Consider the following 56,471-nt stretch of genomic DNA (forward strand, 5'->3'; position numbering starts at 1 on the left):
CGTGAACACAGATGCGGATAACCAGTACTCCGCGGCGGACATTCCCAAGCTAGTTGCTCCCATTTTGCAAGGCCGGGCGGAGATGGTAATCGGTGAGCGTGACATCGCCGGGATCGAGCATTTCTCCTTTTTGAAAAAGTGCCTGCAAAAGCTCGGAAGCTCGGTGGTCCGTTCGCTGAGCCATACGGACGTGGGCGACGCTCCGAGTGGATTTCGAGCGATCTCGCGCAGCGCGGCTTCGCGCCTGAACGTGTTTAGCGAATACACGTACACGCTGGAGACGATTATCCAGGCGGGACAGAATGGAATCTCGATCGTTTCGGTTCCGATCCGCATCAACGGGAAAACGCGGCCCTCGCGTTTGGTAAAGAGCATCCCTTCGTACGTGAAGCGGTCGGTGCTGACGATGTTTCGCATTTTCCTGATCTACCGTCCGATGCGGGTCTTTTTGCTGATGGCTTCGATCTGCGGATTCTTCGGCCTGCTGCTCGGCTTGCGGTTTCTCTTTTTCTTCCTGACCGGTGACGGAGCTGGGCATGTGCAGTCCCTGATTTTGACGGCGTTATTGCTGGGAAGCTCACTTGGCTTTTTCGTCTTGGCCCTGCTGGCGGACCTGATCGCGGTGAACCGGCGACTGTTAGAAAAGACAAATTGGCGGCTTGGGCAGATCGAGGAGCGTTTGGCGCAGTTTGAGTCGAACCATATCGGAGCGGATCGTTCCTAACGATGGCGGCGGTCGAGGAGTCGAGCGCGGGAGGCAATTGGAAGGGCGCGGCCTTGCGGGCGGTGGGCGTGGCGTTGACCTTGCTGGCCTGTTTCTTCGTTTGGAAGGCGGTGCGTGGGCAAGCGGATGAGGTGCTGCCGTATTTGAGTTCTCGGGAATTTTTGGTGGCGGGGATTTCCTGCTCTTTGCTTTGGGTGTTGTTAAACGCGGTTTTGGGGTTGCTGTGGCGGGAGCTGCTGGGTCTGACCGGGTCGGAGGTTGGTAGGTTGGACTCGGTGCGGATTTCGCTGCTGACGCAAGTGGCGAAGTATTTGCCCGGAAACGTTTTCCATTTCGCAGGGCGTATTGTCTTGGCTGGTTCGTTGGGCATTTCAAAAAAACGGGCGGGTGTGGCGACGCTGCTGGAAGCGGTATTCCTGGTGGGCGTGGCCTCTCTGATTTCGCTGCGATTAATCGCGACGCTCCCCTACGGACCTTGGGTGATGGGCGCGGGTTTGGTATTGTTCCTCGTAGCGGTCAGCTTCGCAAAAAAGAAACTAGAGCGACTTTGGCGAGAGGTGAAACTGGAACGGAGTGGCTTGGTACGGATCCTGGCCTTGGCGGTGGTCTTTTCGCTCCTGGTTTTCGTGATTCAGGCAACGATGTTTTTCTGGATCGAATCTACCTTGTTCGGCGGTTTGGATCTGTCTCCGTGGCAGCGTCTCGAGTTGGTTTCGGCATCGTGGGGAGCGGGCTTTTTGGTGGTCGGCTCGCCCGGCGGGCTGGGTGTGCGGGAGTACGTTTTTTCGTATTTTGCGGACAGCGGCGAGGTGGGGCCGCGTCTGGTAGCAATTGCGGCGATCACTCGTTTGTGCTCGATTGCAGGCGATCTCTTGAGCTTGCTGCTGGGGGTGATTTTAAGGAAGCGTCAGAAATAGAAAAATGGATAACCACGAGCGGCAGCTAGAAGACGGTATCTTCATCGGAAACCAGGTGGACAAAGGGAACCTCAAGAATCCGATTAGTCGGGCCTTGGTGAATGGCTTCGACAAGCGGCTGTTCGAGGGACTGACGCGGCTCGCTCCGAGGTCGATCCACGAAGTCGGTTGCGGCGAGGCGCGTCTGACGCGGGCGATGCAGGAGACCTTTCAGGTGCCAGTGCACGGGAGCGATTTTTCGGCGGCAGTGATCGATGGGAACGCGCAATGGGCGAAAGACGCACTGAGCTTCGAGCAGCTCAGTATTTACGATTTGGATGCGCAGCGGCACGGTCGGGATGTGGTCGTTTGCTGCGAGGTCTTGGAACATCTGGAGGCACCGGAGCGTGGCTTAGCCAAGCTGCGAGAGCTGGGAGCGAGAGCTTATTTGCTGTCGGTGCCTAGGGAGCCCATCTGGCGGGCGTTGAACATGGCACGCGGCCAGTACTGGGGAGACTGGGGCAATACGCCGGGGCATTTGAACCATTGGAGTCCGAGCGCTTTCGCCCGATTTCTGGAAGGAGGCGGCTTCGAAGTGGACGCTTGGTACAACCCCTTCCCGTGGATCATGGTGTCGGCTCGAATTCGAGAGTAAGCTTGGGCAGAAAGCTTGCGAGCGAGCTTGTAATGGATTGAGTTGGGTCCGATGCAGGAATCATCTAACTCAGATTCGTCTATCGATCCCAAGCAACTGATCAAGGAGCTATCGATCGAGGAGTTTAACCGCTTCTCGGATGAATACTACAAGCGCTTGCCCCTGCCAGAGTATCAGATGGGAAAGCCGTTTTCCATGGTTTCGGAAACAGCGGAGCACTTGAGGCTACTTGGGTATTTGTTCCAAATTTTGAATATGAAGCCCGGTTTGCGGACCTTGGACTTTGGGGCGGGAACGGGCTGGCTTTCCAAGATGATTTGGCAGATGGGATGTCCAGTGGTGTCTTTGGACGTGTCGCAGGAAGCGTTGGATCTGGGCAAGCGCTTGTTTGAGGAGTTTTCTGTGGTCTATGATCCAAAGGTTGGATACGAATTTCTGTTGTTTGACGGGCATCGCATAGATCTTCCGGATGAGTCAGTAGACAGGATCGTCTGCTATGATGTTTTTCACCATGTACCAAATCAGGAAACGGTGATGCGTGAGTTTTATCGGATATTGGCACCGGGAGGCATCATTGGATTTAACGAGCCTTTGGGGGAGCATTCGACTTCGGTCGAGTCGCAGTACGAAATGAGGACTTACAAGGTTTTAGAGAATGATCTGAAGATAGAGGAAATTGCAGCCTTGGCGGGATCGGTAGGGTTTGGAGAACCGAAGTTCAAAACGTTCAGCCTCTCTGATCTCGAATTGAGCTTGGAGGAACGTCGGGCGGTATGTGACGGCGAGGACTTTTCGAGTCGCATCTTGGATCACATTCGGGATTCGATGCGCACCAGCGGCGTTTTTTGCTTCAGCAAAGGGGAGGCGGTTGCAGATAGCCGTTCAGCTGAGGGGTTGGCCCATGTTATCCAAATCCAGTCGGAGCCTCTCCGGTTTCAGGCAAATACGCAGGCTTTTGTGGAAGTGAAGGTTACGAATACCGGGACGAGCAAGTGGCTGAGGGGAAGTCCGGCGGAAATTGGAACTGTTAACGTTGGTACTCAACTTTTTGATACGGAGAAAAAGATTCTGGCTGTGGACCTGACGCGGGGAGGTCTGCCAAGAGAGGTTCTTCCGGGTGAGAGTGTGACCGTGCAAGTCCCGTTGGTGGTGATGGAACCTGGACGGTACAAGATTGGCTTCGATCTCGTGTCGGAGCTTGTAACTTGGTTTCACATCCTAGGCTCAGAGATGGTTTACTTGGATGTAGACGTCTACGTTTGAGCCGGTGGTCTAGGATATCTGTCGATCTGTGGGGCAGGGACTGCTAGAAGCGGCTAGATTTGTCGCCAAGAGGCCGATCGCGCTAGTGGTAGCAAAGGTCGAGAAACGAGAGTCAAAGTAACTGGTGATTGAATCGAGCAAATCGGTCGCTTGGGACGCGTAGGTGAGTACGTTCAAACTGGGATAGTCGTCGAAGAACAGGTAATAGATCGCCATGGTCGCATAAAAGCTAGCGATCGCTAGGAACGCGAGATTTCCAGTGATCAGCTTAGCCCACGGCCTGCTCATAAGAGTAATGGGGGCCATTGCGAGCGCAGCGATGGATATGGAAAGCAAGAAAGGAGCTAGTTCTGTGGGGCCTACGGGCACGATGTGACCCCAGATAAATTCGTTGGCGACAACGTAAGCCAGGAGAACCCAATAGAGTGCTCGTTGAGTCGACAATATTTTGTGTCCGAGGCAAATTGAGACGTAGACGAGGGCAAAGAGCAGAGTGTCTAGAGTTGGAAATTCTGCCAGCACCAAGAGGCTGATAGCAGAGGCAAGGACGTAGAGCCATTTCCCTCGTATGACCGTCCGCGCGAAGTAGAAAGGTAGTGATGCTATCAATACAGCGATCGCGTTTACTAGAAGGTAGAGCCCTGCGGATACGGAGTAGGACGTTTTGAATTGGTCGTTCGCTTGCGGGTACCACTGGACCCCGTCCCAAACAAAACCGAGACGTCTTTGGACTTCACCGACTCGATCCAAACGGTAGGAGATGAGTGAAACGTGCCAGTCTTTTCCTTTAGTATCAGATTTAATTTCGTATCGTCTATTGTTATCCAATCCACCGTCTTCGACGTATTTCACTTGTGCAGTCGCTCGGTGCTTGAAGGGGCCTGTTACCTTTTTTTCGCTCCTGAATAGGTGGAGCGAGTAGCTGGTTTTCTTCTCTGGTATAAGGGTCGGGAAATAGGACAGGATTGGAGTTAAAATTTCGCTTCTCTCGAGACCGCTGACAAAGAAGGAGGGTAGTTCCATATTCGGGTACTTCATGTCGGCCCAGTACTCTCCTTCTCTCACGTAGTTAAAACGAATGTAGAACTCCTTGTGTTTGTTAGGGACGTTTAGGGTGCCCAGTTGATAGCTGTAGTCGAATGCCGCGGTGTGACCTTGTTCTTTGGGCAGGAGTTCGGTCCTTTCGCCATCTAGGAAGACCATGTCGCCATTTTTAGAATACACTTGAAAGGCAAGCCTGACCTCGTCGTCCAGTTTTTGACGTGTATGGTATTGGCCTTTGAAGCGAAGATTTTCGATGTCAGTATTGACGAAGATTTCTCCCTCGATGGATATAAGAACGCTTTGGTAGGACAGCTCAGCAGAGTAGTTCTCAATGTCGGAGGAACTGAGGCGAGCTTCGCTGGTATGCTCCGGTGCGGGAGGGCGGTGAGCATGCACTTGACTAGCTAGTCCAGCTGAAAGTAGCATGAGGGCAGCGATTAATATTGGAGTGATTTTTCTCACTTTGTTGGCTGCATTCGCTCTGGGTGGAGAATCGCCATTTTTGTGAATAGCGAAGTATCGAAAGGTGTTTGCTCCTGTTTTACCTCTCCTGCGTCGATCGAGAGCAAGCGGTTTTTGTGCTCGAGAACGGGACGTATGGAGTGAAGGGCGTTGCCAGTGAACGAGCTCGGGATGAGAAGGCCCAATTCTTGAAGTGCAATTACCGGAAGATCTTGAAGGCTTGCTAGTTTCTCGACGGTTTTGGGGGGCTCGTTGAGCCCGTAGATGAGCAAAGGCACTTTGTCTTTTACGACCTGTTTGAAGTCGGGCTTTGTGCGTTCGGCAATTTGCCTGCGAATGGCGCTGTCATGGTCCCCGTAGATGGCTACAATGGAGTTTTCCAGTATTCCCTGTTCATCCAATTTCTCGAAAAAGGACTGGATCGAAGAGTCCATATAGCGAAGCGAAGCGATGTGATCGAGAACGATGTCACCTGGCTTTTTTCCGTTTCGCTTGGCGACATGCCTATAAGGGTGGTGATTCGTGAGTAGAATTATGTGGGCGAACGTCGGCAAATCGGATGCCACAATTTTCTCTGCAGCTTGATTCAAGATAGATTCGTCAGAAATGCCCCAGCCTATGATTTCGTCATCGATAAGGTCGGGACGAAAGAAACTGTCTTGGAATCCAAGTTGTGAATGTGCGGCCGCCCTGTTCCAGAATGATCCCTTGTATCCGTGGATAGAGAATGTGTAGTAGCCGGCGTCGTTGAACACGCGTGGCAGGCTGGGGACTTTCGACAAATCGAAGTTCTGAAACGCAGGTTGTCCGTAGATCGATGGGAGCGAAGTGAGAGTCAGTAGTTCTCCGTCGGTGGTTCGGCCAGATGATGTGTTATCGATGGTGTGGGGGAAGTAGGTAGACTCTTTCCGAAGCACGTAAAGGAATGGCATGAGGGGCATCCCCTCTAGGGTGGATTCGATGCTGAGCCCGTCCACGGATTCCATCTGAATGTAAACGAGGTGCTTTGCTTGCCCCGAGGTCGAGGGTGCTTGGCTCCCTCGGTTTGCTTCATGGACCTGCTCCATATATTCGCGAAAACTCTTCGTGTCACGAGTGGAGAGCGTGAATTCCTCTATGGTGCGTTTCGCAAATTCTGTCAGCTCGTTTGTCAAGTAGCCGACGAAACCGAGCTCCTTCACTATATGGCGACTGAGGTAACGCATATTGACGAGTCGCCACTCTACAGTCGTCGTACAGATTATGACGATGAGGCAGGCACAGACAAAAAGCCAGAGATGGAATAGGTTGAGTCTTCTGCGTTTGGCTTTGTCTTTTCTAAAGTAGGAGAGCACTCAGGATTTGAGGGTTGTTGCCGCTTCGATAGGTATCGAATCAATGGAGATGAGGACGGGGTCCTTGCATCCTCCAATTGAGCGCGGGGGACTCAAGCTCAATTGGCGATCGCTTCTCCTCCTTTTGCCTCTAAGGAGAGCAATCGAAACTCGATGGCTTGGCTTGCTTTAAATCCACTCGTCTGAAGCTCAAGGGTAACTCGGCCTTTCTGAAGCTCGATTTCGCCGAGGTCGAGGGTGGCGAAATCTTTCACATAGGATTCGCCCGCTATGGAGCGGTCGACGCGGTCGTGCTCCATGCCATATGCAGGGGGTGTGTGGGCTTTTTGAATACGAGTGAAAATTTTGTTTTTGCCCGCTGTGAGAATGATCTCGGTACCGATGGAAGATTCGGGAGCGGTGTAAAGTATGATGGCTTTGTAGGTGCCTGTTTGGCCGACGTGGGCGTCGAAGGTAATGCGGTCGGTGTCGCTTGTCCAATCGGTGAGGTAGGAACAATTGGGCCAGCGTGCGGAGCGGTTTATGTTTCCGGTCCAATCAGCGTCGCGGGCCGGAAGCTGGGTGGTAGCGAGGCCGGGATAGCCGATGGTGAGGGGGCGTGCCTCGTTTATGTTCTCAGGTATGAGCAGCGCTTCTTTCCAATTGTCCACGGCAGCTTGAAAGGCGGAAGTGAGGTCGGGTTTTTGTTGGGAAAGGTCGTGCTTTTGTTCGCGGTCGCTGGGAATGTGGAAGAGCCGTCCAGCGGAATCTAGACGGTAGTCTTGGCTACGAGCGCTGACGCGATCGTTCCAGTAAGAGTAGAGTAGACGGAGGGGCGCCTTTAAGTCGGAGTCGAAAAATACTGGGGCGAGGCTGATGCCGTCGAGGGGCTGGCGGGGTTGCCATTCGATGCCAGCAAGTTGGCCGAGCGTTGGCAGAAGGTCGATTGATCCCGTGACGGTGTTTATGGTGGTGCGGGGGGAGATTGCTTTCGGGTAGCGGATGAAGAGGGGTGAGCGAACACCGCCTTCGTCGGTACCTCCTTTTTTGCCCTGCATGCTGCCGTTATAGCGCCAGCCGTTGGGGCCATTGTCAGAGAAGTAGACGACGATGGTGCTTTCTTCGATATCCAGTTCGCGAATACGGTCTAGGATTCGGCCAACGTTCTCGTCGATATTCTCGACCATGGCGAGGGCCGCTCTAGTGTGCTGCAAGTCCTCCTCTTCCGGATCGGTCGCGAGGGAAGAGATCTTTTTGTGTTTGAAGCGAGCCCAGTCGTCTTCGGTGGTTTGCATGGGGGAATGCGGTGTAGGCAAGGCGAGGTAAGTGAAGGAAGGCCGGCCAGCTTTGTGTTGTTGCTCGATAAACTCGAGCGCTGCGGTGGCGAGGGTATCGGGCAGGTAGCCAGTACTGGTAACGAACTCGCCGTTGTGGTCGAGCAAGGCGTCGAAGTAGCTGCCCCAGTGTCCGGAGGTGAAGCCGTAGAATTCGTCAAATCCGCGGGTGTTGGGATGGTAGGGAGCTTGGGTGCCGCTGTGCCACTTGCCGAAGGCACCGGTGGCATAGCCAGCGGAGCGGAAGACTTCGGAGATGAGTTGCTCGTCGGCGTCGATGCGTTCGCCGCCGGCACCTGTGGAGTAGACGCCGCTGCGCGGGTAGTAGCGGCCCGTCAGGAATTCGGCTCGGGTGGGGGAGCAGACGGGCTGGACGTAGAAGTTGGTGAACTGGGCCCCTTCAGCGGCCAGGCGGTCGAGGGCAGGCGTATCGAGGTTTTGGTTACCATGCAACGAAAGGTCTCCCCACCCTTGGTCGTCGGCGAGGATGACGAGCACGTTGGGGGGATTTCCGCCCGAAGCGGCGGAAAGAAGGGTGAGGGTTGAGGGATGAAGGGTGAAGAGGGTTAGGAATAGGATGAGGGGGCGCATGATGCTTTGATTGGGGAGGCGGTGACGCGGGCGGGGTGGCTATGAGATTTTGCGTCGGAGGTTTGGGGTATTGGGCTGCGGGATGAGGTTTGCTATGACGGTGGGTGGGCGGTTTAGTCGAAGCGGTTTTCTTGTTTAAGCTGTTGAAAATGGATTCGGTGATGAAGCGCGATCGATTGTTTTTGGGTATCTTTGGTATTTGGTTGGTGTTGTCGATTTGTTCGATGACGGATGCTCAGTTGACCATGCCGCGGGAGGAAAGCCGAGCGGAGGAGTTGAAGCGCTACATCGAGTCGATCAACGTTCCGATCTCATTTTGGGGCCGTCTTGTCGACGAGAATGGCAAGGGGATAGCGGGTGCTGATGTGGTATTGAGGGTGCGAGGCAGCATGGTTTTGCCGGATGGCTCTGTGCAGGAGAAGGTGGAGGATCATACGGTGCAAACGGATGCGGCGGGGAGGTTTTCGTTGGTCGGTAAAACGGGGTCGATGTTGGGTTTGGAGTCGATCGAAAAGGCGGGTTACACGTTTGCTTCGCGGCAATTGAGGAATTTTAGCTACACCCGCGAAGACGTTCGTTTGTCGACTGAGTTGGAGCCGCGGGTGTTTGTGGCGATCAGGGACCTGAGGGATACGAAGCTGTTTTTTGCAAAGTATAAGGAATGGCTGCCTTGGGATGGCGAGCCAGTACGGTTGGATCTCCGGAATGGGGTGGTTTCGGATGGCGGCGATTTGTTGATCATTGCCGAGAAAGGGGCGGTCGATGAGGAGGGTTACCGCTATGATTGGACGTTTCGTTTGGATGCGCTCGGAGGTGGGGTGCGCTACGTGAAGGAAGGGGAAGTAGTGATGGTCGCTCCTGTGGAAGGCTATGCTCCGGAGTGGAAAATTGGATACGGGTATGCCGATAAGGATTACCGGGGCGGGGTGGATGGAGACTTTTTTGTGCGCAGCGAAGAAGGTTGGTATGCGAGAATAAGATTAACCGCGACTCCGGATCATGTACGGCCTAGTGCGCGGAATCTCTTCATTAGAGTGTTTATTAACGAGACGGGTGGGCGGGTGCTGCAGGACGGCTCGACCAATAGCGAGTATTAGAGGGCTTCCGTGAGTTTGGGGTGGGGTGGAAGGGTGATTGGGAAAAGGATTGGATTTGGTTGATGCGGCGTGGCGCGAGCGCCAGCCCTACTGGTAGCCGAGTTTTTGGCGGGTTTGGGCGACGCGGGGGATGTCGCGGACGCGGGCGAGGATGTCGAGGGAGGATTGGGGGATGGGGTTGGGCTGGACTTTTAGGGATTTGATTTTGTCGCCGCCGTCGTCGGAGCCCCACTTCCACTCGAAGTCTTTGGGTGGTGGGTAGGAGTCGACGCCTTCGGTTCGCTCGGAACCGAGGAAGGCGAAGATCTTTTCGGTCCATTGGATGGGATCGCGAACAAGATCCTCGTAGGGTACCCAGAAGTTCTCTGGGCCGTCGTCGGGGAAGCGAGATAGGAGACTGTCGTAGGATTTCGACCAGTAGTTAGCGAGCCAGCGGTCGATGGGGCCTTTGGGAAGGTAGGGCTCGAGCTTGCGGAATACCATTTTTCGCAAGGAGGCGACGTTTGTGTGCACGTCGCGGGTGAGGATGAGTTGGCGGGTGTTGGGTACGGCGGGAAGCTTTGGATAGCGGCTCGCGTCGTTGAACCAGGAGGGGCGCTTGAGGACGATGATGCGTTCCTCGCAGAGGGCATGGATCTTTTGCAGGGCGTCAGTGGATTGGTACTTGGTGAAGTTGACCTCGGGCAGACTGGAGATGTCGGGCGCGGCGGACATGAGTGCCTTCAGCAGGGTCGAGCCAGAGCGCATGGTGCTGAGCTCGATGGCGATGGTTCTGGTTTGGGTGCTTGGCGTTGGCTGGGTCATTGATGCGAGGCGGAAGTCTGTGTGAGTCGCTAATGGGTGATGGGGAATGCTCAGGGGTGAGCCAAGGTTTTTTGAGTGGGCGACCCTCTCGGGGTAAAAAAGCTTTCCTTGGATTGCTATGGGGATAGGGTTCGGGCTCTTTTTATCATGCCAAACTCACAGTCAGTCATTACGAACGTGTTGGCGGAGCGTTACGCTTCTCCTGCGATGAAGGCAATTTGGTCGCCCGAGGGGCGTATCCTGATCGAGCGCGATTATTGGATCGCGGTAATGAAGGGCCAACGCGAGCTGGGATTGAACATCCCGGTGAAGGCGATCAAGGCGTACGAAAAGGTGAAGCACACTATCGATCTCGCTTCGATCGACGCCAGAGAGCGGGTTTGCTTGCACGACGTGAAGGCGCGTATCGACGAGTTTTCCGCCTTGGCTGGCTATGAGACGATTCACGTCGGCATGACCAGTCGCGACTTGACGGAAAACGTGGAGCAGCTGCAGGTGCTTCGCGCTCTGGAACTGGTTCGCACTAAGGTGGTTGCGGCCCTCAATAAGATTTCCGAGCGAGCGGTCGAGTATCGCACGCTGATGATCACGGGCCGCACGCACAACGTGCCAGCTCAAGCGACGACCATGGGCAAGCGTTTGGCGATGGGAGGGCAGGAGCTCTTGATCGCTATCGACCGCTTGCACGACTTGGTGGAGCGTTATCCAGCGCGCGGCTTGAAGGGCGCTGTCGGCACCCAGCTCGACCAGCAGACGTTGTTCGAAGGCGATGCTAAGAAGGTGCTAGCCCTAGAGGAAAAGATCGTTGCCCACCTCGGCTTCAAGAAGTCGCTCAATAACGTCGGACAGGTTTATCCGCGTAGTCTAGATTTGGATACGGTTACCGCCCTCGAGCAAGTCTCCTCTGCTGCGGCCAACATGACGAACACGATTCGTTTGATGGCGGGTCAGGGATTGATGACCGAAGGTTTCCTGAAGGGGCAGGTCGGCTCCTCAGCCATGCCGCATAAAGTAAACTGCCGTAGCAGCGAGCGCGTCCATGGCTTCTGCACCTTGCTAAAGGGCTATGCCGCTATGGCGTCGGGCTTGGTGGGCGACCAATGGAACGAGGGTGACGTGTCTTGCTCCGTGGTGCGCCGCGTGATGTTGCCGGATTCTTTCTACGCGATCGATGGTTTGCTGGAAGCTTACATTACGGTTCTCGGAAACATGGGTGTTTTCGAGGAAGCGATCGCTGCTGAGAACGCGGTGCAGCTACCGTTTCTCGCGACGACTTCGATTCTCATGGAGAGCGTGAAGGCGGGAGCCGGGCGCGAAGTCGCTCACGAGGCGATCAAGGAAGCGGCGCTCGAGGCCAGCAAGTTTATCCGTCTGGGACGCGCTCAGGAGGCGGACTTGATCGGTCTGCTTGCCAAGGACGATCGTATACCGCTCGATCTCAAGGCCCTTCAGGCGATCATCGGCAACTCGAAGCGCTTTATCGGTGCGGCCCCACAGCAGGTCGACCAGTTCAAGCGTGAGGTTGCGAAGTGGGTGAAGAAGTTCCCGGAGGCAACCAAAGTAAAGCCGGGACGAATGCTTTAAGGCGAAGGCGCTCAGGCTGTTACATAAATTTTGATACAGTTAAAGGCCACCTATGAGGGTGGCCTTTTTTTTGTTTTTAAAATTGGGGCATCGCCATTTTGCGGGAAGAGAGGTGCAAGGTGAGTCTATCTCTTGACCGACGGACCGGGTGGAACCAGTCCTCTAGGTGACTTTGCGGGAAGAGAGGTTCCAGCTGTACGGAGTTGCTAGCGATGCTTATCGCACGTAGGCGTAGATTGGATACCGTCTCAATATTTCGTCATTACCTTGCTCGCTGACGAGCAGGAAGGTGTCGCGGGATTTCACGTTTGGTGTTTTCGGGGTGAGCTTTATGATGTATTCAAGACCTTCTGCTACCGTTTCGATTTCGTAGTCGAATTGACCGCCTTGATCGTCGTCTTTGCGTTTGAGTCCGGTCAGGACCATGGACGCTTCTTCGTGAAACGTGACTTCGATTTCCTGAGTGACGGCTTCCTCGCTGAGTTTCCAGAAGCGAACGCGGGGATTGAATGACACAGGTATAGGGATGTCGACCTCCAGCTTGAGCTCGTAGGTGTTTTGAGTTCCGTTGGCGTCCTCGGCGATGACTGTTATGAACTTCCGCTGTTTTCCTTGGCGGGAACCGATGGTGAAAATTGCGTTCAGCTCGCCACTTTCACCTGGCTCGTAAGTCTTTTTGGTGAGTGAGGGAACGGTGCAGCCGCAGGAAGCGCTGGATTCTACGATAGTGACGGTGGAATCGCCGACGTTCGTGAATGCGTATGTCGCCTCTACCGCTTCGTCTTCGAACCCTGTCTCGAATTGCTGGGTTTCGTTTGACCACTCGAGAGATGCGGCGAAGACGAGACTTGGGGCTGCAAGGCCTAACAGTGCGAAGCAGATGAATCGGGGGAGCAGATTGGCGAGTTTACAAGATTGAGACGTCATGTTGGATTCAATGATCGGTTTAGGCCAAAAAAGTTCAATCCTTCTTTCCGTCCACCCGAATGCCCCAGGCGGCTTTGAGGCATGTATAGTGGATGAGGCCCTTTTACTAAGAAATTGAGTTGTGTGAAAGAAGGTGGCGGTTTGTGCTGCGCGAACTATGAGCAGCTTTTCCAGACCCGATGGGCGCGAATGCGACGCCTTGCGCGAGATTTCTTTCCAAGCCGATTTTGCGGCTAACGCTACGGGATCCGTTCTCGTGAGTTTTGGTGATACCAAAGTCATTTGCGGAGCGATGTTGGAGAAGCGGGTTCCCGGCTGGATGCGTGCCCAAAATGTTTCAGGAGGTTGGCTGACTGCTGAGTACTCCATGCTTCCGTACAGCACCCTCGACCGTAAGCAGCGCGATTCGAGCCGCGGCAAGCAGGATGGTCGCGGGGTGGAAATCCAACGTCTGATCGGACGTTCGCTGCGAGCCGTGATCGACTTGCAAAAGCTTCCTGGCCACACGCTTTGGGTCGATTGCGACGTGCTGCAAGCCGATGGTGGTACCCGCACTGCTTCGATTACGGGTGCATTCTTGGCGGCTCGCTTGGCCGTACAAAAGCTCATCGACGCTGGCACACTAAAGGAGAACCCTTTCAGCGACTCGATCGCGGCGGTGAGCGTCGGGATCTATGAAGGTCAGCCGGTACTGGACCTCCCCTACATCGAGGATCGTGATGCCAGCGTAGACTTCAACGTAGTGATGACCGGCAAAGGAGAGTTTGTAGAGCTGCAGGGTACGGGCGAAGAGGCCACTTTCTCCGAAGACGAGCTCGCCAAGCTCATTGGCCTTGCCAAGAAAGGTATCAAGGAGCTGTCAGCAATGCAGGCAAGCTTCCTGACGAAACGCCTCCTAGGCGACCTCAAACTCTAGGTCTTCGCCCTGACGCTGGGTGTTCTTGGCAAGAGTGAAGCGCCACGAGCGAGTCCGCTCTCCATGAACAGGCTTAGGGCAGTAATCGAAAATCGCTAATCCTCGGCGCAATTAGCGCACTCAAATCTTTGTTTTGAGTAGTTGGGGTGTTGATTAACAAGGGAGAAGCGTTTTTGCTCTGCTCGCTATTTTCCAGCATAGGCTATGAATATTCACGAATACCAGGCGAAGAAACTTTTTGAAGAATATGGCATCCCTTGTCCAAAGGGCGCCGCGACAAGTTCGAGCGACGAGTTCGAATCTTGCATCGACACTTTGGGTGAAGGCCTAGTTGTCGTGAAATCGCAAATACACGCGGGAGGCCGCGGTAAGGGCACTTTCACCGATGGTTTCAAGGGAGGCGTCAAGCTTGCCAAGACCAAGGAGGAAGCGATCGAGTACGCGAACAAGATGCTCGGCAACACGCTGGTCACCATCCAAACGGGCGAATCAGGCCGCAAGGTTCAGACCGTCTACTTCACTGAGGGCGCAGATATCAAGAAGGAGTATTACCTCGCGATCCTGCTAGACCGCGCGACTTCCCGTCCGGTGATTGTTGCTTCGACCGAAGGTGGCATGGATATCGAGACAGTTGCCGAGGAAACGCCTGATCGCATTTTCAAGGTGTTCATCGATCCTGCGTACGGCCTCGCTGACTTCCAGCTCCGCGAGCTCGTGACCAAGCTCGGCCTGACCAAGCTCGAGTCCAAGAACGCAGCCAAGCTCATCCGTAACCTCTATACCATGTTCTGGGAAAAGGATGCGGACATGATCGAGATCAATCCGCTCATCACTACCGAGTCGGAAGAAGTGATGGCACTCGACGCGAAAGTCAGCTTCGACTCGAATGCTCTTTACCGTCACCCAGAGATTCAAGACCTGCGCGACTTGAACGAGGAGGATCCCAAGGAAATCGAAGCTTCCAAGTTCGACCTTTCATACATCGCCCTCGACGGTTCCATCGCCTGTTTGGTGAACGGAGCGGGTCTCGCGATGTCGACCATGGACATCATCCAACACTTCGGAGGCAGCCCAGCCAACTTCCTCGACGTCGGCGGAGGTGCTTCCAAGGGGCAAGTGATCGCGGCCTTCAAGATCATCCTTGGCGACCCAAACGTGAAGGGGATCTTCGTCAACATTTTCGGTGGCATCATGGATTGCGACGTGATTGCCAACGGCATCGTGGATGCTGTCAAGGAAGTCGGCCTCGAGCTTCCGCTCGTGGTTCGCCTCGAAGGAAATAACGTAGTGGCGGGCCGTAAGACGCTCGACAGTTCCGGCCTCACTATTGTGACCGGAGATAGCATGGCAGACGCCGCGCAAAAGATAGCTAACCTCGTCGCTTAACAACTGCCGACTTCAACACATTTAAAGATATGTCCATTCTCATCACACCCGAGACTAAGATCATCATCCAAGGCATCACCGGCGAGTTCGGCGCGCGCCACGCACGTCTTTCGCTCGATTACGGCACGCAGGTTGCAGGGGGAGTCACTCCCGGCAAGGGCGGCCAAACCTTCGAGCATGCCGGCAAGAGCGTGCCCATCTACAACTCAGTGAAGGACGCCGTTGAAGCGACCGGTGCAACTGTATCCGTAATCTTCGTACCGCCGCCTTTCGCGGCAGACGCCATCCTTGAGTGCGTCGACGCAGAAGTGGATTTAGCAGTTGCGATCACTGAAGGCATCCCGGTTCGCGACATGGTTCGCGTTAAGCGAGCTATGGCTGGCAGCAAGACGCGCCTCGTAGGCCCGAATTGCCCAGGCCTCGTTAGCCCTGGCGAAGGCGAAGATTCCAAGGGCGGTTGCCGTATTGGTATCGCGCCTGGCTATATTCACAAGAAGGGTCATGTAGGGGTTGTTTCGCGCTCAGGCACTTTGACTTACGAAGCCGTTTACCAGCTTACGGTAAAGGACATCGGCCAATCCACTTGCGTGGGTATCGGCGGTGACCCAGTCAACGGCACTTCTCACCTAGACGTCATCAAGCTCTTCAACGAAGACCCAGATACGCACGGCATCATCTTGATCGGTGAAATCGGCGGAAATGCAGAAGTCGAAGCGGCTCGTTGGATCAAGGAGAACTGCACGAAGCCAGTTGCCGGTTTCATCGCTGGTGCCACAGCTCCTCCTGGCCGCCGCATGGGCCATGCTGGCGCGATTGTCGGTGGGGCGGAAGATACTGCTGAAGCCAAAATCAAGGTCTTCAAGGAGTGCGGTATCGAGGTCGCGGTTACGCCATCCGACATGGCTGACGCATTGCTTCGCTCTGCCAAGGCAAAGGGAGTAACGCTTAGCTAAGGCGAGTGCTTTAGAATGTATTTTGAAAAGGACGTCTCCTTTGGGGCGTCCTTTTCTGTACGGCTCTCGCTTGCCTCAACCCAACGAGTTGACTAGGGAAGCGATACTTGTAGAGAGGTTGCTTATGCCACTGACAAAAAACGTAGTCTTCTTCGATGGGCTTTGCGGCTTTTGCAATAAGTCGGTGGACTTCTTGCTGAAGGTTGATGACCGGAAGGAGCTTCTCTTTTCACCGATCCAAGGGGAAGTGGCGAAGCAGATTTTGCCCGAAGAGCGTCGGAAAAATGTGGATACGATTACCTTTTTCGATGGGCAGGAGCTTTATTATCGTACGACGGCGTTGCTTAGGATTGCCAAGGTTCTTGGCGGAATATGGCTGGTCTTCTATCCGCTAGTGATCATTCCTGCGGATTGGCGGGATATTGCTTACGATTGGTTTGCCAAACGCCGCCACCGTTTTTTCGGCAAGCGGGAAAGCTGCCGTCTGCCCACGCCCGATGAGCGGGCCCGGTTTTTGGATTGAGGATCCGCGCGGAGGGACTATCCGGTCGTCCTGAGACCGGAGGCGATGGCGTTGATGCTTTGAAGAACGTAGCGGAGGTTTTCCTCGGATCCGGATTCGCGCCAGCTGGCGAGTAGCTCGATTTGCTGGGCGTGTAGGAGGTCTAGCCATTTGTCGCGGGCATGCAGCGTTTTGTAGAAGCGAGGGCGTCGCTTCTCGAGCGGACCGTTGAGGAGTTCGGCAAGGGCCTTACGGGTCGCAGCACGTTCGTCGTTGATGAGTTTGAGGAATCGATCGCGTATCGAGATATCAGGTACGAGGCTCGCATAGGACTCCATGACGGCTCGGTTAGCGCTTTCGACGCTGGTCTCGACATTGTAGAGCACGTAGCGGAGGAAGGGCCAGGTTTTGGCGCTTTTCTTGAGAGCTTCGAACAACTCTGGCTTTTCGCTTTTGAGCGCTGCTATCGAGCTGCCGACTCCGTACCAGCCGGGCATGTAGAAGCGGGATTGGTTCCAGCTGAAAACCCAAGGGATGGCTCGCAGGTCTTTTAGGCTGGGCTTTCCGCTTCGGCGGGATGGCCGCGAGCCGATACGGCTTTGCTCGAGCGCGTCAATAGGGGTCGCGGAGCGGTAAAAGGATAGGAAGTCCTCTTCTTGCAATAGCCCGCGGTAGGTCTTGGCACTGTATTCGGAAAGGAATGACATCGCTTCGGTGAGTTCGGGTGTCGGCGTGTTTTGGCTTTCCGCGAGTTGGGAGCCGACCGATCCGGCGACGAGAAGCTCGAGGTTGCGGGCGGCGGTGAGGAAGTTTCCGTATTTTTGGGCAATGATTTCGCCCTGCTCGGTAACGCGTGATCCTGGGGCCAGTGAGCCTGCGGGAAGTGCTTCTAGGAAACGGTGCGTTGGGCCTGCACCGCGGCTGACTGTGCCACCGCGCCCGTGGAAGAAGCGGATCTTGACCCCGTGTTTTTCGCCGAGGGTGATGAGGCGTGACTGGGCGTTGAAGAGTCCCCACTGGCTGGCGATTATGCCGGAGTCTTTGTTTGAGTCCGAGTAACCTAGCATGGCTTCTTGGACAAGTGGTTGTTTGGGGTCTGGGGTAGGCACGCCGTAGTTGGCGAAGCCTTCGTCGAGCTGGCGCTGTTGCCAAGGGAGGCTGGCTTGGGTGACGGGGTGGGCGAGGAAGGCGTCCATGATGGCCTCGGAGTTTTCGAGGTCGTCGAGTGTTTCGAAAAGGGGCGAGATGGGGATGAGGCAGATGTTGCCCTTATCCGTCATGCGTGTGAGCCCGGCTTCGCGGCAGAGTGTGTAGAGGACGAGCAGGTCGGAAAGAGAGCGGGTCATGCTGATGATGGCCTGTCCGACGCCGGCGCGGCCGTAGTCCCGAACTTGGTTGGCGACTTCTTTGAGGGCTCCGACAGCTTCGCGAACTTCGGGCTCCATATGCTCATGATCTTGAGCGAATGGGCGGGCTCGGGTGAGCTCTTCAGAGAGGAAGGCTACGCGGTTCTCCTCGCTCCAATTGGCAAAATTCTCTCCGTCCTCGACTCCTGCGGCTATGAGAAGTTGGGACATGGCTCTGTCGTGGTAGCCGGAGTTTTGGCGAATATCCAAGGCTGCCATGTGGAAGCCGAACGTATCCAAGAATCGGATAATGGGACGCACGTAAAGGTTTGATAGTCGCTTGGCGCCCGCTTCGGTGAGGGAGCGCTTGAGGAGTTCGAGGTCCGCGATGACTTCACTCGGCTGCTTGTAGCCTTCCTTTCCCTTTTTGCCGCGAGGCAGGTTTTCGCGAACCAGTTCCGCGTAACGCTTCCATGGCTCTTCGATTTCCTCGGCGTCTTGGCACTTCGGGTCGAGCTGGCAGATCCGCTCCAGCAAGTACGGCGGCGGCGACTGGAAGAGCTGGGAAAGCGCCATGTCCTTGCTTAGTTGTTTAAGCTTTTTTGAGAGTGTGGCGAGGGCGGCGCTCCGCAGTTGGGCAAATGTTTCAGCGGTGACGGCTGCGGTAACGAAGGGATGTCCGTCTCGGTCGCCGCCGACCCAGCTGCCGAGGTGGATACGAGGGTAGGCTTGTACGTCAGAGTCGTCCCATTCGATGCCAGCTCGCGACATGGCGGCCCGGAAGCGGGCGTCGGAGATTTCGATGGCTACGGGAAATTTTTGAGTAAGGTAATTGAGGACATTGTCGCGTTCGGAGGCGACGTCGGGCTTTTCGACGAGGATTTCGCCAGAGCGCCATATGAGCTCGATGATGGCCTTCATCCGGTCGCGGAATTCGCCGCGTTCGACGGGAGTGTACATGTCGTTCTCCAACTCGACGAGAAGTTCGTAGAGCTTTCGGTGGGCGGCGAGCACGGAGGGGCGTTTGGCTTCCGTAGGGTGGCCGGTGAGGACGGGATAGACGCTTGAGCGGCTGATGGTTTCGAGCAGTTCGCCTTTCGAGGGTGTTGTTTCAGCTATTCGCTTGAGCCAGTAGCCCCAAGAGCCGGTATCAGAGGCGGTTTGTCCTTCGGTTTCGCGTCGTCGTCCGGCTTGGTTAGCGGCGTTTTCTTCCACCAAATTCATGATCTGGAAAGCGATGGAGAGGACTTGGGCGGTTTTTTCCGGCGGGGCTTCGTTGGCCTGGGGATTTTCGCGGAAGAGCAGGGGCGAGAGTTCCGGTTCGCCGATTTCTTCCAGGACCTCGCGAGCGCAGGTCAAAAGGTGATCGATATCCCGGTCCACTTTTTCGAGGCCGGTATTAATTTGTTGTTCGAAGGATGGCATGGCTTGGTGTGGCGCGATAGATTCTAGGAGGAGCGGTTTGGGGCAAGCGAAAGCGTTCGCACATGCAAAAGCCCCGCCAATTCTCACAACGACGGGGCTTTTTTTTGACAAAAGTGAGTTTTAGCTCAGCAGGGCCTTATATTTGCCCGCGTTTCCGATCATGGTAATGACGAGCAGAACCGCGAAGATAGCCGCGCCGGGGATGTTGGCCAGGTCGAGCGTAATATGGTACATCAGAGCGCAGAAGGCGAGTGGAGCTAGGATGACGGTGGCGAGGCCAACAGCTTTGTTGATCGCGAGTAGGATTCCGCAGAGGACATAGAGGATGCCGAGGGTTGGCCAAATGAAAGAGCCGGTGATTGCTTCCATGAAATCGGCGGCTTGACCGGTTGGTTCCGGCATCGGCATGAAGTTGAGGAATTTGTTGAGTCCGAAAACTACCAGCATGATTGCGAGGAGGTAGTGGGGAATGATAGTGAGTTTAGACATGGTTGTGGGTGTTTTTTTGGTACTGAAAAGAGTTGAGATCAGGAGCCTGTTTAGGATGGACGTTGGAGGGGTCTATTCGATTGGTCTTTAGTTGAGAGGGCTAGGAGTGTCGATATTGACTTTGATTATTCAAAGTAGAACTCATTGAGCTTTCAAACTAAGCTTGCTTGCTGAGGTGCTTGGTTCTAATGGGAGTGTTCTATGCAAGAGATTCCACTGGAAACGCATGATTTGACGGTCGCCTACGATAAGCGTCCGGTGCTCTACGGCGTGGATGTCCAAGTGCCGGAGGGGAAGCTCGTGGGGATCGTCGGGCCGAACGGCGCGGGCAAGTCGACCTTGATTAAGGCGATCATGGGTATTGTTCCGGCGACTGGCGGATGGGTTAAGGTTTTTGGAGACTCCTTCGCCAAAGGGGCCAAGCGGGTGGGCTATGTGCCGCAGCGCGAGTCGGTTGACTGGGATTTTCCGGTCAATGTAATGGATGTGGTGCTGATGGGTCGCTACGGCAAGCTTGGCCTTATGGGCCGCGTGCGAAAGTCGGACCGTGAGATCGCTGAGGCATGCTTGGACAAAGTGGGGATGCTGCCCTATGCGAAACGTCAGATCTCCAATCTTTCTGGAGGGCAGCAGCAGCGGGTATTCCTAGCTCGGGCCTTGGCTCAGGAAAGCGACCTTTACTTGATGGACGAGCCATTCGTAGGGGTGGATGCAGCGACGGAGGCGGCTATCATCGAGCTGTTGCGTGAGCTAAAAGACCGCGGCAAGACGATTTTGGTGGTGCACCATGACCTTCCGACCGCCCAGACCTATTTCGATATGCTGATGCTATTGAACATGCGCCTCGTTGCCTTTGGTCCAACGAAGGAGGTCTTCACTCAGGAGCTTTTGCAGAAGACGTATGGGGGGCGGTTGACGATATTGTCGGAGGTCGCGAATACGGTATTGAAGGAGTCGAAGTGAAGTTGGGATTTGGATACGGAGTATCGCATCAGTTGACTCGGGTCAAAAGTCCGCGCTATTTGCTTGTGCTCTTATCTATCCTCTTCTTTTCCGCCACAGCGGAAGCGGCACGGATCAGCGACCTTGAGGAGACTAATGTTTGGGAGCAGATGTTTCGCTTTTTCAGCATGCGGGACGATGTTGTGCGTACGGCGCTGCTCGGGTCAGTCTTTCTTGGGGTGAGCTGTGGATTGCTGGGTAGTTTCATTGTGGTGCGAAAGTTGTCACTATTTGGCGATACCTTGTCGCATGCAGTGCTTCCGGGTGTAGCGATCGGATATTTAGTTGCGGGTCAAAAGGATCCGTTTGCCATTTTCTTCGGTGCGACTCTAGCGGGGATTTTGGGTACGGTAATGGTCAACTTGATTAAGAAGACCACTCACATCAAAGAAGACAGTTCTTTGGGGATGGTGCTAGCGGGCTTCTATGGAGTGGGAATTGTCTTGATGAACCGAATACAAAAGCTTCCGACCGGAACGCAATCGGGGTTGGATAAGTTTCTATTTGGGCAGGCGGCCGCCTTATCCGCGACCGAGGTATGGATGATCGCGGGCGTTGCGGCCGCGTCAATCGTGTTAGTGTTACTCTTTTATCGCCAGTTTTTGGTAGGAAGCTTCGATATCGGATTTGCGAGATCGCTCGGCTTGCCGGCGGGATTGTTTCACTATCTCTTGATGATGCTTCTGGCGTTTACGGTGGTAGTATCGCTGCAGGCGGTAGGTGCCGTACTGGTCTCGGCGATGTTGGTGATACCAGCTGCCTCGGCGTATTTGTTGACGGATCGCATGCACCGCATGCTCATTATCGCCAGCGGGTTTGGAATTTTCTCGGGAGTTCTGGGGGCTTTTTTCTCTTTTTTGGGTAATAGCTTGCCGACGGGACCGTTGATGGTGCTGGCGTCTAGCGCTGTCTTCACGCTTAGCTTCTTTTTCTCGCCAAAGCACGGGCTCGTCTCGCGCTGGAGAAAGCGTCGCAGTGGGCAAATTCGTATCGAGAATGAGAATACGCTCAAGGCTATTTATCAAGTACGAGAGAGTTACGGCTTTGCAGGCGAAGGTGTTAAGGTGAAGGACTTGGCGATCCGTATGAACGAGACTTCAGATGAAACGCTTCGTCGTCTACAGAAACTGCGCGCGGTTGGCGTCTGCGATCTTAAGGAAATCGAAGGAAAGCCCTTTGCCTTTCTGAATCCGGAGGGTTGGTTGAGGGCGTGTGCCGTAGTGCGAAATCATCGACTTTGGGAGCTTTATCTTACTAACCAGGCGGAGTATGAACCGGATCACGTGCATGATGACGCGGAGATCATAGAACACGTACTGGGAGAGGAAACGGTGAGGCGTTTGGAGCGTTTACTCGATTACCCTGTGGAGGATCCGCATGGAAAGCTAATTCCGAGTTTGGCCGACCTGCAACGTTCGCTTACGCAGGGTGGGCTAGACGAAAAGACCACGGGGTACAGGATGCCAAACCGGTAAGAGATAGATGGATACAATGTCAACTTGGTCGCAATTGATTCCAGAGTTTTCCTTCCAACAGGTTTTCGTAGAGCCCTGGACAGAGTTCTTGGATCCGTTCATTTGGATATTTTTGATGGGGTTCTTTGTTACAGCTGCCTGCGGATTTCTCGGCACGTTCATCGTCTGGCGCCGCATGGCTCTAGTGGGAGATGCTATCAGTCATAGTGTTTTACCGGGTTTGGTGATCGCTTTTCTAGTGTCTCAGAGTCGCGACACTTTGCCAATGTTTTTGGGTGCAGTCGGAGCAGGGATATTGACGACAGCCTTGATCGAGGTGATTCATCAGAAGTCGCGCATCAAGACGGATGCGGCCTTGGGAATCGTTTTCACGACGCTTTTCGCTATCGGGGTGGTGCTGGTATCGCTTTACGGAGAGAATGTGGATCTGGATACGGATTGCGTACTCTACGGAGAACTCGAGCACGTAACCCTCGAGCCGTTGAGCTCGGTTTTGGGTTTATTTGCGGCTCCGGGTTCGGTTTTGCGGATGGGAATTGTAGCTCTGCTTGTAGTTGGATTAGTAGTACTGTTTTACCGACCATTGGTGGTAAGCTCCTTTGATCCAGGACTGGCTCGTTCCATCGGGATGAGTCCGGCGGTGATGCATCATGCCTTAATGTCACTTCTTGCTATCGTAGTGGTTAGCTCCTTCGAGGCGGTGGGCGCAGTTCTGGTCATCGCAATGCTTATCTTTCCGGGAACCACTGCATCTCTTCTATCCGATCGATTGCCGGTGATCTTGGGGATAACGCTGGTAATCGCTTTGCTTGGTGCTCTTTTGGGCATGCACTTCGCCCTTTGGCTGGATATCTCTACTGCAGGAGCAATCAGCACGGTGATTTTCGGACTCTTCCTTTTGGCTTGGGTCTTCGCTCCGCGTCGTGGATTGATCTGGCGAGCGCTTCGATAAAATAGTTTTCCGATCTGGCAGCGGGCTCTACTGGATTGGCTTTTGGAAGGCGTAGAGGTAGCTTTGCCAGTTTGGGCCGGCAGCGGGATAGTCCCAGTCGCGGATGTGTGTAAGGCCAGCTTGCTGCTCGAGGTAAGAGATGATTGTTTTGCGTGGGATGGCATTCATATCGAAGTAGGCTTTGCCGATGCCGAACTTTTGCAGGAAGGCTTTGAGGGTGTAACTCAGACGTTTTCTAAAGGGACTGCCTCGTAGCAGATGACTCGGGAGCTGGAAGACGAAAACGCCTCCCGGATTCATCACGCGTGCGATCTCCAGGAAGTAGTGTTTCGAGTAGCGGGGGGCGATGTGTTGGAAGACGATGTCGGAATGGGCGAAGTCGATTGACTCAGTTTCTATACAGCTGAGGTTTTCATCTGTATTGAGGATGAACTTACAATTATGACCTCGGTGGGAGTTAAGCTTAGCACCCTCGATCATTGAGGCGGAAATGTCTATGCCGATCGTTCTTTCGAAGCGTCGTGAGAGGGGAAAGGTGAGGCGACCGACACCGCAGCCGAAGTCGAGTGCCGTACCTCCTGTCATGTAAACGCCGATACGTTCGAGTCTTTCCTGTAATCCTCGTATGCAGTCTTCGCCGGATTGAAAGAATTCTTTCGGGTCCCACTTGCCGCCGCGTTTGGATTTGTCGGAGAGCACTGTCCAGAGTGGATCTTCGGCGGCGAGGCTTTCGAAGTTTTTCTGGAGGCGGGACAGGTTCACGGTGAGGCGGATGAAAAGTGAATTTGGAAGAAACGTGGAACGAGTGACGAGCACTCTCCCACATTTAACGAAGTGTCTTATCCGCGTTGGCGAACAGCTTCGAAGAGGGTGACGAGGGTAGCCATCGCTACATTTAGCGAATCGGCTTGTCCGGCCATGGGGATGAGTACCTTGGTGTCGCAGTTTTGCAGCCAATTTTCGGACAGGCCGAACTGCTCCGAGCCCATGACGATGGCCAGAGGGCCGCGCAGGTCGGTGTCGGTGTATAGGGTGTCAGTGTGCGGGGTTGTTGCGGCAGTGCGGATGCCTTTTTTGCGTATCCACTCTATTACTTCATCTGTGCTTGCGGATACGGTGGGCATCGAGAATAGGACACCAGTAGAGGATCTCACCGCATTCGGATTGAAGAGGTCGGTCACTGAGTCGCAGCAGATTACCGCGTCCACTCCCGCTGCGTCGGCGGAGCGGAGAATGGTGCCGAGATTGCCGGGCTTTTCGATGGATTCGACGATGAGCAGAAAGGGAGGATCAGAGAGCTCCAAGTCGTTGAGTGTGTAGCTCCACTGTTTGATGACAGCTAGCAATCCTTCTGGGCGGTCACGGTAGGACACTTTTTCGAAGGCGTGCTTCGAGAGTTCGAAGAGAGTGGCTCCGCTCGCGTGGGCTTGGGATAGAAGGGCGACTTCGTTTTCACCAAGGAAACAGTCGGGGCAGAAAAAAACTTCCTGCGGAACGACATCCTTCTCCATCGCTCTAGAGATGGCGCGAAAGCCCTCTGCGATAAATACGCCCTGCTGGTTGCGGGCGCGACGATCGCGCAGTTTTACGAGGTTTTTGACTCGTACGTTTTGTAGGCTGGTAATGAGTTCGGCCTCGATCATTGACCCCTGCTGTAGAGGGGCGCCGAGTTGTGTTCAAATAAAATGTATGGGCACAAACGAGGCTGTACTGGGACGAGAATGTAAAGAAATTGGATTCAATACCGTACTATAACCAATATTATTCCCTTGCTGGAAAACGCTTGATGTTCACAGTGTTACCAGTAACGCCCCATTGCCCTCCTCATGACAATAGTACCCATCCTCGTCGTCGTTGCGTTCGCGATACTCGCGATGTACCTTTTCCTAAACAAAAAGTCCGACGATAAGGACCGTGAAGGAATAGTGAGAGATATCCTTCAGAAGGACGCCCTTGCGATAGACTTTGGTGATGGCCGGTCGGTGGTGGTTAAGCTTTTTGGGATTACCCCCGCCACGGAAGCGGAAATGCTCGATGAAAAGATTTTCTCGTTTCTCGACGAAACGCTTCGAGGTCAAAAGGTGAGCGTAAAGCCAGTCCAGGTTGCGTCCACGGATGTGATGAGCGCGGAAGTACGTACCTTGGGAGGTGAATACGTGAACGCGGTTCTCGTGCGGCAGGGCTTTGCTCGTTGGCATGTTTCTGAAGCGAGCGGAGACGGAGCGCTCGGAGAGGCCCAGCAATTAGCTCAATCCCAGCAAGTTGGCGTTTGGAATCCGGCGATTATCCAGCTACTTGAAGACCGTAGGAATTCTGCTGGCGAGTTGAGCGACGATGATATCGCCAACATGGAAGTCGATCCGGACGAGCAGCAGACCAAGGAATAGAATAGCGGTTTCTGCGCTGGACTAGGAGGCCAGGCCTCGGCTTGATATCGGGCGATGAAGCAAGCCCTGTGGCAGTCCGTCTTAATTTTGGCACTCTCTTCGTTGTTGGGTGCCTTAAGCTTCGCTATTCGACCCGATGCTGTTCCCTCTGATCTATCTGATCACGAAATCGAACTGTCTGCCGCTATGCTGCTCGAAGGAGCTTTATGGTTGGATGCCCGAATGGATACCGACTTCGACTCGGCTCATCTTGATGGTGCGTTGTTGCTGAACGAAGAGAATTGGGACGCTGGATTCGTGCCCTTGCTGGACGTTTGGGTTCCCGGCTCTCCCATTGTTGTTTATTGCTCCAGCGAATCTTGTCTGCGCTCGCATCAGGTTGCGGAACGTTTGAGAGAGGAGCTCGGAACCGACCAGGTCTATTCCCTAAAAGGGGGCTGGGAAGCGCTGCTGGAAGCGGGACTTGTGGAGAGAGACGCGTTATGAGTGCCCGAGTATTCAGCTGGATTCTCTACGCTGTGGTAGGGTTGTTCTTTGGAATCGCAGCATTCGTTAAGGTGCAGGATCCGAGCTCTTTCCTCTCTTCTTTGCTCACCTACCAAATCTTTTCCTACTCGCAAGCGTCGGTTCTCGCCTATTTCGCCCCGGCTTTGGAGGTGGTGGTCGCCTTTTGTCTCGTGAGCGGCGTCTGGCGGAGAGGGGCAGCATTGTTAACTATCTTCATGCTTTTGCTTTTCATTGGGCTCGTTGCTCAGGGAATGCTGCGAGGCTTGGAGATGAACTGCGGTTGCTTTGGCGAAAATCAGCTACAGACAACGGGCGACTATCTTTTGAAGATGGGGCAAAATCTCGTACTGCTCTTGGCTGTAGCGGGAGCTTGGCTCGTCGAGACTAAAAGCAAAGGCCCCGAACCTTCCGATGGTTAAAGTAAACGATTCGCTCAATCTTGGCTTTCCTGTTCGCCTCGTGGCGGAGGGAGAAAAGCGCGAGTGTACATTTGCTGAAATAGTCCAGCGCCCGACGATCGTCTCTGTTTACATGAGGAACAATACCGGCAGCTGCGATAAACAGGTGAAGCAGATGCAAGTTGCTGCAGCTGAGTTGGATAGGATCGGGGTCGACCTCATCGGCGTGAGTAAGGATACGCCTGGTTCGCATCTCAAGTACGCGTGCAAGCTGGATCTGTCTTTCCCTTTGGTCTCCGACCCCGAGCATGATTTTGCGCAGGTAACGGACTCCTTGGTGGAAAAGAAGATGTACGGGAAAACGTTCCATGGCCCCACACGTGCGGCCTATCTCATCGATACAGATGGCAAGGTTTTGGGTATTGTGGAAAAGGTCGATTCGGCGAACCATGCCGATCAGCTGATCCAGCTCGCTTCAGATGCGACGACCGCTTTTTGATTATTGTTAAGTGGAATCTTTTTTAAGTTTACTAAAGGTCGGTTTTCCTGTGTTTCGGAGATCTTATGATCTCGAAATTATCGTCGAAATGTCCGGTGAATTGGGCGGTTCTTGCCGTTCTAGGTGGCTTGACCTTGAGCCTCTCTGAAGCTCAAGACGACCCGTCATTCTCGGTCGAGCTTCCCGAGCTTTACGTGACTAGCTCTCACACAGCGACGGTCGAACCGGCCTCGACGTACGGGGCGCCAGTCTCACGATTGGAGTTGAATCCTCAGTTCGACCTGCAGGTCCGCAACATCGCGGAGGCTCAGGGAGACGTCAGCATTCGTGGAGGGATTTTCGAAAATACTGGTTTTCGGGTAGGAGCGGCGACTTTGGTTGACCCGCAGACCGGTCACTATTTCGCGGAAATTCCAGTCGCCCCTGAAATGCTAGAAGGCCCAAGTCTGCTGGTTGCCGGAGACAACGCGTTTGCAGGTTTCAACAGTACGGTGGGAACGGTGGACTATTCTTGGGCGGAGATATCGCAGCAAGGAAGCGCGGCAGTGGGATTTGGTGACAACAGTATGAACTACCAGCGCTTGCATCAAGCGACTCTGCTCTCCGTTGACCAGTCTGTTGTATGGGGAGCCGAGGTGGAAACCTCACGCTCCGAGTCCTCTGGCTCTATCGAAAACGGTGACCACAATTTTATTCGATACAGTGGACGCTTGCAGCGAGTGGGCGAGTATACGCAAACGGATTTCTTTGCAGGCTACCAATCAAAGTACATCGCATGGCCAGAGCTTTACGCGGCGCCTTACGGTTCCAACGAGTCGGACGAAGTTCGCACCAGCTTGTTTCTATTCAATCATTCGCAGAATTATGGTCCGGAAAGCTCTTGGGAAGCGACTGTGTACCATCGCCGTCATCACGACCACTATCTCTTCAATCGAGATTCGATCTCGGATCGTTCGTTCGTGCACCAGACTGAGGTCAGCGCAGCGGCCCTCAATGGTGCGCAAGCAATGAGCGATATATTTAAAGTCAACTACATGATTCAGTTAACCACCGATGAGATCGAGTCGACCACGCTGGAAAACAACTTCACAAGCCGCGATTATGCCAAGATTTCGCTCCTTCCAGAGTTTTTGCTCTCTGAAAAAGGAGAGCGCCGAGTAAGCCTTCGCGCTGGGCTTAGCTACGACGACACGAGCCGCGATGTTTCTGAGGTTTCTCCGATGGCGGATGTCACCTGGACCAACGGCGACGATACTTATTACCTTTCATTCTCTCAAGCGTCGCAAGTTTCCGGATACACGGCAGTTGGAGGGGCGACTGGCGGGCTTTTCGCGAGTAATCCGAATTTGAAGCGAGAAGTCTCTCGAAATGTGGAGGTAGGCGCTACGGTTAAGCGTTCGGATTGGAGCGTGAAGGCAGCCGCTTTCTTGAGAGAGGACGCTGACTTAGTCGATTGGACCTATTCTTTTGGTGCAACGAGTGCGCGCTCAGCGAAGAACGTCGACATCGACACCTACGGTTTAGAGGTGATCGGGTCCAAGCGCTTCGGCCAGCTTGAGCTGTTAGCGAGCGCTACGATCCTCGACAAGCACGAGGACTACGGGGATCCCAGCGTAGATGCTAGCTTCTATGCTCTGAATTTCGCGAAGCTCCGCTTGACGGCCGCTGCGGTTTGGCGGGCTACCGAGCAGATCCAGATTCGAGTGGACAACGAGTATCGTGACCAGGCGGACAACCTCTTGCGTGAAGGCCGGGATACGGCGTTGTTCACCCACTGCGGAGTATATTATGCAATCCCAGAGATTGATGGTTTGGAGCTGAATGCATCCATCGAGAATCTTTGGGAAGATGACTTTCAAGAAATTCCAGGCACTCCGGGACGCGGTCGTCAGTTGAGCGTAGGCGCTCGCTACAGCTGGTAAGCAGAAGCCTCGTTTTACTTAGCAGGTGCTTGACGGCGTGGGCATTGGCCTGCGCCGCTTTTCTTCTTAGCGGGTTCAGCAATCTGGTTTGGCGCAGCTTGTGCAAACCACATGTGATGAGCAAGAAGGCTACAATAGACCGCATGGTGGCTCCGGATTATCTTTGCCCATGGGGGCTCAAAGCTCTCGATTTGCTCAAGCGAGAAGGCTTCGAAGTGGAAGACCATCATATTCCCACCGAAGAAGACAACAAAGCATACAAAGCTGAGAACCACGTCGACGAGACACCGCAAATCTACATCGAAGGCGAGCGAGTCGGCGGTTACGATGATTTGCGGGAACGACTCGGTAAGAAGGCTGTTTCAAGCGACGATACCAGCTACACTGCAGTGATCGTCATCTTCACGGTGGCCTCTTTACTGGCCTTGGGAGCGTCCTACGCCCGTTTAGCTGAACCCACTTTGGTGCTGTTTGCAGAACTTTTTGTCGCATTCAGCATGGTGTTGCTCGGCTTGATGAAGTTGTGCGACTTGGAATCGTTCTCCGTGCAATTTCTCACCTACGATTTATTGGCCCAGCGAAAACTACGCTACGCATACGTCTATCCCTTCGTGGAAACAGGAGCAGGACTGGCGATGTTCGCAGGGGTGCTATGGTACCTCGCGGCTCCGGCAGCTTTGATTATCGGCTTGGTCGGTGCCACATCGGTTATCATGGCGGTCTACATCGATAAGCGGGAGCTCCGGTGCGCCTGTGTTGGCGGCGGAAGCAAGGTACCGCTTGGTTTGGTGTCCATGACAGATAACCTAATGAAGATTGTCATGGCAATTTGGTTACTAATGACGCGGGCTTAACTCATTGAAGCTTTTTTGCCCCACGCTATAGCAGCGAAGATTAGGACCGCCCCGATGGTCAGTTTTAGAACTGAATCAGCTGTAATGTCGCCCGCCTCGCCGAAGATAAAGAGCGAGACTGCCATGGCGAGCGGAACGACGGCGTTGTTGCAAGTGGCGAGCACGCCGGGCGAGCTTAGGGCGGCGCCCTTGTTCCACCAAAAAAAGCCCAATCCGGAAGCTATGGCTCCGAGGTAAAAAAGGACGTACCACTGGTCGTGACTTGGCGAGGTCTTGCTGGAGTCGCCAAAAAGTCCGAACCCAATTCCAGCCAGGATAGCTCCACCTAGGAGGAGGGCTGCCATCGCTTCGCTGTCGCGAACCTCCGGTCGCGGCCGTTTCCAAGATCGATAGAGGAGTTGTCCAATGCCGAAGGCGACGTTCGCGATCTGCATGAGCGCGAAACCGATCCAGAACGAGCCTTCGGGCGCTTGGCTGTATTTGATTACCGCAGCACCAGCGATGGACAGACTGGCGCAACCAAGAAGGCTCCAGTGCCAGCGCCTCCTAACCATTTCGTGGGCGAGCACGATATACAGAGGAGTCAGAACCGAGAAAAGGGCCACCAGATGTGATGGGAGGAAGGCATAAGCTTTGATGTAGCTCACGTACATGACTCCGTATTGGAGAGCTCCGATTCCAAATAGACTCAACAGGTCAGCGGCCTGCAGTTTCTTGAAACGGAAAAAGGGAGCGAAGCAGAGAAACGCGATTCCGAGGCGAACAGTCGCGACAAAGGTCGAATCGAGTCCGGTAAGACGTCCCATGATCCCGAAGGAGAAGGCCCACAATAGCGAAACTGCGATGAGGAATAGCACGATTTAGAGAAGTGGTTCTTTAAGAGGCCTAGAGCGACCACGAGCCTTGAAGTGTGGGATGGTTTTGGCTCATGGCGAGCTCGCGCAGGAAGGTGGAGCGAGAGACTTTTTCCCCGCCCAGGCTGGTGAGGTGCCTCGTGGGTTGCTGTGCATCGATAAAGTAGAAGTGTTTCTCGATCGAGAAGTCTACGAGGGCGTCGAATGCGAATTTGGAGGCGTCGCGTTGGTGGTGGAACATTGACTCGCCAAAAAACGCTTTGCCGAGGGACACACCGTAGAGCCCGCCGACTAGCTGGCCTTCGAAGTAAGTTTCGAAGGAATGGGCGAGTCCGAGTTCATAGAGCTGGATATACGCTTCCTGCATGTCCCGAGTTATCCAAGTACCGTCTTGACCCGGTCGTGGTATTTTCGAGCAAGCGGCGATCACACTCGGGAAATCGGTGTCGATTCGGAGCTCATATTTCCCAGATCGCTTGAGCCTCGCGAGAGTCTTGCTCTGTTTGAAGTTTTGCGGATAGAGCACCATTCTAGGATTCGGAGAAAACCAAAGGATTGGGTCGCCTTCCGAGTACCAGGGGAAGACGCCGCACGAGTACGCTGCGACTAGGCGCTCAGGACTCAGGTCACCGCCGATCGCGATGATGCCCTCTTCCTCCGCGAGCTCCGGATCGGGAAAAATCGGGTCTTCTCGTAGTTGAAAGATGGGCACGCGTTTTCGCGGGACTAAGGTTGAGGGATCTCCTCGGCGGTGCCGAATCGCTCGATCAGGCGATCGTATGATATGGTGCGGCTGTCGGGCGTCACCTTAGTGGTGAAAAGCTGGCTCCAGATTTCGCGTGGTATCACGTCCGTGGCTTGCGACGATCGCTTGGCGCTAGAGATGTCTTGGTTCTCGTCGAACGTCAGTTTCCAAGGGAGCTGGAAATAGGCGTGAGCCTTGTCGGCTGTAATGAGCAAGGCGCTCATAGCTTCCTCTCCAGTTTCCTCGTCTTGCATCCGTATCGCGGATACAAAGGAGATCACTCGGAGGTTGTAGACCCAAATAAGGTCGCAAATGGTTTGCAGCAGGTTCTCGCTGCTTTGGGTGACTGCGTTCGGCAGGGTCAGGTTGATGAAGGGGCCGCCTTCGCGTTTGCCAAGGAAGAGGGGCAAAATGCCTTTGAACTCTTTGAAGATGGCCTCGGAATGTAGGGCCATGGCCTCGTGCAGGCCCGAGGTGTTTGGCGGCTGTTCTGTGAGTAGCTTCTGAAGTGACGCTGACATGGGGCCAGCTTCTAGGAAGGCGATGGGATGTCCAGCCGTTTGCGGTGCCTACTTGGCGTGGCCAGCGAAGCGGGTGAGGGCGCGGGTTTCAAGCTCAGCTTTGGGCACGAATTCGAGTGAGGCGGAGTTGATGCAGTAGCGGAGGCGAGTGGGCTTGGGGCCATCCGGAAAGACGTGTCCAAGGTGTCCGCCGCAGCGGTTGCAATGCACCTCGGTGCGGGTCATGCCGTAGCTGCTGTCGACGGTTTCGCCCACGTTCTCACTCGCAATGCTGTCCCAAAAGCTAGGCCAGCCGGTCCCTGAATCAAACTTTTGCCCGCTGGCGAAGAGCGGAGCGTCGCACCCGGCGCACAAGTAGATGCCCTTGTCCTTGTTGTTCCAGTAGACGTTACGGAAAGGTGGCTCAGTCCCTTGTTCTCGCATCACTCTATATTGGTCGGTCGAGAGAAGCTGTTTCCACTCGTTGTCGCTTTTCTTGAAAGCGTCCAGAGCAGTGGTTTCAGCGTGGGAAGGAACAGCGCAAGCCTCGAGGTCTGCCTCGGTTGGTTTGCTCTCTGCGGAGGTTGGTTTTTTCGGATCGGCTGCCATTATGAAAGGGGTGATCGCGGCGATGAGTGCGGCGAGAGTTGTTAGTTTCGTTTTCATGGGACGTTGTTGGTAGAAGTTCGCTTCTTTCCCTGTATGAGGCAAACGGATAGCGTTTTATTCCGATTGCTTCGCAAGGCCCGTCACGGAAGCCGCCAAGCTTAGCAGCTTGACGGCTCGATGACCAGCGCGAGCGGGGCTTTCTCGCACTGTCTTTTGCCGCCCGCCTGAGCTTCTTGAAGCTCAGCCTCTTGCGGGTTCGGCACGCTCGGGAGTTTCTCTTGCGGACCAGGTCCGCGCTCCCGAAATTTGAAAAGTTGCATATGCCCGTTAGCGGGCTGATTGCGGTGGTTGTCTAAGCTATCGCGATTCGTCGCGAAGTTTTCGATACAGGTTAATCGGTTCTCGTTTTGCTACGTTGCTTTCGGGCGTTTCGCATCGATGTCCGAACCAGCATGAAAGACGGTGACCGATCTCCTTTCCTGTATCTACGTCTCGGAACGGGATTTGGATTCAAAATCACTCAGGCTGGGGGCTCATCTGTCCGATAGAATGGAATTGACAGCCAAGTTGGCGTTTTTTTTATCCGGCTCCACAGAAACATTATTCCAATGGCAGACGAAAAGAAAAGTAGTACAGCATCTACGACCGCGGCCGCGCCAGCGAAGCCTTCTACTCCTGCAGCGAAGGAAGTCCAAAACGGCAAGGGTGACGCTCCGCGTAATTGCTTCAGCGATTCCTACCGTTCGAATTTCGACGGCATCGACTGGAGCAAGTAGGACGCGTGTCGTGTTTTCATATTCGGCCACCGTGTTTTCGCGGTGGCTTTTTTTGTGCCCAAGTTTGGTTACTCGGACCAGATCCCTTGCTGCAAGAGCTGTTTCGTGGCTGCGGCTGCCCAACCGCGATTAGCGGCGGGACTAGCGGGAGAGGGATGGAGGACTTTACCGTGTTTAAGATCTATGCCCACTAGGGCGTCCTTGGCTTGTTGCTGGGCGAAACCGCCGACCCCGACGATCCACTCGGGCCGGAGAATTTCTAGGCAACGGCGCAGGTGCAAGTTGCAAGCCTCAAAGAGTGGTGCACTTTCGGCGGCCGGCAGCTTATCGGGAGTGCGGTTTCGAGAGCTCTCCTCCATGAAGACGAGCGGGCAGTAGTTTAGGACAAAGTGGTCTGCGAAGAAGTCCTCCGCATTTGGGTAGCGCTCAGAGAAGAGCCCCCACAGTCTTCTACCAGAGACTTCGGACTTTTCGCAGTCAAAGCCTTCTATGAGGCGCTTGGGGTGCTCGGGGTGAGGTTTCTCGACGGGAGCTTCTATTCCCATCCAATTCTTAACGGAGTCGATCTCTCCGAAAGGCACGCCAGTCTGTGACATTCCCCATGGCCCAGGATTCATACCCATGAAGACAATTCTCTTTTTGGTAGCTCCGTACTTTTTGAGGTAGCTGTGATGTGGCTTCCAAGCGTAGCGCAACGGGTTGTAGACGTATGCGACGGGTTCGGAAAACGATAGCGAATCGACGGTGTCGCAGAGTTCTTTTGCAGCTTTTGCGAGTTTGGGAGCGAGGGACATCGAGTGATTGGAATCGGTGCGATGAACGGGGTCAAACCTGTTTGCGGCGAGACTACCTCAAGGAATTTTAGTAACCTGTGAGGCATCGCTGGGGTAATCGAGATCACAACACCAACGCTAATTTAAATACCAACATGAGCATCTTGATTTTCTCCGTCCTTATCTGGGCCACACTGGCCTCCATCGCGATCGTCGATGGCTTAGCGAGTCAATTAAAGCGCTAAAGCTCACGCGAAATTTCTCGAGGATGACGTATCCGTATATCAAGGACGCGTCGTCCTTTTTCGTGTTTTGAGGAGACCCGTGCATTGCTTACTAAAGGCTGACGCCTATCGAGCGAATTAGTAGCACCGCATATCCATCGTGCTCGGTCGACCGAGTTGGCTAGAACGAATAGGTGAGATAGTCGAAGCGAGTAGGCTCTTGCTTCTCGAAAGCTGACTTTTTGCGCTTCGAGACGGGTAGGGTGGGAATCTCCTCCTCGTGGACAGGAACACGGGTGCTGAGCTTTTCCAGCTCAGGATGGTCCTGGATACGCTGGTAGATATGGGCTAGTAAGATTGCGTCGCTTTGCGCGTCGTGCCGTCTCATGGAGGAGAGGCCGGCTGAGAGCCTTTCGGCAATATCGTCGAGCGAGTTGCGCAAACGCGAGAAGTCCGGCCACATGACTTCGAAAATGTCCATGGTGTCAATGAAGCGAACAGTCCGGGTTTCCACGTCCTCTTGACGGGCGTATTTGCGAATGAAATTGAAGTCGAAACGGTAGATATCGTGTCCGAAGAGTGTCGCATCTCCGACCCAGTCGGAGAACTCTTGGAGGGCCTCAAGAGGTTTCGGGGCTCCCTTCACGTCTTCGTCGCGGACGCGGGTGAGTTTTTGGATGTCGGCTGGGATCGGCTTCCCTGGATCAACGTAAGTACAGAAGCTGTCCTCTACGTTCATGATAACTCCGCCCAGGCGGACGCCCGCGATCTGGGTAATTTCTTCCTGCTTGTAGCGAAGTCCGGTAGTTTCAAGGTCAAACGCGACCAATTCCCTTACGCCTAGTAAGGGATGGAATGATGGCATTTTCGTTGAATATAGCGGTTTCACGGAGTGTCTGAGCAGATTTACTTTTACCTATCGGAGCTTAGACTGAGTTTGACGAGTTTTCGTTCCTTTGTCGCAGAATTTTGACAAAAAGTTCTCAGTAAGGGATCGAGGCTCCTTTAGGGAACGCGGGAGAATTCATCAAGGAATACGGATTGCGAGCAAAATAGGAGGCGCAGAAATAAAAAATGGGCCGTATTTTTAGGTAACTCGCTCTAGTGCCGTATAGGTAAGTGGCCAAGATCCCTTTTCTTGATTTCTCATCCCTTGCTTGGTCTCCCACCAACATGACCCATTTGACACGAATTCAGCTTCGCTGGAGCGTTACCGCTCTCGCTGTGACTTGCTTGCTCGGCTTCCTAAGCTGCGAATATGTTGCAAAAAAACTAATCGTTTCTGCAGAAACGAATCGGCTGCGCCTTATCCTCGAGGTATCCCCGGTCGCTGTTGAGAAGGGTATCGAGCTCTACTCTGTCCTGACGGATGGAGGTCTTTCAGGGGTCAAAGGTGGATCGCTAGGCGAACTCGACGGCGAAGAAACCTTGCGCATGATCTATCGAAGCCAGGAGGGACCCGCTTTCTCCGGCGGATGGGTGTACGCGGCGAAGTCTGCAACCTTCGGTCGGAATACGGCAAGTGGCTGGCAGGTAGCCCGGTCGAACGTCTCGGCTCGCTTGGAATCCGCTTACTACGAGGTGGCGGTCGTATCGCTCCTCGTATGGGTCTGCTTTTGCTCACTGTTTGTCTTTTTGCACCGCCGGTTACTCAGAGACGTAAAAGATCAAGCGCAAGAGATCAGGACTGTCTTGGGGATGGGTACCCAGGCTGATACGGGCGAAATTACCGAAGTTCTATCTAACTTGTCCGAGGACATCGCTGAACTCAATGCGAGGAAGGAATCGGTTTTGGCGGAAGCAACCGGCCTGGCAGCCATTGCGGACAAGGCCAGTGAGGGGATTTTTATCTGTGATTCCTCTGGGCGAATCGAGTGGGCAAACGACGGATTTTTGAAAATGGTCGGGACGACGTTGGAAGAAATCCAATCTATGGAGCCTTTTGCTTACATGGGAACTGAGATCAATGATCCTCTGTACCTCGCTCGATTGGGGCGGGCTATGGAGATGGGGGACTCCGTATCGATCGAACTCGGTGGTATTCGTCCAGACGGAACAGAGTATTGGGCTTCCTTGGAGATGAAGCCGCTCGATGTGGCTGCGGATGGATCGAGACGATTCTTTGGTATCCAGATTGATATCACAGAACAACGACGTGCCAGTAGCGAGTTGGAGGAAGTTTCACGGCGCTTTGCCCTAGCAATGGAAAGCGCCAATGTGGGGATCTGGGATTGGGATGTCAAAAGAGACGATTTGGTGTGGGACGATCATACTTTCAACCTCTATGGGGTAAAGCGCTCTAATTTTAAGCCAAGTTACAGATCGTGGATTCGTTGTATCGATCCAGACGATACGAACCGCGCCGTCAGGTCAATCGATGGAAGCCTCGCCAAAGGTGAGAACATTGATCTTGTGCTTTGTGTGCGAAAGCCAGACGGCAACGAGGCGTATGTGAAGAGTGTTGGGCGTGCGTTTTTCAACGAATCGGGCGAGGTTACTCGGTACATTGGAATCGCTTCCGATGTCACAGAGGAGCACCTCGCGAAGAGAAGTCTTATCGAGCAGAAGGAAGAAGCGGAGTTGCTGGCAGTTCGCTTGGCGGATGCGGTGAAGCAGTCGAAGAAAGCGGCCACCGAGGCGTATCAAGCGACGCGAGCGAAGAGCGCTTTCTTGGCTATGATGAGCCATGAGATTCGAACTCCTATGAACGGCGTTATTGGCATGGCCAGTTTACTGCTGGAAACCGACCTAGACGAGTACCAGCGCGACTATCTGAATACGATTCGAGTTAGCGGTGATACCTTGCTGACGTTGATTAACGACATCTTAGACTATTCGAAGATCGAGAGTGGAAAGCTAGAGATAGAGATGGCTTCGTTTTCGATACGCGAGTGTGTGGAAGAGGCTGCTGACCTCCTCGCTTCGAAGGCTGCTGAAAAGGGCGTGGAGCTGCTTTGTTGTATCGATCATTCCACGCCGAATGAAGTGGTCGGAGATATCACCCGATTACGCCAAGTGCTCGTGAATCTAGTTGGAAACGCGATCAAGTTCACTGATGTGGGTGAAGTCGAAGTTCGAGTGCATGCCCCAGCCGGAGGCAAGGTACATTTCTCGGTCCGCGATACGGGAATTGGAATACCTCAGGATCGTATGAATCGCCTATTCGAGGTCTTCTCGCAAGTCGACTCCTCGACGACTCGAAAGTACGGAGGTTCTGGCCTTGGACTCTCCATCAGCAAGCAGCTCGCTAACTTGATGGGTGGCGAAATGTGGGTGGAAAGCTCGGTCGGCCGCGGCTCAGTATTCCACTTCGATGTTGCCTTCGACGGGTTGGTAGAGGCGGAACGTGATACCCTCTTTGCCGAGCAAAAAGAACTCGCAGGAAAGCGTATCCTAATAGCACAGCCTAATTCCGTCTTGAGGGGTTATTTAGATTCTTTGAGCCGCGCTTGGGGAATGTATACATGCGTAGTACCATCCATGGAACATTCCTCGGATGAGGAATCTTACGATATTGTACTGGTCGATGACAAGGATTCCGCTCTCGAAAGTGAAAACTGTAAACGAAGGCTGAATACATTTCGAACGAACTCGAAGCTTTTTGTGGCGCTTGCGGAGCACGGAAATTCAGTGGGTCGAGCGAAAAGCGAGCCGTGTGTTTTCAAGCCTTGTAAGGTGTCCTCGCTCCTAGAGGTGTTTAAGGCGATCGACGTGACTGCTCGCGTAAATGTGTCGAGTGGGGACTCGAGAGATTTAGTAGCCGACGTAGAGTATGCGGTACGGCTTCCTTTGCGTATACTTGTTGCCGATGATAATTCCGTTAATCAAAAGGTTGCACGGATGATGCTTAAGAAATTCGGCTATTCTGCGGATCTCGTCGCGAACGGTGTAGAGGCGGTGGAAGCAGTGAAGCAATGCGACTACGATCTTGTCTTCATGGATTGCCAGATGCCGGAAATGGATGGATTCGAGGCGACGCGAGTGATTCGTCAGATAGAGACGGATCGCTCGTCATCCAAAAGGGCCTACATTTTCGCGTTAACTGCGAATGTCCGGGGAGAATCGATTGAGATGTCCAAGGAATGCGGCATGGATGGTTTCCTCGCCAAACCCATCAAACTGGGCGATATCAAGCGAGCTTTGATGGAAGTGGAATCAGATTTTATTTCCTCAAATTAGATTTCGATTGAGCTTAGCTTCGCGACCGAGTTGCTTGAGGACTTTCCTCAATCGATGATCGCTAACGCTGATATACTTTTGGACGAGCCGGGCTTCGTAGTAGCCAACAAGCCTTCTGGTATGTTGAGTGAAGGAGGTGCCGACCGAGAAATCGATCTCGAGCAATTTGTATCCACCTTGGTAGGACGGCAGGTTTGGTGCTGTCACCGACTGGACCGTTTGACGAGTGGGTTGGTGGTACTGCGGAAAGGGAAACGCTACCTGAAAGAGCTGAGCTCGCAGTTTGAATCACGCTCGGTCCGCAAGGAGTACTGGCTTTTGGTTGATGGAGTATGGGATCACCGTATCCAGAAGGTGGATTCTTTGATCGCTCCCGTTGGAGGTGGCGTGCATGCGAACGTACTGGAAGGCGGGAAGTCGGCCACCAGTACTTTTCAATTGCGGGGCGTAGACGAGGTGCAGCGAATCAGCTGGCTGCGGGGATTGCTCAAAACGGGACGCACTCATCAATTGAGGCTACATACCTTAATGTCCGGTTGTCCGGTGCTTGGCGACCCTGTTTATGGCAAGAGTCGTGCCGATGGACTCTTTGGTCTTCATGCCTTCCGATTGAAGATGAGACATCCCGGGACAGGGGAAGCTCTCGATTTCGAGGCTGATATCCCGGAGAACTGGCGGCCATTGATTGCGAAGTTCGAGGCTAGCTGAAGTGCTTTTGTATTAGCTGAAGCACTACGGGGTGTACCGTTTGCGCTAGCTCCGAGTTGGCGTAGGCGACCCAGTTTACTGGGGTAGTGGTATCGAAAGGTATGTCGAGTTCGGGGTTGTCTACGAGCTGTACGACCACTCCTGCGGCTCGAGCTACGAGAGCGGTGCAGAGATCGTACGGGTGGCAGGTGAGGGATTGGGGGTAACCGTGCTTGGCGAAGGCGAGCGGGCGTATGTCGATGACGATGCGATCATGACCGGCAATCAATTCGTAGAGTTGCCCGCCGGTGGAGATGTATTGGTCGTCGAAAATAAGGGCGTCTTCGCGTTCTGACTCGGGAGTTATTGCGGCGTAAAGCTCCTCCTCGAAGGTAGCGAGGGCAGCTTTAGCTTGAGGGAAAAACTTGGCGACGGAGGCAAAGCCGTGCTTCAGGTCCTTGGCTTTGGAAGGAGTGTGCGGGATCGGTTTGTTTTCGCCGGTGATGAGGTTTGTGGCCTCTCTTCTGAAGGTTGTGGATCCGTCTGTCTCTAAGGTGGCGCTGAGCTGCTCGGAGATGAATTGCTTGGAGGTGGGCAGCTCTGTCATGACGGCGACCGTGATGTCCTCCAGAGTAGGGGATCCAGAGCTGGTAGGCTGCGGCGCGAGACCGATGAGGGACCATGCGGGCCTCTTGTCGTACATGATGCCGCGGGTGCCGTCGATCGGGTCGACGATGAGTTGGTAGGCGAGGCCTGAGTCAGGGGTGCTTGGAGGAAAGGTGACACGCTCGTCGTCTTCGATGCCTTCCATAACGAGGCGGACGGGGTGTTCGCTGGGCCAGTTTTCGGCAAGCCATTTAAGGATGAGCTGCTCGCTGACCTTGTCGATGTGATAGATGGTGTCGGCGGTCGTGTGGGCAGTCACCGCGGATAGCTCGTCGGTAGGGGTGTGTTGCTGTGCGTAAAGCGTGTCGCGGATTGCGACGCTGAGTTGGCAGAGGAGTTGGCGGAAGCTTTGAAGTTGGGAGCTAATGGTGAAAAGGGGATTGTGTGGATTTACGGATATCGTTTGGCTTCGAGCAGATGAACAAGCTCTACATGTACAAGGGATGCGATGGATGCCGCAAGGCGAAGAAGTGGTTACAGGATAAAGGCGTAGATTTCGAGGAAATCGCCATTCGCGAGGTGACCCCTAGCAAGAGTGAGCTGAAGGAAGCTTTAGCAGCCCATGATATGAACCTCAGGAAGCTGTTCAACGTATCTGGTGGCGATTACCGGGAAATGGGCTTGAAGGATAAGTTGCCGCAGATGGAAGTGGATGAGGCTCTGGACCTACTGAAGGCGAACGGGAACTTGGTGAAACGTCCGTTTCTGGCGACTCCGAGCGGATGTATCAGTGGATTTGATACGGCTGTTTGGGAGGGGTTTGTGGGTTAGGTTTTTGGCGATGATGGAGCGTCGTTCTCGGTGCGATCGCTGTGCCCGAGTGGGCGGTCGGGGTCGATCCGGTCGCGCACGAGTTGCTTGAGCTCTTTGGACTCGGGGAAGCGTCCGGCTTCCTTGCGGGAGAAGATGAGTTCGTCGTCGAGTCGAATTTCCATGATGCCGCCGGTGCCGGGCTGCAGGGCGACTTCGCCTATGTCTTGGCCGAAGGTGTTGAGCAGCTCTTGGGCGAGCCAAGCGGCGCGGAGCATCCAATTGCACTGGCTGCAGTAGAGTATGGAAATGCGCGGTGTGCGTTGATCGGACATGGTAGATTTTGTTGGTTCTTTTTTCTGCCGACAGTTCACTCTGATCTTTTTTGGCCTTCTGAAGAGCGGTACCAGAAGATTATTAGATTCGGTCTGTGCTTATCTTGGAAATCCGCGAATAGAAGGTCTCATTCTTGAGATCCTACCTGAATTCGTCGGGGGCGTCGGGGTTGGAGATGATAAATTCGGTGATGGCTTCGAGAAAGGCTTCGCCGTAGGCTTCGAGCTTCTTGTAACCCACGCCGGAGATTTCGGAAAGCTTCTCTTCGTTGGGTGGGAAGTAGCGGGCCATCTCGCGAAGGGTGACGTCGGAGAAGACGATGTAGGGTGGGACGCCTTGTTCGTCCGCTAGCTCCTTGCGGAGGCTGCGGAGAATTGAGAAAAGGTCTTCGTTGCACTCGATGCCACCTTGAGAACGGTTGCGGTCGCGTTGTACGGCGTTGGCTGATGCGGGAAGTTTTGTGAGCATGATGGGGGCACGGTCGCGAAGCGCCGCTTTCCCTTTCTGAGTTAGGCTAAGTGCTCCGTAGGCTTCGGCGTCCTGAAAAACGTATTCGTTGCGAATGAGCTCGCGTCCGAAGGCCTGCCACTCGGCGCGTTTGTACTCGCCGCCGATGTTGTAGGTGGTGAGGCGGTGGTGCCCCCATTTGAGGACTTTTTCGTTTTTGGAGCCGAGCAAGATATCGACGATGTGGTTGATGCCGACGCCGAAGCTGGAAGCTTGGCTGACGCGAAAAATGCATGACATGAACTTCTGGGCGGGAATGGTGCCGTCGAAGGTTTCCTTAGGTTGGTTGCAGTTATCGCAGTTACCGCAATTTCCTTCGCCCCATTTTTCGGAGAAGTAGCCGAGCAGCACTTCGCGGCGGCATTGCGATGATTCGGCGTAGTTTACGATCTGGCGTAGTTGTTCTTTGGCGACTTCGCGTTCTTTGGGCTCTTTTTCGGCGATGAAGTTGAGTTGCTTGGCGACATCGCCCGGCGAGAAATAGAGCACGCAATCGGAGGGAAGTCCGTCGCGTCCGGCGCGGCCGGTCTCTTGGTAGTAGCCTTCTATGTTTTTGGGAATGTCTTGGTGGATGACGTAGCGGACGTTGGGCTTGTCGATTCCCATGCCGAAGGCTACGGTGGCGCAGACGACTTTGACCTCGTCGCGGATGAAGGCTTCCTGGTTCTTGCCGCGCTGCAGCGGTGTCATGCCTGCATGGTAGGGTAGGGCTTCGATGCCTTCCTGGCGGAGGCGGTCGGCAGTTTGCTCGGTGGCTTTGCGCGAGAAACAGTAGATGATGCCGGAGTCGAAGGGGCGTGCTTGGACGAACTTGAGGATTTGACGGAAGACGGCCTGTTTTTGCTCGATTCGATAGGCGAGGTTGGGCCGGTTGAACGAGGCGACGTAGTTGGTCGGGTTGCGAAGATTCAGTTGCTTGACGATGTCGTCGCGCACTCGGTCTGTCGCGGTGGCGGTGAGTGCCATGAAGGGCGTATCCGGAAAGCGGCGACGTAGCTCAGCAAGTTGGCGGTACTCGGGGCGAAAATCGTGACCCCACTCGGAGATGCAGTGGGCTTCGTCGACGGCGAAGCGGCAGACCTTCCATTTCTTCAGATCCTCGAGGAATCCACCCAGCATGAGCCGCTCGGGGGCGACGTATAGGATTTGGTATTCGCCAGCGAAGAGTTTGGCGTAGCGTTTGCGGGACTCGCCTTGGGCGAGGGAGGAGTTGAGGAAGGTGGCGGATATTCCGTTTTCGGTAAGGCCGTCGACCTGATCCTTCATCAAGGCGATGAGGGGCGAGATGACAACGGTGAGGCCTTCGGAGAGAACGGCGGGGAGCTGGTAGCAGAGGGATTTGCCGCCGCCTGTGGGTAGGAGGGCGAAGACGTCGCGGCCGGAAAGAGCGTCGTTTACGATATCCGCTTGCAGGGCGCGGAAGGTTTCGTGGCCGAAGTATTTTTTGAGGGCGGTTTGTACGCGGTCGGTGGTGGAGGCTGTCACGGGGTGGAGGAGTGGCTGGTGAAGGATGGATTGGATTTTGAGAAAAAGGGGTAAGCTGGTGTGGGATTGGGGCAAGGGGAAAGGTGGGCTAGTGGGAGTGGGGAGGAATTGGCAACAAGAGCAAGATTAAGGCTTGGAGTTGGGTTTGGCTTGCATGCGGGGCTGTCGTTTGGGCGTTCTTGGGGATATGGAGTTATTCAAAATTACCCGTAGTATTTTGGCCGCAGCGATCGTGGCATCGTCGGCTCTCACAGGTTTTTCTGCCACGGAAGAAGAGCACGATGCCTTGATCGCGTTGGCTAAAGATAAGGAATCGGATTTCGCCACGGAGTTGCCAGCAGCCGTTGATGAGGGGATGTCCTCCGACTGGATTCTGGAGGCGGAGATTATCAGGGCTCTTTCGACAGGCGACGCGAATGCGATGTTTGATTTGATCGCCCGTATCGATGCAGTTGGAGAGGACTTCCGATATGGGGTGGGGCGCGACTTCTATTCGGCTCAGCAGCTTGCCGGATTTGCGGACGTGCTGCGTTGCGTGGTGGCCTATCGAGAGGGTGACAAGGAGAAATTTGAGAAGTACGCGGTGAGTTCTTACGAGAAGGCTCCCGGTTTTAACGGAGCTTTTGGTATCGGCGAGTTGCTCGCGAATCAACGTCGCGATGCGGTGCAGGAGGAGGCGATGGCAGACTTTCGCGTACCCATGGACATGGTGTTGGCGAACGTGGAGGGCGAGAGCAAGTCGCTCACCGACTGGATGGGTGACGACGAGGTGATGTTGGTCGATTTCTGGGCCAGCTGGTGCGGACCTTGTATTCGCCTAATGCCCTCGTTGAAGGAAAAGCAGGAGAATCTTTCCAAGCAGGGCGTCTTCGTAGCAGGGATCAATACGGATCGCCGCGACCCATTGAAGAATGCGACTTCCATCCGTGAGCGTGAGGGAATGGAGTCTGTGCCTTGGTTGCTGGACCGCAATGGTGGCGACTTAAGCGGAATGCTTATGGTAGATTCGATTCCTCGCATGGTACTGATCGATCGCGAAGGGTCGGTGCTCTATAACGGGCATCCGTCAGATCCGTCGTTGGGAGACGCCTTGGCCAAGGTCGGCGTGGAGTTGCACTAGAGAGCCGGAGGTACTGTTCCTGCGGAGCTGCTGCTGGCCAAAGTGGCTTGATATTTTTTCCCGGCCAAGCGTTTGCCCAGGCGAATGCTTGGCTTTTCTATGTACTTGTAGCTCAATGCGGCGATGCCGAACGTTATTGCCGTAGCGGCTACGATGAAGAATTCGAGCCGCGTTTTTGGCAACTCATGGGTCTTCCAGAGTCTTGCCATCAAAGTAAACACGACAGCATGCAGTAGGTATGCAGAATAGGTGCTGCGGCCAATGCTGCTGAGCCACTGAGGCGTCTTCGGGAGGAAGAAAAAGATGGCGAAGAGGACGAGTCCAAGGGTGTGGCCCCAACCGTAGCGGTTCCAGACTGGACCAGCCTCGGTGAAGCTCTTCTCGATAGCTTCGATCACGGGCTTGGCGACGAGATAGACCATTAACGCAAAGAGGATGCGGGCAGCTTTCTTCCCGTTTTCCGAACGCGAAAAGAGGGGCTCTTTTTCGAGGTCGTAGATGCACCGCATTGCCGACCCTGTAAACATTATGGCGAGTAGGTAGCCGAGGATAGGAAGGTTGCCTGGGAAGTCTTTGAGTAGGTCCAGCTGCCATAGTTTGTAGCATACGGAAAACCCAACAAGGGCGGCTATAAGCTTGTATTTACCGAAGGAGAGGTAGAGCAAGGCGGTGGCGAAGTAGAAGACGAGCTCCACTTCGAGGGTCCAGAAAAGACCCATCACGTGAGGTTCTCCGACGAAGGTGGCCACCATGCCTGTATTGGCTAGAATCGTGGTGGCCGGCAGCTGGCGCCCGGTGACGAGCCAGAGCGAGTAGACGCCGATGGCGACGGCGACCCAGTATATTGGATAGAGGCGAAAGAAACGATTAACGGCGAAAGAGCGTAGAGTGGGTAGTCGCCCGCCTTCGAGAGTGCGGGGTATTACGAAGCCGCTGATGCAAAAAAAGGCTACCACCCCGATCCGGCCGAAGTCGAAGTAGTTGGCAGTGTCGCTCGCCCATTTACCGCCGCTGGAAAGGGGTAGAAGGCTCTCTGAAACATGTTGCCAGATTACGAGGAAGCAGGCCACGGCGCGGAGCGCGTCGAGCGACTGGAATCTATGCTTGTCGGATTTTTCAGGAATGGGCGTTTTTTGTTAGAATGATATTCGCCTGACAACAGTCTTCGTTTGTAAACAAACGAAACCCGTTGAGAGCTCGTTCCCTCTCCGAGGAAATTTGTGGTTGTGAGGGGGAGGGGTAATGCCTTTGGTGGCGAGGTTTTTGCAATGAAAATTGGTAGCCTAGACCTAGAATCGAACTTGTTCCTGTCGCCGTTGGCGGGGTACACGAATCTACCGTTCCGCCTGACAGCGAAGAGCTTAGGCGGGTTGGGGCTGGTGACCACTGATTTGGTGAACGCTCGCTCTTTGCTGGAAGGGCGTGCAGTGGCCTACAAGATGATTGCTACTGATGCCCGCGAGCAGCCAATGGCGGTGCAGCTTTTTGGGGGAGTCGCGGAGGAAATGCGTGACGCTGCGGTGATCGCTGCTGAAAAAGGGGCTCAATCGATCGATATCAACATGGGGTGTCCCGTAAAAAAGGTCGTCAAAACGGGTAGCGGTTCTTCCATGATGAAGGACCACGACAAGACGCGAGAACTGGTCAAGGGGATGATTGACGCGGTCAAAGTGCCGATAACGGCGAAGATGCGCCTGGGATGGGATTCGGAAAATATCACGGCTCCCGAACTGGCCCGCACGCTCGAAGATATCGGTGTATCCGCGATTTACATACACGGTCGCACAAGGGCTCAGGGGTTTTCTGGAGGTGTAGACCTAGAAGGTATTCGCAAGGTAAAAGAAGCGGTGAAGTCGATCCCCGTGATCGGAAACGGAGATGTGACGACTCCGGAAGCGGCCCGTATCATGTTGGAGCGTACTGGTTGCGATGGTGTGAGTATCGGACGTGGGGCATTTTATAATCCGTGGATATTTAGACAGACGCTCCATTATCTGAATACAGGAGTCTTGCTCCCTGACCCGAATTTCGAGCAGCGCGTTGAGTTGATGCGGGTGCATCTTGAGCGTATGATCGAGTTTTATGGTGAGCTGAAAGGCTGTATCCAGTTCCGGAAAGTTGCAGTCTGGTACGCGAAACGATTTGGGCCATCCAAGTATTTTAAGGACCGAGTCGTCCGGGTGGAGAGCATGGAACATTTCCAAGAGATCATGGACGGGTACCGTCAGTGGCGGTTGCGTTTTTGCGGTGATGACGGTGAGCTACAGGAGAAGTATCGCCCGGTGGATCCGTATTCATCGATCACTCACGAACCTCAGGAAGCCCCTGATAAAATCAAGGTGCCCAAGGGGCCGGTAGAGAAATGGTAGCTCAGTTTCGATTCGTCCATGGATAAGCTCAAGGGCAGAGGCTTCTTCGCTTTGATCGTCCTGCTCGCTGCGGCTGGGACCTGGATCGGCAGCTATGGAGCTCTGCATTCCTTGAAAGAAGAAAGCCGTTCGAGCTCGCTCTGGGGGTGGGATACTTCTTTCTATTACTTTTGGCTTCGTTCGGTCGCTCTCGATGGGGATGTAGATTTCGAGAACGATATCCAACTCGCGGATACGATTCCCGACGGTCAGAAGCGTTTTGCAGAGGTGGATTTGCCTCGGACAGATATGGGACTGATTCCCAATAAGTATCCAGTTGGTTGGGCGGTTTTTCATGCTCCCTTTTTTGCGGTAGGTCATGGCACGTCCTTGCTGCTGAAAAAGTCGGGAGTTGAGGTAAGGACGGATGGATACGGAAAAGTCTACGAACGCTTTCTGTATGTGGGTAGCCTTTTCTATGCTGCTCTTGGACTCTGGTTAACCTACTTGCTGCTGCGTCGCTTCTTTGATTGGGAAATCAGCGTTCTGGCCTTGCTATGCACTTGGTTAAGTGGGTTTTTGATCTACTACCAACTCAGCCAATACGCCATGGCTCATAGTTTGGCCTACCTCTGTTTGGTGTCTTGTTTCTATTGGGCTTTGGCGATTCGGGAGATGCCACCATTGACGCGAAATTGGCTAATGTTGGGAATCTCGGTGGGGATGCTGCTGATCACCCGTTATCAGGCCGGCGTCTATTTGTTATTCCCTTTCGTTGTAGCTGTGGTCGAAATTCTGGCACGAAGAACTACGGTGAGGGCGCTTGCGGTTTGCTCTTTCACGATACTAGGAATCGTCGCATTGCAACTGCTCGCTTGGAAGCAGCTTTACGGGTCTTGGTTGGTCTACTCTTACGCTGGAGAAGGGTTTCGCTGGGCGGAACCTGAGGTATGGCGAAGCTTGTTCGACCCGTTTCATGGGCTGATCTATTGGCAGCCGATATTTGCTGTGGGGCTTCTTGGTCTGGTGGGTTTTGTCGGGAGCCGGCATGAGTGGTCCTTCTGGGCTATTCCTCTATCGGTGGCGTGCATGATCTATGTAAACGCTGCTTGGGAAACCTGGTGGTTTGGAGCTGCCTTTGGCGGCCGGGCCTACGAAGGGGCGTCGTTGTTCGTATGCTTTGGGGTAGGCTGGCTGCTGAATTCGTCAGAGCGTTTTGGTAACCTGCTGCAAGGGACGATCAAGGCGATTTTGCTTCTGCTGGTAATCTGGAACATCGGCGTTTTGAGTGTATGCGTACGGAACTGGCAGACAGGGATCAGCCTCGAGGAATCAGTTAGCTACGGCCAGTTTTGGACAGCGATTCGCCAGCTTTGGTTTTGATCTTTAAGGGTCGCAACACTGGCAATGGGGGGAGCAACTGGCCGTGGGGCAGTGGTCGTGGGTGGATTCGCGTTTGTCGCCGCAAGGGACTACGGTGAATTTAGCGCGATAGATCTCGTTGCCTCGGTGGCTTAAAGTGAAAATCCACTCGCCGAGTCCGCGCTCGAAATCGTGATCGAAGTATTAGCCGAAGTAGAAGGTAGTGGAGCCGTGGTAGATTTCCGTCAAAATATCGCTGTCGGACGCGTCCGCTGGAACCTACCCGCGGGGCATGCTAAAACTTCGTTATACGGAACAAAAAAGCCCGACTCCTTTTGAAGGGGTCGGGCTTATGGAGGGGGAGGGAAATATGTTTGTACCTAAAAAGCCATTACGCGGCACCTATCAAGCTTGCTGGGTCTAAAATGAGGGCGATAGTACCGTCGCCGAGTATCGCACCTCCGGATACGCCTGGTATGCCTTGCATCATGCCGCCGAGCGACTTGATGACGACTTCCTGTTTGCTGACCATGTCGTCCACAAGGAGTCCACAGGGCTTTCCCCCTGTCTCGACAACAACGACGGTAGCGTCCTTGGGATTTGAAACAGCACCAGGAATTGCGAAGTGTTGGTGGAGGCGGAAGAGAGGGATGACCTGACCGCGGATATTGAGAATCTCTTTGTTGCCCTGCACTTTTGCGAGCACCGCTTCGTCAGGACGAAGAGCGACCTTGACGGAAGTGGTTGGCAGAATGAAGCGATCTTCGCCGACTTTGACCACGAGGCCGTCGACGATGGCCATTGTAAGGGGAAGCAGGATACGGAAGGTGGATCCTTTTCCTAGCTCGGACTGGATCTCGACCTTTCCGCGCAGCTTCTCGATGTTCTTCTTGACCACGTCCATGCCTACGCCACGTCCAGAGATGTCGGTGATTTGGGCGGCTGTGGAGAATCCAGGAGCGAAGATGAGCTTGTAGATTTCTTCTTTTGAAAGCTGGTCGCTTTCGGAAACGATGCCGTTGGCGATCGCTTTGGCGAGCACGCGATCTGGGTCAATGCCACGTCCGTCGTCGGCGAGTTCGATGACGATGTTAGAGCCTTGGTGATAGGCTTTGAGGCTGATGTTACCCACTTCGTCCTTGCCGGCCGCGCGGCGCTCTTCGGCGTTTGCTTCGAGGCCATGGTCGAGTGCGTTTCGGACCATGTGTACGAGTGGATCTCCGATTTCTTCTACCACGTTGCGGTCGAGTTCAGTATCTTCGCCGAAGGTTTCGAAACGAACCTTCTTGCCGCACTTGGCACCGATGTCGCGGACGACGCGGCCAATTTTTTGAAAAGTCGGCTTAACCGGAATCATGCGCAGCGCCATGGAGGTGTGCTGCAGTTCCTTGGTTATGCGGGTGAGCTGCGACATATTGCGCTGCAGGGCGGAGTCTCCGGCGGTGCTTCCGCTGCCGCTGTCCTGGCGGGAACTTTCTAGAAGCTGGCTTTGCACGATCACGAGTTCGCCGACCATGTCCATCAGGTTGTCGAGCTTGATCGTGTTGACGCGAATGGTGGCGTTTTCGGCAGCCTTGCGCTTAGCGGCGGCAGAGGCCTTGGCGTCAGGCTCCTGTTGGGCAACAGGGTTGGCTGCAGGTGCTTGGGAATCTGAGGTAGAATCTTCGTTTGCGGGAGTTTCTGCGGGTGCGTCTTCAGCGACCGCCATGGTATTGGAGTCTTCGCCGGTTTTCTTGGCCCAAACGTCCGGGCCTTCCATCGCCCAGCGGGCGCGGGCCATCAGCTCGCTAACTTGGATGACTTCGTTAGGGGTGGTGCCGTTTGCGAGGGCTTCCGTGATTTGCTCGATGAGCTTGGTAATGGTGTCTTTGGAAGCAAGGACGAGGTCGATGATGCCAGTGAAGACTTCGAGCTTGTCGTTGCGGACGAGGTCCATGAGGGACTCCACTTCGTGGGCGAGGCGATTGACGGGGACGAGGTTTAGGAATCCAGCCACACCCTTGATGGTGTGGAAAGAGCGAAACATGGAGTTAATCGCGTTGCGGCTCGTGACGTCTTGCTCGAGTTCGAGCACCGCGGTCTCTATTTGGTTAAGGTGGTCGACGGCTTCGGTATGGAATTCTTGGAGGAGCTCTTCATTTTCCTCCATGTTGAGGTCCATGACCACGTCGTATTGGGCAAACTCAGCTAGGAGACCGTCTTCTTCCTCTTCCTCGCCGGTGGTGACTTGAGAGGAGTCTGCTTCTGCTGGGGCCACTTCTTCAGCGGGGGAAAAGGGGCCGGGTCCGCGCCCAGACTTGATTTCGCTTAGCGCCGTCTCGAGCCAGACGTTGAAGTCGGTGAGGATCTGGATGGCGTAGTGGTCGTATGCAGACGCGTTGTCGAGCAGGGCGTCCATCTTGGCGAGGACGGGGGTGACGGCGGCGTGTACGGTTTCGTCGGCTTCGAAATCGCTTTCGAAATCCTTAAGGAGGGAGTAGACGGGCAGCATACCCTCGTCGTTGTCGACGGAGGAGAGCAGGAGTTCGGCGGAAAACTGTTGTGCGAGTTTGGCGAAAATATCGATGCGTTCCTCGGGCCAATTGTCATTCTCGGCAAGCGGAGCTTCGAAGGTTGGCTCTTCGATGACTTCTAGGGATGGCTCTTCGAAGGAAATGGATTCCGGCTCGGGAGCAGTTGGCTTGGGAGCGGGCGGTCCCGCGGTGGAGAAGTCGATGTCGTCGAAGCTCGGCAGTGAGATTGGCTCGGAAAGCTCGGGCGATTCGTCCAAAGAGTTTTCGAGGGCGGCTTCTGATTCGCTGGAGTCGGCCTCAGGTTCGTCGTCGATAGGAATCGCTGCGGGGGCGACTGGAGTTTGGGTGGACGTCTCTAGGGAAAAGGGACTGATGGTGGCTTCGTTGCGCAGGCTTTCGACGGCGTCGCTGCACCAGCGTGCGAAGGTGCGCATGGCGTGCACGGAGTTTTCGTCGAAGAGCTTGGCTTCGTCGAGCATGACTTGGATGACTTCCTGGATGCCGACTACGCCCTGCACGATTTCGGGATCTTGCGGCAGCGACCAAGTGATCTCGTTGACGAGGCTGAAGATCGGGATGAGGCCGTCATCGGTACCCGGCTGAGCGATATGAGACTCGGAAGCGAGTTTCGCTGCAATTTCTTCGAATGAGTTTATTTCGTCAGGTGACCACGCCATGGTGTGAATTTCGGTTTCGAGATGGGAGTATAGGCGGATGCCGTACCGGGATTCATCGTCGTCGAGAGGCGCTTGCTTGAGTAGAAAAGCCGATATTTACCCCAAGTATTAGACGGAAGTACTTAAAGCTCGGTGTTCGCGGCATCGATTCGCGAACGTTTTACGAAAGGGGATGCGTGTGGCAGTACCCTGCATGTCTCCATCCGGAGAGACCTACTACAATTTGGAGATATAAGTAGGGACGTAAGTCCTCAGGGTAGGTTGGCAACTTACTCGGCCTTGGCTCCGGATAGGAGCTTTTGTACGGCGGAAAGGGCTGCTTTGAGGGCGAAGGGCTTTTTGAGCAGAATGGCGTCTTCGGGGATGTCGAACTGTGAGAGCAGCTCTTCAGAATAGCCTGTCATGACTATGACCTTCATATCCTTGTTTTTCTTGGTGAGTCGCTCGGCGAGCTCTGATCCGCGCATCTTGGGCAGGATGAGATCGGTGATGAGGAGCTTGATGTCCTCGTGCGATTCCTCGAAGAAATCGAGGGCGTCTTCCGCCGAATTGGTGGAGTATACTTGATAGTTGTAAAGTCCAAGCAGACCCGAGATGCAGTCGCACATGGTCTCGTCGTCTTCGACGACGAGAATCGATTCGCGCTCGGTGGAGGTAAAGTTCTCCGGGAGGCCTTCGTCGACCACTTCGTCCTCTGAGACCTTGCTGGTGACGATGGGGAGGAAAATGCGGAAACGAGTGCCTTTGCCTTTCTCGGAGGCGACCTCGATGTGTCCGTTGACCTGCTTCACGATGCCGTAGACGGTTGCGAGACCGAGTCCAGTGCCTTTGCCTTGTTCCTTGGTGGTGAAGAATGGCTCGAAGATGCGTTTCTGGGTTTCCGCGTCGATCCCGGTCCCGGTATCCTGGAAGCTGAGCACGAGGTAAGGCTTCGGGTCCATGTAGTCTGGGAGCAGGATTTCAGCCTGCTCTGCTTCGCAGTTGACCATGGAGAGCTCCATTTGCCCACCGTCTGGCATGGCGTCTCGGGCATTGGTGGTGAAATTGATCAGGATCTGCTCGAGAGCGGTCCGGTTGATGTTGACGTAAATCGGGGTGTCCGAGAAGCGGAGGTTGTATTGGATGTTTTCCGGTACGAGGCGACGCAGGATCTTCTGCATGTCGCGAGTGACCTTGATGGCGTCGAGAACCTCGGGTTGCAGATTCTTATTGCGACGGGAAAAAGAGAGCAATTGCTGGGTGAGGTCGGCGGCACGCTCGGCAGCCTTGCGGATTTCGGCGACAAATTTTTTGTTGGGGTCCGCGTCGTCTATCTTGTCGATGACGAGGTCTGAGAAGGAAAGAATAACCGCGAGGATGTTATTGAAGTCGTGGGCGATGCCTCCGGCGAGTCGACCGACGGCCTCCATCTTCTGGGATTGGAAGAGGTCTTGCTCGAGGCGGCGGATGTGCGAAACGTCCCGCTGGATCACCACGTAGTTGGAAACATGCCCTTGGGGGCCATGCACGGGAAATGCTTTCCAGGCGATGATGAACTCGGCCCCGTCCTTCTTATAGCCTACGGTTTCTCCAGCGGCGGGTTGGCCGGACTTGATGTCCTTCACCATTTCCTCGATCACGGACTCGTCGGTAGCGGGTCCGTTGAGGACGGATATGGGCCTACCGATGACCTCGATGTCGGAGTAGCCCGTGATTTGGGTGAAACCGTCGTTGGTATAAAGAATGCGAGCGTCCCCTTTCTCCCAATTGGTGTCGGTGATGAGCACGCCCTCACCGATACTCTTTAGCGCGGTGGCGATGAGTCGGATCTGGTTTTCGGTGGTGACGGTTTGGCTCAGGTCCTTGAAAAAGAGAAGGGCGCCGGATAGCTCCGGCTGCTGCAGGTTCGTGTTGGGCTTCAGGTGGAAGCTTATCGGCAGGACGTTTCCGTCCGGGGTGTGAAGATTTGCCTGCGCGTGCGCCAGCTGGGGGTTGCGGTACCGCTCGTCTGCCAAGTTGACGGTTTGGCCTGTTTGGGGATCGGTCGCGAGAAAGGCTTCGTTGATAGAGGTTCCTTTTATGGTTGCGGCGTCGATTCCGAGAGAGTGGAGGGCTGACTTGTTAGCCCGTTGGACGCGGCCGGTACGGTCGATGACAATGATGCCCTCGCTCGAGTATTCCATTATGGAGTCGGCAAGGCCCGAAGTCGCTGGCGAGTCTTCCGCTGGATTGTTTGCGGAAGCGTCGGGTTGGGTCATCGGGTGGGATTCGTTGGTTCGAGAAGTAGGACTCAAGGAGCGGGTACTGTTGGAAACACGAACGAAAAATGCAACAACCCACGCTTTGGCGTTTATACCTAAACGCGGATGTAAAATGCTCGTCAGTTGGGTTTCTGGCTCCCTGTAGTTGGGGGATGACTACAGAGTTGGGGTGTATTTGAAAAATTGGGACGCTTCAACGAGGGTCAAGCATCTTCGTAGCCCTTTGGGTGGGACTGATGCCATGCCCACGCGGTTTCGATTATGCTACGTATAGTGCCGTATTTTGGTGTCCAGTCCAGTTCCGATTTAGCCTTTGCGCTGTCGGCGTAGGCGGCGGGGACGTCGCCTGCGCGTTTGGGCGCTAAGTCATAAGGGACGGGGTGTCCGGAAACGTCCTCCACCGTTTTTATGATTTCCAACACGCTCGCGGGTGTGCCGGTACCGAGGTTGTAGGTGAGGAGTTTACCCTCTTCCTCTAGGAGCGGAAAAGCGGCGATGTGGGCGCGTGAAAGGTCGTCGACGTGCACGTAGTCGCGGAGGCAGGTTCCGTCCGGCGTGGGGTAGTCGTTCCCGAAGACCATCATCTTTTCGCGTTGGCCGAGGGCGACTTGGATGGCGATGGGGATGAGGTGGCTTTCGGGCGAATGGTCCTCGCCGATCATACCCCCTTCAGCGGCTCCGGAGGCGTTGAAGTAACGGAAGATCGCGGCCGACATGCCGTAGGCTTTGGTGCAGTAGTGGAGGATGACTTCCACATCGGCCTTGGTCTGGCCGTAGGCGCTGATGGGGCGCAAGGGCATGTTTTCGGTGAAAGGAGGTTTCGCCTCCTCGCCCAGCACGGTGCAAGAGGAGGAGAAGACGAACTTGTTCACGCCCGCTTCTCGCATAGCCTTCAGCAGGGAGACAGTCTTGGCGACGTTGTTCTCGTAGTGCTTGAGGGGATCCTGCATGGACTCGCCCACTTCGATGAAGGCGGCGAAGTGCATGACGATGTCGATGTTTTCTTTTTTGAGGATTTTAGAGACCGTGGCGGCGTCGCCAAGGTCGACCTCATGAAATGTGACGTCTTCTGGAACAGAGGCTCGGTGGCCCTTGACCAGATTGTCGAGGACGACGGGCTTGTGACCAGCGGCCTGTAGTTGGCGCACGCAGTGGCTTCCGATGTATCCAGCTCCTCCGATGACGAGAACATTCATATAATAAAGATGCTTGTTAAGCTCCCTCGGATTATCCAGCCAATTCCTTTGGATATTTTTTTCGGTTCGTTTTCGCCGTGTGGTAGCTGCCAATGGTCGAAGTGCCTCTTGCGGATTTTAAAGCTCGCCTAGTTCAGTCAAAACCAAGCAAGGTTTGGGCGGTGGCAAGGAACTCCATGTGCGTATTAGTCGTGGCGCGGGATGCGGCGGAAACCATTGAACGTTGCCTGAGATCGGCTTTGTCGCAGGGTTGCGAGGTACTAATGGTTGATGACTGCTCTCAGGATGATACTGTTGATGCCGCGATTCGAGCGGGTCTTTCTGTCAGCTCGATAGTTCAACTCGAAAATCATGTTTCCCTCGGGTATGCGCGACAACGAGGGCTGGAAAGAGTGGAGACTGAATACACGATGCTTCTTGATGCCGATGACGTATTGTGCGCTGGCCGTGTTGAGCGGTTTGGAACGATTTTTCAACGTGGGCAGATCGATGCGATCGCTGACGAGTTGGAGCTTCGTGATGGAGGGGACGGCTCCTTGATAAAGAAGATGCGGATTCCCTCTTATCTAAAGACGGGGAAGGATCTTTGTCGGTTGTTTGAGCGAAATTATCTTCCTGGGATTGGGCAGATCGGGTTCCGCACTTCGGTTTTCCGCGAGATCGGCTATGACGAGAGCCTCACTGGACCAGAAGACTCCGATATTGTGCTGAGAGCATTGTTGGCTGGAGCTCGGTTTGAGCTAGTCAGGGAGATTGGGTACAAGATGTACCACTATTCTGGAAGCGTATCCAGAAACCTAGACCGTCAAAACTGCGAACTCGCGAGAGCTTTGCAAAAGCATGCTTACGGGGATGTCGAAAACTTGTTCTCGCGATCGGGATATAGTGACCGGGTAATTGCGTGGTCGATGTATGGACTGGCGAATTTTCGAGGAGACTGGGAAAAGGCAGTTGAATACCTTGAGCTAGCCTTTCCAGTGGGTAGCAATCGCGATGAAGTTCTCGAACCGGAGGGACCTGAAGCGGTACCTGAGGGTTGGAGGCTGAATTTCGCTCGTGGCGTGATTTCCTACATGCAAGGGAATCCCGAGTACGCACGGGAACGTTGGGAACGAGCAGGGAAATTTGGAGCCACTGCTGAGGTTGCGAATAATTTAGGCGTCTCGATGCGTTTGCTGGGTCAGGAGCGAGCGGCCATGGAACTTTTTAGCGAAGCGCTGCGGCTGTCACCAAATTTCTACGACGCTCGGATAAATCTGGGCGACTCGCTTTCGCAGCGTGTGACGCTGCGCCCTCTTCGCCGGGATCCAGGCAGGTCAAATTACGCCTAGCGATTGCGGATGAGAGGGTGGTGGGAGATATATGTTGATTGGTATAGGAACTTTTGCTTTGAGAACTTCTAATGAAACGGATACTTGTAACTGGTTCGTCTGGCTTGATTGGCTCCGAGGTGAGCGCATTTTTCGACCGCAAGGGCTATACCGTGCATGGTATCGACAATAACCAGCGTGCTATCTTTTTTGGCGAGTCAGGCGATACCCGTTGGAATCAGCAAAGGCTTATTCGCAGTTTGAGTTCGTTTCAGCACCACGAAGTGGATATAAGGGACCGCGTTGCTATCCACGATCTGGTTAAGGAAGTTAAGCCTGACGCTATTATCCACGCGGCGGCTCAACCGTCGCACGATCGTGCTGCGAGTATACCGTTTGACGATTTCGATACGAACGCTGTGGGCACTCTTAATTTGCTTGAGGCTGCCCGTCAGGGGTGCCCCGAGTCGCCCTTTGTTCATATGTCGACTAATAAGGTTTATGGAGATGCTCCGAACAAACTAAATTTAGCGGAGCTCGACACGCGCTGGGAATATGCCGATAGGGCTTTCGAGAATGGGATCTCAGAGTCGTTTAGCATAGACCAATCGAAGCACTCCCTTTTCGGCGCGTCCAAGGTAGCTGCGGATGTTATGGTGCAGGAGTACGGGCGATATTTTGGGATGCCGACTTGTTGTCTACGTGGCGGGTGCTTGACGGGTCCGAACCACACAGGAGTGAAGTTGCACGGATTTCTGAGCTATCTTGTCAAATGCAACTTATCTGGGGAAGAGTATACGGTTTTAGGATACAAGGGCAAACAGGTTCGGGACAATATTCACTCGCTCGATGTTGCCCGTTTCATGGAAGCGTTCCTAGAAGCTCCTCGTTGTGGCGAGGTGTATAA

The 56,471-nt window shown here is 54.4% G+C and carries 51 protein-coding genes (2 of these 51 running past the window's edge); 28 read left to right on the plus strand and 23 right to left on the minus strand.

Annotated elements, in window-relative coordinates; all coding sequences use genetic code 11:
- The 4 genes in view from QEH53_RS12395 to QEH53_RS12410 are tightly spaced (at most 51 nt apart) and all read left to right on the plus strand, a layout consistent with a single transcriptional unit that may run on beyond the window.
- A protein-coding gene (locus QEH53_RS12395) for a glycosyltransferase family 2 protein (RefSeq protein ID WP_309023515.1) crosses the window boundary here: on the plus strand, positions 1 to 724 show its 3' portion. 257 nt of this gene lie to the left of the window's left edge; the window shows 724 of its 981 coding nt (coding positions 258-981); the start codon falls outside the window, past its left edge; the stop codon is at positions 722 to 724.
- 2 nt (positions 725 to 726) lie between these two features.
- A complete protein-coding gene (locus QEH53_RS12400) occupies positions 727 to 1,641 on the plus strand; it encodes a hypothetical protein (RefSeq protein ID WP_309023516.1) in 915 nt (304 codons plus the stop codon).
- 4 nt (positions 1,642 to 1,645) lie between these two features.
- Positions 1,646 to 2,275, plus strand: coding sequence for a class I SAM-dependent methyltransferase (locus QEH53_RS12405; protein ID WP_309023517.1), 630 nt, complete (start codon positions 1,646 to 1,648; stop codon positions 2,273 to 2,275).
- A 51-nt stretch (positions 2,276 to 2,326) separates the two neighbouring features.
- Positions 2,327 to 3,538, plus strand: a complete 1,212-nt coding sequence (locus tag QEH53_RS12410) for a class I SAM-dependent methyltransferase (protein WP_309023518.1) — start codon at positions 2,327 to 2,329, stop codon at positions 3,536 to 3,538.
- A 9-nt stretch (positions 3,539 to 3,547) separates the two neighbouring features.
- Here QEH53_RS12410 and QEH53_RS12415 read toward each other — a convergent pair whose 3' ends face one another.
- The 3 genes from QEH53_RS12415 to QEH53_RS12425 all read right to left on the minus strand — a co-directional run bounded on the left by QEH53_RS12415 (position 3,548) and on the right by QEH53_RS12425 (position 8,282).
- Positions 3,548 to 5,044: a hypothetical protein gene (locus tag QEH53_RS12415; RefSeq protein ID WP_309023519.1), complete on the minus strand. Its 1,497-nt coding sequence runs from the start codon at positions 5,042 to 5,044 to the stop codon at positions 3,548 to 3,550.
- Positions 5,041 to 6,378, minus strand: a complete 1,338-nt coding sequence (locus QEH53_RS12420; RefSeq protein WP_309023520.1) for an LTA synthase family protein — start codon at positions 6,376 to 6,378, stop codon at positions 5,041 to 5,043. Before QEH53_RS12420 ends, QEH53_RS12415 begins: the two co-directional genes overlap by 4 nt.
- A 98-nt stretch (positions 6,379 to 6,476) precedes the next feature.
- Positions 6,477 to 8,282, minus strand: coding sequence for an arylsulfatase (locus tag QEH53_RS12425; RefSeq protein ID WP_309023521.1), 1,806 nt, complete (start codon positions 8,280 to 8,282; stop codon positions 6,477 to 6,479).
- Positions 8,283 to 8,443: 161 nt separating this feature from the next.
- Between QEH53_RS12425 and QEH53_RS12430 the strand changes: the two genes are divergently transcribed.
- Complete coding sequence (locus QEH53_RS12430) at positions 8,444 to 9,379, plus strand: carboxypeptidase-like regulatory domain-containing protein (protein WP_309023522.1); 936 nt, start codon at positions 8,444 to 8,446, stop codon at positions 9,377 to 9,379.
- Positions 9,380 to 9,466: 87 nt separating this feature from the next.
- Here QEH53_RS12430 and QEH53_RS12435 read toward each other — a convergent pair whose 3' ends face one another.
- The gene (locus QEH53_RS12435) at positions 9,467 to 10,183 is read right to left on the minus strand and encodes a sulfotransferase (protein ID WP_309023523.1); all 717 of its coding nucleotides are present in this window, start codon (positions 10,181 to 10,183) and stop codon (positions 9,467 to 9,469) included.
- Between the two features lie 147 nt (positions 10,184 to 10,330).
- On the opposite strand from QEH53_RS12435, the gene purB reads away from it, so the two are divergent.
- Positions 10,331 to 11,767 (plus strand): adenylosuccinate lyase, encoded by a 1,437-nt coding sequence (gene purB / locus QEH53_RS12440; protein WP_309023524.1) that lies wholly within the window; start codon positions 10,331 to 10,333, stop codon positions 11,765 to 11,767.
- Positions 11,768 to 11,983: 216 nt separating this feature from the next.
- On the opposite strand, the gene QEH53_RS12445 is transcribed toward purB, so the two are convergent.
- Positions 11,984 to 12,694 (minus strand): DUF1573 domain-containing protein, encoded by a 711-nt coding sequence (locus QEH53_RS12445; RefSeq protein WP_309023525.1) that lies wholly within the window; start codon positions 12,692 to 12,694, stop codon positions 11,984 to 11,986.
- A gap of 157 nt (positions 12,695 to 12,851) precedes the next feature.
- Here QEH53_RS12445 and rph point away from each other — a divergent pair, with 157 nt between their 5' ends.
- The 4 genes from rph (at position 12,852) to QEH53_RS12465 (ending at position 16,472) form a co-directional block, all read left to right on the plus strand.
- Positions 12,852 to 13,610, plus strand: coding sequence for a ribonuclease PH (gene rph, locus QEH53_RS12450; RefSeq protein WP_309023526.1), 759 nt, complete (start codon positions 12,852 to 12,854; stop codon positions 13,608 to 13,610).
- Positions 13,611 to 13,814: 204 nt separating this feature from the next.
- Positions 13,815 to 14,996, plus strand: a complete 1,182-nt coding sequence (gene sucC / locus QEH53_RS12455) for an ADP-forming succinate--CoA ligase subunit beta (protein ID WP_309023527.1) — start codon at positions 13,815 to 13,817, stop codon at positions 14,994 to 14,996.
- Between the two features lie 29 nt (positions 14,997 to 15,025).
- Positions 15,026 to 15,949 (plus strand): succinate--CoA ligase subunit alpha, encoded by a 924-nt coding sequence (gene sucD / locus QEH53_RS12460; protein ID WP_309023528.1) that lies wholly within the window; start codon positions 15,026 to 15,028, stop codon positions 15,947 to 15,949.
- 124 nt (positions 15,950 to 16,073) lie between these two features.
- On the plus strand, positions 16,074 to 16,472 hold the full coding sequence (locus QEH53_RS12465; RefSeq protein WP_309023529.1) for a DCC1-like thiol-disulfide oxidoreductase family protein: 399 nt from the start codon (positions 16,074 to 16,076) through the stop codon (positions 16,470 to 16,472).
- Positions 16,473 to 16,489: 17 nt separating this feature from the next.
- Here QEH53_RS12465 and QEH53_RS12470 read toward each other — a convergent pair whose 3' ends face one another.
- The gene (locus tag QEH53_RS12470; protein ID WP_309023530.1) at positions 16,490 to 19,222 is read right to left on the minus strand and encodes a phosphoenolpyruvate carboxylase; all 2,733 of its coding nucleotides are present in this window, start codon (positions 19,220 to 19,222) and stop codon (positions 16,490 to 16,492) included.
- A gap of 120 nt (positions 19,223 to 19,342) precedes the next feature.
- Complete coding sequence (locus tag QEH53_RS12475; protein WP_309023531.1) at positions 19,343 to 19,711, minus strand: hypothetical protein; 369 nt, start codon at positions 19,709 to 19,711, stop codon at positions 19,343 to 19,345.
- A 201-nt stretch (positions 19,712 to 19,912) separates the two neighbouring features.
- Here QEH53_RS12475 and QEH53_RS12480 point away from each other — a divergent pair, with 201 nt between their 5' ends.
- From QEH53_RS12480 to QEH53_RS12490, 3 genes are read left to right on the plus strand one after another with little or no spacing between them, the layout of a single operon-like run.
- Complete coding sequence (locus QEH53_RS12480; protein ID WP_309023532.1) at positions 19,913 to 20,674, plus strand: metal ABC transporter ATP-binding protein; 762 nt, start codon at positions 19,913 to 19,915, stop codon at positions 20,672 to 20,674.
- Positions 20,671 to 22,188 (plus strand): metal ABC transporter permease, encoded by a 1,518-nt coding sequence (locus QEH53_RS12485; protein WP_309023533.1) that lies wholly within the window; start codon positions 20,671 to 20,673, stop codon positions 22,186 to 22,188. Before QEH53_RS12480 ends, QEH53_RS12485 begins: the two co-directional genes overlap by 4 nt.
- 7 nt (positions 22,189 to 22,195) lie before the next feature.
- Positions 22,196 to 23,140, plus strand: a complete 945-nt coding sequence (locus QEH53_RS12490) for a metal ABC transporter permease (protein WP_309023534.1) — start codon at positions 22,196 to 22,198, stop codon at positions 23,138 to 23,140.
- 27 nt (positions 23,141 to 23,167) lie between these two features.
- Here QEH53_RS12490 and QEH53_RS12495 read toward each other — a convergent pair whose 3' ends face one another.
- Positions 23,168 to 23,902: a methyltransferase domain-containing protein gene (locus tag QEH53_RS12495; RefSeq protein ID WP_309023535.1), complete on the minus strand. Its 735-nt coding sequence runs from the start codon at positions 23,900 to 23,902 to the stop codon at positions 23,168 to 23,170.
- A gap of 77 nt (positions 23,903 to 23,979) precedes the next feature.
- Positions 23,980 to 24,783, minus strand: coding sequence for an RNA methyltransferase (locus QEH53_RS12500; RefSeq protein WP_309023536.1), 804 nt, complete (start codon positions 24,781 to 24,783; stop codon positions 23,980 to 23,982).
- Between the two features lie 183 nt (positions 24,784 to 24,966).
- On the opposite strand from QEH53_RS12500, the gene QEH53_RS12505 reads away from it, so the two are divergent.
- The 6 genes from QEH53_RS12505 to QEH53_RS12530 all read left to right on the plus strand — a co-directional run bounded on the left by QEH53_RS12505 (position 24,967) and on the right by QEH53_RS12530 (position 29,707).
- Positions 24,967 to 25,527: a thermonuclease family protein gene (locus QEH53_RS12505; RefSeq protein ID WP_309023537.1), complete on the plus strand. Its 561-nt coding sequence runs from the start codon at positions 24,967 to 24,969 to the stop codon at positions 25,525 to 25,527.
- Between the two features lie 54 nt (positions 25,528 to 25,581).
- Positions 25,582 to 26,013 carry a rhodanese-like domain-containing protein gene (locus QEH53_RS12510; protein ID WP_309023538.1) on the plus strand — a complete coding sequence of 144 codons (432 nt, stop codon included), beginning with the start codon at positions 25,582 to 25,584 and terminating at the stop codon, positions 26,011 to 26,013.
- Positions 26,010 to 26,453, plus strand: coding sequence for a MauE/DoxX family redox-associated membrane protein (locus QEH53_RS12515; RefSeq protein WP_309023539.1), 444 nt, complete (start codon positions 26,010 to 26,012; stop codon positions 26,451 to 26,453). The genes QEH53_RS12510 and QEH53_RS12515 overlap by 4 nt, the downstream gene beginning before the upstream one ends.
- Positions 26,446 to 26,931 carry a redoxin domain-containing protein gene (locus QEH53_RS12520; RefSeq protein ID WP_309023540.1) on the plus strand — a complete coding sequence of 162 codons (486 nt, stop codon included), beginning with the start codon at positions 26,446 to 26,448 and terminating at the stop codon, positions 26,929 to 26,931. The genes QEH53_RS12515 and QEH53_RS12520 overlap by 8 nt, the downstream gene beginning before the upstream one ends.
- Before the next feature lie 65 nt (positions 26,932 to 26,996).
- Positions 26,997 to 28,853, plus strand: a complete 1,857-nt coding sequence (locus QEH53_RS12525) for a TonB-dependent receptor (protein ID WP_309023541.1) — start codon at positions 26,997 to 26,999, stop codon at positions 28,851 to 28,853.
- Between the two features lie 116 nt (positions 28,854 to 28,969).
- Positions 28,970 to 29,707, plus strand: a complete 738-nt coding sequence (locus QEH53_RS12530) for a glutaredoxin (RefSeq protein ID WP_309023542.1) — start codon at positions 28,970 to 28,972, stop codon at positions 29,705 to 29,707.
- On the opposite strand, the gene QEH53_RS12535 is transcribed toward QEH53_RS12530, so the two are convergent.
- From QEH53_RS12535 to QEH53_RS12555, 5 genes are all read right to left on the minus strand, one after another.
- Positions 29,704 to 30,564: an EamA family transporter gene (locus QEH53_RS12535; protein WP_309023543.1), complete on the minus strand. Its 861-nt coding sequence runs from the start codon at positions 30,562 to 30,564 to the stop codon at positions 29,704 to 29,706. The two genes, QEH53_RS12530 and QEH53_RS12535, sit on opposite strands and share 4 nt — an antisense overlap.
- A 28-nt stretch (positions 30,565 to 30,592) precedes the next feature.
- Positions 30,593 to 31,273 (minus strand): leucyl/phenylalanyl-tRNA--protein transferase, encoded by a 681-nt coding sequence (gene aat, locus QEH53_RS12540; protein WP_309023544.1) that lies wholly within the window; start codon positions 31,271 to 31,273, stop codon positions 30,593 to 30,595.
- 14 nt (positions 31,274 to 31,287) lie between these two features.
- Positions 31,288 to 31,827 (minus strand): hypothetical protein, encoded by a 540-nt coding sequence (locus QEH53_RS12545; RefSeq protein WP_309023545.1) that lies wholly within the window; start codon positions 31,825 to 31,827, stop codon positions 31,288 to 31,290.
- A 48-nt stretch (positions 31,828 to 31,875) separates the two neighbouring features.
- Positions 31,876 to 32,472, minus strand: a complete 597-nt coding sequence (gene msrB / locus QEH53_RS12550; protein ID WP_309023546.1) for a peptide-methionine (R)-S-oxide reductase MsrB — start codon at positions 32,470 to 32,472, stop codon at positions 31,876 to 31,878.
- A gap of 101 nt (positions 32,473 to 32,573) precedes the next feature.
- Positions 32,574 to 32,735 carry a hypothetical protein gene (locus tag QEH53_RS12555; RefSeq protein ID WP_309023547.1) on the minus strand — a complete coding sequence of 54 codons (162 nt, stop codon included), beginning with the start codon at positions 32,733 to 32,735 and terminating at the stop codon, positions 32,574 to 32,576.
- 288 nt (positions 32,736 to 33,023) lie between these two features.
- On the opposite strand from QEH53_RS12555, the gene QEH53_RS12560 reads away from it, so the two are divergent.
- On the plus strand, positions 33,024 to 33,191 hold the full coding sequence (locus QEH53_RS12560; protein ID WP_309023548.1) for a hypothetical protein: 168 nt from the start codon (positions 33,024 to 33,026) through the stop codon (positions 33,189 to 33,191).
- Between the two features lie 68 nt (positions 33,192 to 33,259).
- Here QEH53_RS12560 and QEH53_RS12565 read toward each other — a convergent pair whose 3' ends face one another.
- Both QEH53_RS12565 and QEH53_RS12570 read right to left on the minus strand, forming a co-directional pair.
- Positions 33,260 to 33,985, minus strand: coding sequence for a uracil-DNA glycosylase family protein (locus QEH53_RS12565; protein WP_309023549.1), 726 nt, complete (start codon positions 33,983 to 33,985; stop codon positions 33,260 to 33,262).
- Positions 33,986 to 34,369: 384 nt separating this feature from the next.
- Positions 34,370 to 35,053, minus strand: a complete 684-nt coding sequence (locus QEH53_RS12570) for a 3'-5' exonuclease (RefSeq protein WP_309023550.1) — start codon at positions 35,051 to 35,053, stop codon at positions 34,370 to 34,372.
- 308 nt (positions 35,054 to 35,361) lie between these two features.
- Here QEH53_RS12570 and QEH53_RS12575 point away from each other — a divergent pair, with 308 nt between their 5' ends.
- Positions 35,362 to 38,367 (plus strand): ATP-binding protein, encoded by a 3,006-nt coding sequence (locus tag QEH53_RS12575; protein WP_309023551.1) that lies wholly within the window; start codon positions 35,362 to 35,364, stop codon positions 38,365 to 38,367.
- Positions 38,368 to 38,421: 54 nt separating this feature from the next.
- Positions 38,422 to 39,075, plus strand: a complete 654-nt coding sequence (locus tag QEH53_RS12580; RefSeq protein ID WP_309023552.1) for an RluA family pseudouridine synthase — start codon at positions 38,422 to 38,424, stop codon at positions 39,073 to 39,075.
- Here QEH53_RS12580 and QEH53_RS12585 read toward each other — a convergent pair.
- Positions 39,068 to 39,979 carry a hypothetical protein gene (locus QEH53_RS12585; RefSeq protein ID WP_309023553.1) on the minus strand — a complete coding sequence of 304 codons (912 nt, stop codon included), beginning with the start codon at positions 39,977 to 39,979 and terminating at the stop codon, positions 39,068 to 39,070. The genes QEH53_RS12580 and QEH53_RS12585 overlap by 8 nt on opposite strands.
- A 158-nt stretch (positions 39,980 to 40,137) precedes the next feature.
- Here QEH53_RS12585 and QEH53_RS12590 point away from each other — a divergent pair, with 158 nt between their 5' ends.
- Positions 40,138 to 40,491: a Spx/MgsR family RNA polymerase-binding regulatory protein gene (locus QEH53_RS12590; protein WP_309023554.1), complete on the plus strand. Its 354-nt coding sequence runs from the start codon at positions 40,138 to 40,140 to the stop codon at positions 40,489 to 40,491.
- Here the strand turns inward: QEH53_RS12590 and QEH53_RS12595 are convergent.
- Positions 40,488 to 40,805: a SelT/SelW/SelH family protein gene (locus tag QEH53_RS12595; protein ID WP_309023555.1), complete on the minus strand. Its 318-nt coding sequence runs from the start codon at positions 40,803 to 40,805 to the stop codon at positions 40,488 to 40,490. The two genes, QEH53_RS12590 and QEH53_RS12595, sit on opposite strands and share 4 nt — an antisense overlap.
- 142 nt (positions 40,806 to 40,947) lie before the next feature.
- Positions 40,948 to 42,798, minus strand: coding sequence for a DNA helicase RecQ (gene recQ, locus QEH53_RS12600; protein ID WP_309023556.1), 1,851 nt, complete (start codon positions 42,796 to 42,798; stop codon positions 40,948 to 40,950).
- A 187-nt stretch (positions 42,799 to 42,985) separates the two neighbouring features.
- On the opposite strand from recQ, the gene QEH53_RS12605 reads away from it, so the two are divergent.
- Positions 42,986 to 43,918 carry a TlpA disulfide reductase family protein gene (locus QEH53_RS12605; RefSeq protein WP_309023557.1) on the plus strand — a complete coding sequence of 311 codons (933 nt, stop codon included), beginning with the start codon at positions 42,986 to 42,988 and terminating at the stop codon, positions 43,916 to 43,918.
- Here the strand turns inward: QEH53_RS12605 and QEH53_RS12610 are convergent.
- On the minus strand, positions 43,915 to 45,042 hold the full coding sequence (locus QEH53_RS12610; RefSeq protein ID WP_309023604.1) for an acyltransferase: 1,128 nt from the start codon (positions 45,040 to 45,042) through the stop codon (positions 43,915 to 43,917). The genes QEH53_RS12605 and QEH53_RS12610 overlap by 4 nt on opposite strands.
- Before the next feature lie 144 nt (positions 45,043 to 45,186).
- Between QEH53_RS12610 and dusB the strand changes: the two genes are divergently transcribed.
- A complete protein-coding gene (dusB, locus tag QEH53_RS12615) occupies positions 45,187 to 46,287 on the plus strand; it encodes a tRNA dihydrouridine synthase DusB (protein ID WP_309023558.1) in 1,101 nt (366 codons plus the stop codon).
- An 18-nt stretch (positions 46,288 to 46,305) separates the two neighbouring features.
- The gene (locus QEH53_RS12620; RefSeq protein WP_309023559.1) at positions 46,306 to 47,649 is read left to right on the plus strand and encodes a hypothetical protein; all 1,344 of its coding nucleotides are present in this window, start codon (positions 46,306 to 46,308) and stop codon (positions 47,647 to 47,649) included.
- A 370-nt stretch (positions 47,650 to 48,019) separates the two neighbouring features.
- Here the strand turns inward: QEH53_RS12620 and QEH53_RS12625 are convergent, their stop codons facing one another.
- From QEH53_RS12625 to galE, 3 genes are all read right to left on the minus strand, one after another.
- A complete protein-coding gene (locus QEH53_RS12625; protein WP_309023560.1) occupies positions 48,020 to 50,818 on the minus strand; it encodes a chemotaxis protein CheW in 2,799 nt (932 codons plus the stop codon).
- Positions 50,819 to 51,087: 269 nt separating this feature from the next.
- Positions 51,088 to 53,055: a PAS domain S-box protein gene (locus QEH53_RS12630; protein WP_309023561.1), complete on the minus strand. Its 1,968-nt coding sequence runs from the start codon at positions 53,053 to 53,055 to the stop codon at positions 51,088 to 51,090.
- 206 nt (positions 53,056 to 53,261) lie between these two features.
- On the minus strand, positions 53,262 to 54,254 hold the full coding sequence (gene galE / locus QEH53_RS12635; RefSeq protein ID WP_309023562.1) for a UDP-glucose 4-epimerase GalE: 993 nt from the start codon (positions 54,252 to 54,254) through the stop codon (positions 53,262 to 53,264).
- Between the two features lie 176 nt (positions 54,255 to 54,430).
- On the opposite strand from galE, the gene QEH53_RS12640 reads away from it, so the two are divergent.
- Both QEH53_RS12640 and QEH53_RS12645 read left to right on the plus strand, forming a co-directional pair.
- Positions 54,431 to 55,585: a glycosyltransferase gene (locus QEH53_RS12640; protein WP_309023563.1), complete on the plus strand. Its 1,155-nt coding sequence runs from the start codon at positions 54,431 to 54,433 to the stop codon at positions 55,583 to 55,585.
- Between the two features lie 71 nt (positions 55,586 to 55,656).
- Positions 55,657 to 56,471, plus strand: partial view of an NAD-dependent epimerase/dehydratase family protein gene (locus QEH53_RS12645; protein ID WP_309023564.1) — the 5' portion only. The gene runs 232 nt beyond the window's last position; only the first 815 of its 1,047 coding nucleotides appear in the window; the start codon lies at positions 55,657 to 55,659; its stop codon lies beyond the right edge, outside the window.

The organism is Pelagicoccus sp. SDUM812002 (assembly GCF_031127835.1).
Classification (GTDB): domain Bacteria; phylum Verrucomicrobiota; class Verrucomicrobiia; order Opitutales; family Opitutaceae; genus Pelagicoccus.

What these genes read in the sequence shown, in the direction of transcription:
- QEH53_RS12505 (WP_309023537.1), top strand. Translation starts at nt 24,967, where the DNA reads ATGACAATAGTACCCATCCTCGTCGTCGTTGCGTTCGCGATACTCGCG.
- QEH53_RS12470 (WP_309023530.1), bottom strand. Translation starts at nt 19,222, where the DNA reads ATGCCATCCTTCGAACAACAAATTAATACCGGCCTCGAAAAAGTGGAC.
- rph (WP_309023526.1), top strand. Translation starts at nt 12,852, where the DNA reads ATGAGCAGCTTTTCCAGACCCGATGGGCGCGAATGCGACGCCTTGCGC.
- msrB (WP_309023546.1), bottom strand. Translation starts at nt 32,472, where the DNA reads ATGAAAACGAAACTAACAACTCTCGCCGCACTCATCGCCGCGATCACC.
- QEH53_RS12575 (WP_309023551.1), top strand. Translation starts at nt 35,362, where the DNA reads ATGACCCATTTGACACGAATTCAGCTTCGCTGGAGCGTTACCGCTCTC.
- galE (WP_309023562.1), bottom strand. Translation starts at nt 54,254, where the DNA reads ATGAATGTTCTCGTCATCGGAGGAGCTGGATACATCGGAAGCCACTGC.
- QEH53_RS12630 (WP_309023561.1), bottom strand. Translation starts at nt 53,055, where the DNA reads ATGACCCAACCCGACGCTTCCGCAAACAATCCAGCGGAAGACTCGCCA.
- QEH53_RS12410 (WP_309023518.1), top strand. Translation starts at nt 2,327, where the DNA reads ATGCAGGAATCATCTAACTCAGATTCGTCTATCGATCCCAAGCAACTG.
- QEH53_RS12445 (WP_309023525.1), bottom strand. Translation starts at nt 12,694, where the DNA reads ATGACGTCTCAATCTTGTAAACTCGCCAATCTGCTCCCCCGATTCATC.
- sucD (WP_309023528.1), top strand. Translation starts at nt 15,026, where the DNA reads ATGTCCATTCTCATCACACCCGAGACTAAGATCATCATCCAAGGCATC.
- QEH53_RS12625 (WP_309023560.1), bottom strand. Translation starts at nt 50,818, where the DNA reads ATGGCGTGGTCACCTGACGAAATAAACTCATTCGAAGAAATTGCAGCG.
- QEH53_RS12570 (WP_309023550.1), bottom strand. Translation starts at nt 35,053, where the DNA reads ATGCCATCATTCCATCCCTTACTAGGCGTAAGGGAATTGGTCGCGTTT.
- QEH53_RS12500 (WP_309023536.1), bottom strand. Translation starts at nt 24,783, where the DNA reads ATGATCGAGGCCGAACTCATTACCAGCCTACAAAACGTACGAGTCAAA.
- purB (WP_309023524.1), top strand. Translation starts at nt 10,331, where the DNA reads ATGCCAAACTCACAGTCAGTCATTACGAACGTGTTGGCGGAGCGTTAC.
- QEH53_RS12480 (WP_309023532.1), top strand. Translation starts at nt 19,913, where the DNA reads ATGCAAGAGATTCCACTGGAAACGCATGATTTGACGGTCGCCTACGAT.
- QEH53_RS12520 (WP_309023540.1), top strand. Translation starts at nt 26,446, where the DNA reads ATGGTTAAAGTAAACGATTCGCTCAATCTTGGCTTTCCTGTTCGCCTC.
- QEH53_RS12510 (WP_309023538.1), top strand. Translation starts at nt 25,582, where the DNA reads ATGAAGCAAGCCCTGTGGCAGTCCGTCTTAATTTTGGCACTCTCTTCG.
- QEH53_RS12590 (WP_309023554.1), top strand. Translation starts at nt 40,138, where the DNA reads ATGAACAAGCTCTACATGTACAAGGGATGCGATGGATGCCGCAAGGCG.
- QEH53_RS12465 (WP_309023529.1), top strand. Translation starts at nt 16,074, where the DNA reads ATGCCACTGACAAAAAACGTAGTCTTCTTCGATGGGCTTTGCGGCTTT.
- QEH53_RS12425 (WP_309023521.1), bottom strand. Translation starts at nt 8,282, where the DNA reads ATGCGCCCCCTCATCCTATTCCTAACCCTCTTCACCCTTCATCCCTCA.
- QEH53_RS12555 (WP_309023547.1), bottom strand. Translation starts at nt 32,735, where the DNA reads ATGCAACTTTTCAAATTTCGGGAGCGCGGACCTGGTCCGCAAGAGAAA.
- QEH53_RS12400 (WP_309023516.1), top strand. Translation starts at nt 727, where the DNA reads ATGGCGGCGGTCGAGGAGTCGAGCGCGGGAGGCAATTGGAAGGGCGCG.
- QEH53_RS12430 (WP_309023522.1), top strand. Translation starts at nt 8,444, where the DNA reads ATGAAGCGCGATCGATTGTTTTTGGGTATCTTTGGTATTTGGTTGGTG.
- dusB (WP_309023558.1), top strand. Translation starts at nt 45,187, where the DNA reads ATGAAAATTGGTAGCCTAGACCTAGAATCGAACTTGTTCCTGTCGCCG.
- QEH53_RS12405 (WP_309023517.1), top strand. Translation starts at nt 1,646, where the DNA reads ATGGATAACCACGAGCGGCAGCTAGAAGACGGTATCTTCATCGGAAAC.
- QEH53_RS12640 (WP_309023563.1), top strand. Translation starts at nt 54,431, where the DNA reads ATGTGCGTATTAGTCGTGGCGCGGGATGCGGCGGAAACCATTGAACGT.
- QEH53_RS12565 (WP_309023549.1), bottom strand. Translation starts at nt 33,985, where the DNA reads ATGTCCCTCGCTCCCAAACTCGCAAAAGCTGCAAAAGAACTCTGCGAC.
- QEH53_RS12595 (WP_309023555.1), bottom strand. Translation starts at nt 40,805, where the DNA reads ATGTCCGATCAACGCACACCGCGCATTTCCATACTCTACTGCAGCCAG.
- QEH53_RS12475 (WP_309023531.1), bottom strand. Translation starts at nt 19,711, where the DNA reads ATGTCTAAACTCACTATCATTCCCCACTACCTCCTCGCAATCATGCTG.
- QEH53_RS12515 (WP_309023539.1), top strand. Translation starts at nt 26,010, where the DNA reads ATGAGTGCCCGAGTATTCAGCTGGATTCTCTACGCTGTGGTAGGGTTG.
- QEH53_RS12435 (WP_309023523.1), bottom strand. Translation starts at nt 10,183, where the DNA reads ATGACCCAGCCAACGCCAAGCACCCAAACCAGAACCATCGCCATCGAG.
- QEH53_RS12530 (WP_309023542.1), top strand. Translation starts at nt 28,970, where the DNA reads ATGAGCAAGAAGGCTACAATAGACCGCATGGTGGCTCCGGATTATCTT.
- QEH53_RS12605 (WP_309023557.1), top strand. Translation starts at nt 42,986, where the DNA reads ATGGAGTTATTCAAAATTACCCGTAGTATTTTGGCCGCAGCGATCGTG.
- sucC (WP_309023527.1), top strand. Translation starts at nt 13,815, where the DNA reads ATGAATATTCACGAATACCAGGCGAAGAAACTTTTTGAAGAATATGGC.
- QEH53_RS12580 (WP_309023552.1), top strand. Translation starts at nt 38,422, where the DNA reads ATGATCGCTAACGCTGATATACTTTTGGACGAGCCGGGCTTCGTAGTA.
- QEH53_RS12560 (WP_309023548.1), top strand. Translation starts at nt 33,024, where the DNA reads ATGGCAGACGAAAAGAAAAGTAGTACAGCATCTACGACCGCGGCCGCG.
- QEH53_RS12545 (WP_309023545.1), bottom strand. Translation starts at nt 31,827, where the DNA reads ATGTCAGCGTCACTTCAGAAGCTACTCACAGAACAGCCGCCAAACACC.
- QEH53_RS12525 (WP_309023541.1), top strand. Translation starts at nt 26,997, where the DNA reads ATGATCTCGAAATTATCGTCGAAATGTCCGGTGAATTGGGCGGTTCTT.
- QEH53_RS12490 (WP_309023534.1), top strand. Translation starts at nt 22,196, where the DNA reads ATGGATACAATGTCAACTTGGTCGCAATTGATTCCAGAGTTTTCCTTC.
- QEH53_RS12620 (WP_309023559.1), top strand. Translation starts at nt 46,306, where the DNA reads ATGGATAAGCTCAAGGGCAGAGGCTTCTTCGCTTTGATCGTCCTGCTC.